General features: G+C 71.1%; 50 protein-coding genes. 23 read left to right on the top strand and 27 right to left on the bottom strand.

The genetic code is table 11. From position 1 onward, the window contains the following. Positions 1-583, bottom strand: a 583-nt coding sequence (locus tag BM419_RS26590) for an outer membrane protein (RefSeq protein ID WP_091928194.1), incomplete at its 3' end; no start/stop codon positions are given. A 450-nt stretch (positions 584-1,033) separates the two neighbouring features. Here BM419_RS26590 and BM419_RS26595 point away from each other — a divergent pair. The 3 genes from BM419_RS26595 (at position 1,034) to BM419_RS26605 (ending at position 4,373) form a co-directional block, all read left to right on the top strand. Continuing rightward, positions 1,034-1,414, top strand: a complete 381-nt coding sequence (locus BM419_RS26595; protein ID WP_091928195.1) for a hypothetical protein — start codon at positions 1,034-1,036, stop codon at positions 1,412-1,414. Between the two features lie 209 nt (positions 1,415-1,623). Continuing rightward, positions 1,624-3,213 (top strand): DEAD/DEAH box helicase, encoded by a 1,590-nt coding sequence (locus BM419_RS26600; RefSeq protein ID WP_056529548.1) that lies wholly within the window; start codon positions 1,624-1,626, stop codon positions 3,211-3,213. A gap of 101 nt (positions 3,214-3,314) precedes the next feature. Then, positions 3,315-4,373: a GGDEF domain-containing protein gene (locus BM419_RS26605; RefSeq protein ID WP_020095327.1), complete on the top strand. Its 1,059-nt coding sequence runs from the start codon at positions 3,315-3,317 to the stop codon at positions 4,371-4,373. 64 nt (positions 4,374-4,437) lie between these two features. Here the strand turns inward: BM419_RS26605 and BM419_RS26610 are convergent, their stop codons facing one another. Then, positions 4,438-4,815: a HesB/IscA family protein gene (locus BM419_RS26610; RefSeq protein ID WP_012317999.1), complete on the bottom strand. Its 378-nt coding sequence runs from the start codon at positions 4,813-4,815 to the stop codon at positions 4,438-4,440. 133 nt (positions 4,816-4,948) lie between these two features. After that, positions 4,949-5,965 (bottom strand): threo-3-hydroxy-L-aspartate ammonia-lyase, encoded by a 1,017-nt coding sequence (locus tag BM419_RS26615; protein WP_091928196.1) that lies wholly within the window; start codon positions 5,963-5,965, stop codon positions 4,949-4,951. Positions 5,966-6,215: 250 nt separating this feature from the next. On the opposite strand from BM419_RS26615, the gene BM419_RS26620 reads away from it, so the two are divergent. Together BM419_RS26620 and BM419_RS26625 are read left to right on the top strand one after the other, a co-directional pair. After that, entirely contained in the window at positions 6,216-6,434 is a 219-nt protein-coding gene (locus tag BM419_RS26620) for a hypothetical protein (protein WP_020095325.1), read from the top strand. 152 nt (positions 6,435-6,586) lie between these two features. Next, on the top strand, positions 6,587-6,760 hold the full coding sequence (locus tag BM419_RS26625) for a hypothetical protein (protein WP_244540870.1): 174 nt from the start codon (positions 6,587-6,589) through the stop codon (positions 6,758-6,760). Positions 6,761-6,820: 60 nt separating this feature from the next. Here BM419_RS26625 and lpdA read toward each other — a convergent pair whose 3' ends face one another. The 8 genes from lpdA to BM419_RS26665 all read right to left on the bottom strand — a co-directional run bounded on the left by lpdA (position 6,821) and on the right by BM419_RS26665 (position 13,662). Further along, on the bottom strand, positions 6,821-8,260 hold the full coding sequence (gene lpdA, locus BM419_RS26630) for a dihydrolipoyl dehydrogenase (protein WP_091683215.1): 1,440 nt from the start codon (positions 8,258-8,260) through the stop codon (positions 6,821-6,823). A 55-nt stretch (positions 8,261-8,315) separates the two neighbouring features. Further along, positions 8,316-8,564: a hypothetical protein gene (locus BM419_RS26635; RefSeq protein ID WP_026605272.1), complete on the bottom strand. Its 249-nt coding sequence runs from the start codon at positions 8,562-8,564 to the stop codon at positions 8,316-8,318. Positions 8,565-8,609: 45 nt separating this feature from the next. Further along, complete coding sequence (locus tag BM419_RS26640) at positions 8,610-10,040, bottom strand: pyruvate dehydrogenase complex dihydrolipoamide acetyltransferase (RefSeq protein ID WP_091928198.1); 1,431 nt, start codon at positions 10,038-10,040, stop codon at positions 8,610-8,612. 4 nt (positions 10,041-10,044) lie between these two features. Continuing rightward, positions 10,045-10,233 carry a hypothetical protein gene (locus BM419_RS26645; RefSeq protein WP_020095320.1) on the bottom strand — a complete coding sequence of 63 codons (189 nt, stop codon included), beginning with the start codon at positions 10,231-10,233 and terminating at the stop codon, positions 10,045-10,047. A 15-nt stretch (positions 10,234-10,248) separates the two neighbouring features. Beyond that, positions 10,249-10,536 carry a DUF5076 domain-containing protein gene (locus tag BM419_RS26650; protein ID WP_020095319.1) on the bottom strand — a complete coding sequence of 96 codons (288 nt, stop codon included), beginning with the start codon at positions 10,534-10,536 and terminating at the stop codon, positions 10,249-10,251. Positions 10,537-10,595: 59 nt separating this feature from the next. Next, positions 10,596-12,038 carry a pyruvate dehydrogenase complex E1 component subunit beta gene (locus BM419_RS26655; protein WP_091928199.1) on the bottom strand — a complete coding sequence of 481 codons (1,443 nt, stop codon included), beginning with the start codon at positions 12,036-12,038 and terminating at the stop codon, positions 10,596-10,598. A 55-nt stretch (positions 12,039-12,093) separates the two neighbouring features. Further along, positions 12,094-13,179, bottom strand: a complete 1,086-nt coding sequence (pdhA, locus tag BM419_RS26660; protein ID WP_020095317.1) for a pyruvate dehydrogenase (acetyl-transferring) E1 component subunit alpha — start codon at positions 13,177-13,179, stop codon at positions 12,094-12,096. Positions 13,180-13,350: 171 nt separating this feature from the next. Beyond that, positions 13,351-13,662 carry an FtsB family cell division protein gene (locus tag BM419_RS26665; protein WP_012317989.1) on the bottom strand — a complete coding sequence of 104 codons (312 nt, stop codon included), beginning with the start codon at positions 13,660-13,662 and terminating at the stop codon, positions 13,351-13,353. A gap of 112 nt (positions 13,663-13,774) precedes the next feature. Between BM419_RS26665 and BM419_RS26670 the strand changes: the two genes are divergently transcribed. Beyond that, positions 13,775-14,977, top strand: a complete 1,203-nt coding sequence (locus BM419_RS26670; protein WP_091928200.1) for an adenylate/guanylate cyclase domain-containing protein — start codon at positions 13,775-13,777, stop codon at positions 14,975-14,977. A gap of 69 nt (positions 14,978-15,046) precedes the next feature. Here BM419_RS26670 and BM419_RS26675 read toward each other — a convergent pair whose 3' ends face one another. Together BM419_RS26675 and eno are read right to left on the bottom strand one after the other, a co-directional pair. Then, entirely contained in the window at positions 15,047-15,451 is a 405-nt protein-coding gene (locus BM419_RS26675; protein WP_082557964.1) for a DUF3574 domain-containing protein, read from the bottom strand. After that, positions 15,448-16,737, bottom strand: coding sequence for a phosphopyruvate hydratase (gene eno, locus BM419_RS26680; protein WP_012317987.1), 1,290 nt, complete (start codon positions 16,735-16,737; stop codon positions 15,448-15,450). The genes BM419_RS26675 and eno overlap by 4 nt, the downstream gene beginning before the upstream one ends. A 195-nt stretch (positions 16,738-16,932) precedes the next feature. Between eno and queF the strand changes: the two genes are divergently transcribed. Continuing rightward, positions 16,933-17,385 (top strand): preQ(1) synthase, encoded by a 453-nt coding sequence (queF, locus tag BM419_RS26685; protein ID WP_091928201.1) that lies wholly within the window; start codon positions 16,933-16,935, stop codon positions 17,383-17,385. A gap of 64 nt (positions 17,386-17,449) precedes the next feature. Here the strand turns inward: queF and BM419_RS26690 are convergent, their stop codons facing one another. Further along, the gene (locus BM419_RS26690) at positions 17,450-17,788 is read right to left on the bottom strand and encodes a hypothetical protein (RefSeq protein ID WP_012317985.1); all 339 of its coding nucleotides are present in this window, start codon (positions 17,786-17,788) and stop codon (positions 17,450-17,452) included. A 316-nt stretch (positions 17,789-18,104) separates the two neighbouring features. Here BM419_RS26690 and BM419_RS26695 point away from each other — a divergent pair, with 316 nt between their 5' ends. Next, on the top strand, positions 18,105-18,779 hold the full coding sequence (locus BM419_RS26695) for a class I SAM-dependent methyltransferase (RefSeq protein ID WP_091928202.1): 675 nt from the start codon (positions 18,105-18,107) through the stop codon (positions 18,777-18,779). A 5-nt stretch (positions 18,780-18,784) separates the two neighbouring features. Here BM419_RS26695 and kdsA read toward each other — a convergent pair whose 3' ends face one another. Both kdsA and BM419_RS26705 read right to left on the bottom strand, forming a co-directional pair. Continuing rightward, positions 18,785-19,639: a 3-deoxy-8-phosphooctulonate synthase gene (gene kdsA, locus BM419_RS26700; RefSeq protein ID WP_091928203.1), complete on the bottom strand. Its 855-nt coding sequence runs from the start codon at positions 19,637-19,639 to the stop codon at positions 18,785-18,787. A gap of 10 nt (positions 19,640-19,649) precedes the next feature. Beyond that, positions 19,650-20,138, bottom strand: coding sequence for a hypothetical protein (locus BM419_RS26705; RefSeq protein WP_091928204.1), 489 nt, complete (start codon positions 20,136-20,138; stop codon positions 19,650-19,652). 181 nt (positions 20,139-20,319) lie between these two features. Between BM419_RS26705 and BM419_RS26710 the strand changes: the two genes are divergently transcribed. Next, positions 20,320-21,330 (top strand): alpha/beta fold hydrolase, encoded by a 1,011-nt coding sequence (locus BM419_RS26710; RefSeq protein WP_091928205.1) that lies wholly within the window; start codon positions 20,320-20,322, stop codon positions 21,328-21,330. A 75-nt stretch (positions 21,331-21,405) separates the two neighbouring features. On the opposite strand, the gene BM419_RS26715 is transcribed toward BM419_RS26710, so the two are convergent. Next, on the bottom strand, positions 21,406-22,581 hold the full coding sequence (locus BM419_RS26715; RefSeq protein WP_020095308.1) for an amidinotransferase: 1,176 nt from the start codon (positions 22,579-22,581) through the stop codon (positions 21,406-21,408). Between the two features lie 210 nt (positions 22,582-22,791). On the opposite strand from BM419_RS26715, the gene BM419_RS26720 reads away from it, so the two are divergent. From BM419_RS26720 to BM419_RS26745, 6 genes are all read left to right on the top strand, one after another. Next, positions 22,792-23,904 (top strand): flippase-like domain-containing protein, encoded by a 1,113-nt coding sequence (locus BM419_RS26720; RefSeq protein WP_091928206.1) that lies wholly within the window; start codon positions 22,792-22,794, stop codon positions 23,902-23,904. After that, complete coding sequence (locus BM419_RS26725; protein ID WP_091928207.1) at positions 23,895-24,518, top strand: MlaC/ttg2D family ABC transporter substrate-binding protein; 624 nt, start codon at positions 23,895-23,897, stop codon at positions 24,516-24,518. The genes BM419_RS26720 and BM419_RS26725 overlap by 10 nt, the downstream gene beginning before the upstream one ends. An 86-nt stretch (positions 24,519-24,604) precedes the next feature. After that, positions 24,605-25,813 carry a bacteriohopanetetrol glucosamine biosynthesis glycosyltransferase HpnI gene (gene hpnI / locus BM419_RS26730; RefSeq protein ID WP_091928208.1) on the top strand — a complete coding sequence of 403 codons (1,209 nt, stop codon included), beginning with the start codon at positions 24,605-24,607 and terminating at the stop codon, positions 25,811-25,813. Between the two features lie 57 nt (positions 25,814-25,870). Further along, entirely contained in the window at positions 25,871-27,304 is a 1,434-nt protein-coding gene (gene hpnJ / locus BM419_RS26735; protein ID WP_020095304.1) for a hopanoid biosynthesis associated radical SAM protein HpnJ, read from the top strand. Between the two features lie 121 nt (positions 27,305-27,425). Continuing rightward, on the top strand, positions 27,426-28,268 hold the full coding sequence (gene hpnK, locus BM419_RS26740; RefSeq protein ID WP_091928209.1) for a hopanoid biosynthesis-associated protein HpnK: 843 nt from the start codon (positions 27,426-27,428) through the stop codon (positions 28,266-28,268). A gap of 32 nt (positions 28,269-28,300) precedes the next feature. Further along, positions 28,301-29,176, top strand: coding sequence for a bifunctional helix-turn-helix transcriptional regulator/GNAT family N-acetyltransferase (locus BM419_RS26745; RefSeq protein WP_091928210.1), 876 nt, complete (start codon positions 28,301-28,303; stop codon positions 29,174-29,176). A 45-nt stretch (positions 29,177-29,221) separates the two neighbouring features. Here BM419_RS26745 and BM419_RS26750 read toward each other — a convergent pair whose 3' ends face one another. Next, positions 29,222-31,888, bottom strand: coding sequence for an MMPL family transporter (locus tag BM419_RS26750; RefSeq protein WP_091928218.1), 2,667 nt, complete (start codon positions 31,886-31,888; stop codon positions 29,222-29,224). A 620-nt stretch (positions 31,889-32,508) separates the two neighbouring features. Between BM419_RS26750 and hpnH the strand changes: the two genes are divergently transcribed. Next, positions 32,509-33,672 carry an adenosyl-hopene transferase HpnH gene (gene hpnH / locus BM419_RS26755; RefSeq protein WP_020095300.1) on the top strand — a complete coding sequence of 388 codons (1,164 nt, stop codon included), beginning with the start codon at positions 32,509-32,511 and terminating at the stop codon, positions 33,670-33,672. Positions 33,673-33,749: 77 nt separating this feature from the next. Here hpnH and BM419_RS26760 read toward each other — a convergent pair whose 3' ends face one another. From BM419_RS26760 to BM419_RS26775, 4 genes are read right to left on the bottom strand one after another with little or no spacing between them, the layout of a single operon-like run. Continuing rightward, positions 33,750-34,370, bottom strand: a complete 621-nt coding sequence (locus tag BM419_RS26760; RefSeq protein ID WP_091928211.1) for a GNAT family N-acetyltransferase — start codon at positions 34,368-34,370, stop codon at positions 33,750-33,752. Positions 34,371-34,404: 34 nt separating this feature from the next. Continuing rightward, on the bottom strand, positions 34,405-35,187 hold the full coding sequence (locus tag BM419_RS26765; protein ID WP_091928212.1) for a hypothetical protein: 783 nt from the start codon (positions 35,185-35,187) through the stop codon (positions 34,405-34,407). Positions 35,188-35,210: 23 nt separating this feature from the next. After that, a complete protein-coding gene (locus BM419_RS26770; RefSeq protein WP_012317969.1) occupies positions 35,211-35,411 on the bottom strand; it encodes a hypothetical protein in 201 nt (66 codons plus the stop codon). Further along, positions 35,408-36,457 (bottom strand): hydantoinase/oxoprolinase family protein, encoded by a 1,050-nt coding sequence (locus BM419_RS26775; protein ID WP_091928213.1) that lies wholly within the window; start codon positions 36,455-36,457, stop codon positions 35,408-35,410. Before BM419_RS26775 ends, BM419_RS26770 begins: the two co-directional genes overlap by 4 nt. 9 nt (positions 36,458-36,466) lie before the next feature. Here BM419_RS26775 and BM419_RS26780 point away from each other — a divergent pair, with 9 nt between their 5' ends. Beyond that, positions 36,467-37,198: a HisA/HisF-related TIM barrel protein gene (locus BM419_RS26780; RefSeq protein WP_091928214.1), complete on the top strand. Its 732-nt coding sequence runs from the start codon at positions 36,467-36,469 to the stop codon at positions 37,196-37,198. A 69-nt stretch (positions 37,199-37,267) separates the two neighbouring features. Next, positions 37,268-37,870: a 3-isopropylmalate dehydratase small subunit gene (gene leuD / locus BM419_RS26785; RefSeq protein WP_020095295.1), complete on the top strand. Its 603-nt coding sequence runs from the start codon at positions 37,268-37,270 to the stop codon at positions 37,868-37,870. Between the two features lie 72 nt (positions 37,871-37,942). Here leuD and BM419_RS26790 read toward each other — a convergent pair whose 3' ends face one another. Then, entirely contained in the window at positions 37,943-38,614 is a 672-nt protein-coding gene (locus tag BM419_RS26790; RefSeq protein WP_091928215.1) for an O-methyltransferase, read from the bottom strand. A gap of 94 nt (positions 38,615-38,708) precedes the next feature. Between BM419_RS26790 and BM419_RS26795 the strand changes: the two genes are divergently transcribed. Further along, positions 38,709-39,362: a TetR/AcrR family transcriptional regulator gene (locus BM419_RS26795; RefSeq protein ID WP_091928216.1), complete on the top strand. Its 654-nt coding sequence runs from the start codon at positions 38,709-38,711 to the stop codon at positions 39,360-39,362. 49 nt (positions 39,363-39,411) lie between these two features. Here BM419_RS26795 and BM419_RS26800 read toward each other — a convergent pair whose 3' ends face one another. Then, a complete protein-coding gene (locus BM419_RS26800; protein WP_244540871.1) occupies positions 39,412-39,699 on the bottom strand; it encodes a carboxymuconolactone decarboxylase family protein in 288 nt (95 codons plus the stop codon). Between the two features lie 225 nt (positions 39,700-39,924). Here BM419_RS26800 and BM419_RS26805 point away from each other — a divergent pair, with 225 nt between their 5' ends. From BM419_RS26805 to BM419_RS26815, 3 genes are all read left to right on the top strand, one after another. Further along, positions 39,925-41,139, top strand: a complete 1,215-nt coding sequence (locus BM419_RS26805) for a lytic murein transglycosylase (protein WP_020095291.1) — start codon at positions 39,925-39,927, stop codon at positions 41,137-41,139. Beyond that, positions 41,136-41,519 (top strand): RidA family protein, encoded by a 384-nt coding sequence (locus BM419_RS26810; RefSeq protein WP_056529629.1) that lies wholly within the window; start codon positions 41,136-41,138, stop codon positions 41,517-41,519. Before BM419_RS26805 ends, BM419_RS26810 begins: the two co-directional genes overlap by 4 nt. 482 nt (positions 41,520-42,001) lie before the next feature. Further along, positions 42,002-43,588: a methyl-accepting chemotaxis protein gene (locus BM419_RS26815; RefSeq protein WP_091928217.1), complete on the top strand. Its 1,587-nt coding sequence runs from the start codon at positions 42,002-42,004 to the stop codon at positions 43,586-43,588. A gap of 114 nt (positions 43,589-43,702) precedes the next feature. On the opposite strand, the gene rplS is transcribed toward BM419_RS26815, so the two are convergent. The 3 genes from rplS to argB all read right to left on the bottom strand — a co-directional run bounded on the left by rplS (position 43,703) and on the right by argB (position 46,171). Beyond that, positions 43,703-44,104: a 50S ribosomal protein L19 gene (gene rplS, locus BM419_RS26820; protein ID WP_020095288.1), complete on the bottom strand. Its 402-nt coding sequence runs from the start codon at positions 44,102-44,104 to the stop codon at positions 43,703-43,705. 222 nt (positions 44,105-44,326) lie between these two features. After that, entirely contained in the window at positions 44,327-45,076 is a 750-nt protein-coding gene (locus tag BM419_RS26825; RefSeq protein ID WP_042672461.1) for a pyrimidine 5'-nucleotidase, read from the bottom strand. Between the two features lie 201 nt (positions 45,077-45,277). Then, positions 45,278-46,171, bottom strand: a complete 894-nt coding sequence (argB, locus tag BM419_RS26830; protein ID WP_020095286.1) for an acetylglutamate kinase — start codon at positions 46,169-46,171, stop codon at positions 45,278-45,280. A 312-nt stretch (positions 46,172-46,483) separates the two neighbouring features. Here argB and BM419_RS26835 point away from each other — a divergent pair. After that, the coding region (locus BM419_RS26835) for a UDP-glucose dehydrogenase family protein (protein ID WP_091928219.1) at positions 46,484-47,423 on the top strand (940 nt) is incomplete at its 3' end.

Consider the following 47,423-nt stretch of genomic DNA (forward strand, 5'->3'; position numbering starts at 1 on the left):
CGGAGAAGTTCTGGTCGTCCTGGCCCGAGCCGTAGGCGAAGCCGCCGGTGCCGTACACGAGGGTGCGGTCGAAGGCGTAGCCGAGGCGGCCGCGCACGGTGCCGAAGTAGTCCAGGCCGTTGCCGCTGGTGGCGACGAAGGCCGGCGGGTTGGAGAAGGCGACGCCGGGGAAGCCGAGGAAGCTGTAGTTCTGGGTGGCGTTGGCGCGGCGGGCGAAGTCGACGTACTGGGCGTCGGCCTCGAAGCCGATCACGACGCCGGAGCCCGGGGTGAACTGGTAGTTGTAGCCGATCTGGGCGCCGCCCGAGAAGCCGTCGTTGTTGTTGCGGTTGTTGACGCTGACGACGCCGGCGGTGCCGGGGGAGTTGATCAGCGAGCCGCCGGGCAGGGCGTAGCTGGTGGTGTTGCGGCTGTTGGCGTCGAAGCCGTAGCCGGCGTTCACACCGATGTAGAAGCCGGTCCAGGTGAACACCGGCACCGGCGTGAACACCGGCGGCGGCGCGGCGCGGCGCGGAAGGTCGGCGGCGGACGCCGCGGCGGTCATGCCGGCGAGGACGGTGGATGCGAGGAGAAGCTTCTTCATGGTGGTGTTCGGTCCTGGGGTTAGCTTGAGCCGGCAGCCTTCTAGGCGCTCTCGGATGGCGGGTCTGTCGCTTTCCTGCAACAAGCCTCTTCAGGCTAGGGACATCCCGTCAACGAAAGATGAAGACTAGCCGGCTCTGCCCGACAGCAGACGGCCCGCTCGCGCGCTCGACGAGAGCGAGGAGAGCTGCAGAGACCGTGAAGACTAGCTGCCTTGCGCGCCGCGCATATTGGCGGCGGCCGGCGCGGGGCCGGCGACATCGCTCGTGGTCTCTGCAGGAGCCGTCGGCGGCGAACGTTTTATTCCGGCACAACTTCGACGAGAATGATTCTCGCTCGTAAGCGATCGATTAACCCTGTTGCCCGATGGTCCGTCGCTCGCGGGCCCGTCCCCGAGCCCCTGTCGCGCCCCAAACCGAATCCGGTCCCCCGCCGGCGGAGACCGCTGTCCATGCAGAGCCCCGACGAACGGAGCCGGACGACCTTCGGCAAGCGCCGGACCGGCGAGGCCGCGCCCGGCGCGCAGGCCGGCCCGCGGACCGGCTCGACCGCCGCGCGGGTGGCGCGCGCCGAGCCGAGGCGGTCCGCGGGCCCCCTGCCCTGGACGCTGCGCGTGGCGGGTCTGGTCGGGATCGTCGCGGTGATCGGCGCCTACCAGCTCGCGCGGCTGAGCCGGCCCGACGCGCCGACGCCCGGGACTGCCCTCGCGACCGCGGCGCTCGCGCCGATGGCCGAGCCCGAGACGACCGGCGCCATCGCGGCGGCCCGATCCGCCCGCACCACCCGCCTGGATCCCTGCGTCGCGCCCGCGGGCGACCGTCTCCGGCCCTGATCGGCGACCCTTCGCGCGGCCGATCCCCTGTGCGCGGGCAGGCGCTGTCGCCATTGCGAGATTGACAAGTCGCGCCAAGGCCCTAACTGACAGGGAGCATGCGCCCCGCGGCCCCGGGAGCGTCCGAGCGCCCCGCGCGAGCCTTTCCCAGCCGTTGCCGCGACGGTGTCCTTCGCGCCGGCCGGGCGCGCAACGGTTCCTGAACGCAGATGCCTTTTTCCGACCTGGGACTGAGCGAGAAAGTCCTGAACGCCGTCGAAGCGGCGGGTTACACCGAGCCGACGCCGATCCAGGCTGAGGCCATCCCCCACGTGCTGGCGCGCCGCGACGTCCTCGGGATCGCCCAGACCGGCACCGGCAAGACCGCGGCCTTCACGCTCCCGATGCTGACGCTGCTGGAGAACGGCCGCGCCCGCGCGCGGATGCCGCGCACGCTGATCCTGGAGCCGACCCGCGAGCTGGCCGCCCAGGTGGTCGAGAATTTCGACCGCTACGGGACGAACCACAAGCTCAACGTGGCGCTGATCATCGGCGGCGTCTCCTTCGCCGATCAGGACGCCAAGCTGATGCGCGGCACCGACGTGCTGATCGCGACGCCCGGCCGCCTGCTCGACCATTTCGAGCGCGGCAAGCTGCTGCTCACCGGCGTCGAGCTCCTGGTCATCGACGAGGCCGACCGCATGCTCGACATGGGGTTCATCCCCGACATCGAGCGCATCGTGAAGATGGTGCCGTTCACCCGGCAGACGCTGTTCTTCTCGGCGACCATGCCGCCGGAGATCGAGCGGCTGGCGGACATGTTCCTGCACAACCCGCAGCGGGTCGAGGTGGCCCGGCCCGCCTCCACGGCGACCACGATCACCCAGCGGCTCGTCGCCACCGGCGCCGAGGGGCACGCCAAGCGCGAGCGCCTGCGCACCCTGATCCGCGGCGAGGGCGAGCTGAAGAACGGGATCATCTTCTGCAACCGCAAGCGCGACGTGGCGCTGCTGCAGAAGTCCCTGGTCAGCCACGGCTTCGACGCCGCGGCGCTCCACGGCGACATGGACCAGCGCGCCCGCACGACGGCCCTCGACGGGTTCCGCAACGGCGACACCGCCCTGCTGGTCGCCAGCGACGTGGCGGCGCGCGGTCTCGACATCCCGGCCGTCAGCCACGTCTTCAACTTCGACGTGCCGCATCACCCGGAGGATTACGTCCACCGGATCGGCCGCACCGGCCGCGCCGGCCGCAGCGGCACGGCCTACACGCTGGTCGCCCCCGACGATTCGCGCTCCCTCGGCGCCATCGAGGCGCTGATCGGCCAGCCGATCCCCTGGCTGGACGGCGACCTGACCAGCGTGGCCGACGCGTCCGGCGACACCGGGACGCGCCACCGCGGCCGCGCGAGCGACGGGCGTCGGGGCGGCCGTTCCGCCAAGAGCGGTGGACGGAGCGGCGACAAGAGCAGCAGCGACAAGGGTGCCGACAAGGGCGCCGACAAGGCCGTCGTCGAGAAGAGCGCCCGGAGCGCGAGCGAGACCGAGGAGGTCCGCGAGCGTCCGACCCGGTCGCGCGGCGGCCGCGGCGCGGCGCGCGCGGAGAGCCGCCCGGACGATCGTCCCGAGAGCCGTTCTGAGAGCCGCCCCGAGAACCGTCCGGAGCCGCGCGCGTCGGGCCGCGCGTCAGGCCGCGGCGGCGAATCCGCGCGCGAGGAGCGCGGGCGCCGGATCGACGCGGACGGAGACACGCCCGTCGGCCTCGGCTCGCACGTTCCTGCGTTTCTGCTTCGACCAGTCTTGGCGAAGAAGGATAAGTAACAGACGTCTGTTCCGGCTTAACTGTCCGGCTACCAGGCAGCCGTATATTGGGTCAGGGCAACGACGCAGGCGCGTCGGTCGCCCCGGACCGCGGGATACGGATGAGCCAGGAGACCTATTCGGATCGCGATCGCAGCTTCGCGTTGGCGAAGCGCAGCCACGACCTGATTCGCGACTACGGGCCCTCCGCGACGCCGCGCGCCTACGCCGTCTGGTACGCCTACGTCTCGGGAGAGCTGCCGCTCCTCGCCGACGCCGTGAAGCGTCTCACCACGCAGAACGGCTGCCTCACCGAGGGCGACATCGACGACCTGCACGAGACCTATCTCGACGGGCGCCGCCTCGCGAGCACCACCGACGACGTCAGCCGCATCGTCCTCAGCGAGATCGCGGCCGTCACCGAGATCCTGGACCTCTCCCTGGGCTCGACGGCGCAGTACAGCGAGTCGCTGCGCGCGGTCGCTCAGGACCTCTCCCAGGGCGTCCCGAGCCGGGCGCGGTTCGGCGAGATCGTCGCGACCCTGGCCGCCACGACGCGGGAGGTCGCCGCCAACAACCGGATCCTCGAAGCCCGCATGCGCGAGACCCGCAGCGAGATCGAGACCCTGCGCGAGAAGCTCGAGGCGACCCGGCGCGAGAGCCTGACCGACGCCCTGACGGGGCTCGCCAACCGCAAGCATTTCGAGGAGACGCTGAAAGCGTCGATGGAGACGGCCCGGGCGCGCAGCACGCCCATGAGCCTGATCATCCTCGACATCGACTTCTTCAAACGATTCAACGACCTGTACGGTCACCTCACGGGCGATCAGGTCCTGCGGCTCGTGGCGATCGTGATGCGCGAGAACGCCGGCAAGCAGGCGCAGCTCGCCCGGTTCGGCGGCGAGGAGTTCGGCATCATCCTGCCCGGGGTCGACCGGACGGTGGCCAAGCAGGTGGCCGAGACGGTCCGCGCCAGCGTCATGGGGCGCGAGCTGGTCAAGCGCTCGACCGGCGAGTCGCTCGGCAAGGTCACCATCTCGCTGGGCGTGGCGGTGCTGCGCCCGGGCGACACGCCCGCCTCGCTGATGGAGCGGGCCGACCTGTGCATGTTCGCGGCGAAGCGCGCCGGCCGGAACCGCTTCCTGGACGACGCCGCCGAGTCGCTAATGCAGGTGGCCTAAAGCCGGCCCCGGCCGCGTCGCCGTCCGGCGACACGCGCCACCCGCGACGGCGGGCGCGGACCGGTCAGGCCTGCGCGGGCAGGCGGTCAGCCGAGACCGGCGTGATCGCCACCGACTCGCCGCAGCCGCAGGCCGAGGTCTGGTTCGGGTTGTTGAACACGAACTGCGAGGCCAGCTTGTTGGTGGTGAAGTCCATCTCGGTGCCGAGCAGGAACAGCACCGCCTTCGGGTCGACGAACACGCGCACGCCGCGATCCTCGACCACGTCCTCTCCGGGCTTGGCCGCCTCGGCATATTCCATCGTGTAGGACATCCCGGCGCAACCGCCGTTCCGGACGCCGACGCGCAGCCCGGCGATCGGCCGGTCGGCCTCCGCCATGATCGCCTTGATCCGATCGGCGGCGCGATCGGTCAGCGAGAGAACCTTGAAACCAGCGGACATCGTCACCCTCCCGCCCATCCGGGTTCAAGGCCCGGGGACGCGCATTCCGACGCGTACAAGATAAGCATTGGCCCGGGGCCGGTCCACCGCGGCGGGGTCACACCGGCCCGGCATTCGCCGCGCGGGAGCGTCCTCAGGCGGCCTCGCCGGTCAGTCGCGCGAAGGCCCCGAGATCGACGTTGCCGCCGCTGATCACCACGCCGACGCGCTTGTTCGTCACGTCCACGAGGCCGCTCAGCACCGCCGCCGCCGCGAGGCAGCCGGTCGGCTCGACCACGAGCTTCATCCGGCTGGCGAAGAACCGCATGGTCTCGACGAGCTGCGCGTCGGCGACGGTGAGGATGTCGGACACCCGCGCGCGGATGATCGCGAAGGTCAGGTCGCCCAGCGCCGTCGACTGCGCACCGTCGGCGATGGTGCGGGGCACCGGGATCGTGACGATCCGGCCCTCGCGGAACGAGCGCTGCCCGTCATTGCCCGCGTCCGGCTCGACGCCGATCACCCGGCAGCCCGGTGACAGCTCCGCGGCGGCGAGGGCGCAGCCCGCGAGCTGGCCGCCGCCGCCGAGGCAGGCCACCAGCACGTCGAGGGGACCGACCGTCTCGATCAGCTCCTGCGCCAGCGTCCCCTGCCCGGCGATGACGTCGGGATGGTTGAAGGGCGGGATCAGCGTCAGGCCGCGGGCCTCGGCGATCTCGCGGCCCAGGGCCTCGCGATCCTGGGTGTAGCGGTCGTACAGGACCACCTCGGCGCCGTAGCCGCGGGTGGCGGCGATCTTCGCCGCGGGGGCGTCGCCCGGCATGATAATCGTGGCGGGCGCTCCGAGCAGCTGGCTCGCCAGGGCGATCGCCTGGGCGTGGTTGCCCGAGGAGTAAGTGATGACCCCGCGCGTGCGGGCCGCCTCCGGCAGCGCGCTGATCGCGTTGTAGGCGCCGCGGAATTTGAAGGCGCCGGCCCGCTGCAGGTTCTCCGCCTTGAAGAACAGGCGGCCGCCGGTCATCGCGTCGGCCGTGCGGGAGGTCAGCACCGGGGTGCGGTGCGCGGCCCCGGCGATCCGCTCGGCGGCGCGGGCCACGTCCGCGAAGGTCGGAAGGCCGTCGGTGGCCGCGCCGGATCCGCTGGGCTGCGTGTCGTGCATGGTCACTTGCATCGTTGCCTGCATCGTCGTCCGGGTACCATCCGCCCGGGGCCGCGCCGGAGCGAGGCCGGGGCGCAGCCCGTCATACGGGCCTTTCGACCCGCGCGCATCCCGCCGATCCACATGCGCAAGCGGAGCCATTCGCCGCCTCGCCGCTTATACCCAGCGACAACTTGGCAGGAACGCTGGGGGGCGGCATCGCCATGGCAATAGAGACCACGCGAGCACCGGTGCGCCGCCCGCACCGCGGCGGGGACACCCCGTGAGCGCCCGCGACCGCGCTTCGGGCGACGCGGCGACCGAGGTCACCTTCCGGGGGCGCGGGCTGGCGCTGCGCACCGGCTCGCGCCTGATCCTGCTCGTCTGCCCGCTCTGCTCGCAGCGCAACGCGCGGCGGGGCGCCGAACGCGGCATCTGCGAGTGGTGCGCCTATGTGCCGTCGCCGGACCAGGCCGAGCCCGTGGATCGCGGGTGCTCCTGAGGCGCTGTCGCGTAAGCCGCCAAAATCACGATCTGGGATTGATTCTCAGCTAGGCACTATCTCCGGTTGCATATTGCGGTGCGGGTCCTCACTCTCCCGCCGGGGACCTGATGGGAGGGCACATGCAACCGTCCGAATGCTGCATCTTTCGGATGACCATCGCCTCCGTGATCGGCAGCTGCGTCACGCTCCTGCTCGTCCGGGGGCTCGATCCGCTCGTCGCCCTGCTGATGATCCCGATCGGCGGCAGCGTGGCGACGGTTCTGGTGATCCTGCTGTTCCAGGCCGTGAGCCTGACGCTCGCGGCGCGGACCGGTCCGCACTGACCGGCCGGTGGCGGCGCGGCTCGGATCCCTGTCCGACCCGCGCGCCGCGTCGGCCTCCGATCAGGTGTGGATCACCTTGCCGTAGGCGTCGAGCACGCTCTCGTGCATCATCTCGCTGAGCGTCGGGTGCGGGAACACCGTGTGCATCAGCTCCTCCTCGGTGCTCTCGAGGTTCATCGCCACCACGTAGCCCTGGATCAGCTCGGTCACCTCGGCGCCGACCATGTGGGCGCCGAGCAGCTGGCCGGTCTTGGCGTCGAACACGGTCTTGATCAGGCCGTCCGGCTCGCCGAGCGCGATCGCCTTGCCGTTGCCCGCGAAGGGGAACCGGCCGACCTTCACCGAGAAGCCCTGCTCCTTAGCCTTCGCCTCGGTGAGCCCGACGCTGGCGATCTGCGGCTGGCAGTAGGTGCAGCCCGGGATCTTGGCCTTGTCCATCGGGTGGGTGTGCAGGCCCTTGATGGTCTCGATGCAGATGACCCCCTCGTGCTCGGCCTTGTGGGCGAGCATCGGCGGCCCGGCGACGTCGCCGATCGCGTAGAGGCCGGGCACGTTGGTGCGGCCGAGCCCGTCCGTCACCACGATCCCGCGGTCGATCTTCACCCCGAGTTTCTCGAGGCCGATATTGTCGATGTTGCCGACGACGCCCACCGCCGAGATCAGCTTCTCCGCGGTGATCTGCTGGGTCTTGCCGTCGCCGCCCTCGATGGTGGCCGTGACAGAATCGGCGCCCTTCTCGACCTTGGTCACCTTGGCGCCGGTGAGGATCTTGATGCCCTGCTTCTCGAAGCGCTTGCGGGCGAGGCCGGCGATCTCGGCATCCTCCACGGGCAGGATCTGCGGCAGCAGCTCCACCACGGTCACCTCGGCGCCCATGGTGCGGTAGAACGAGGCGAACTCGATGCCGATGGCGCCCGAGCCCATCACCAGCAGGCTCTTGGGCATCGCCTCGGGGACCATGGCCTCGTAGTAGGTCCAGATCAGCTTCTTGTCGGGCTCGATCCCCGGGATCGCGCGCGGACGCGCGCCGGTCGCCACGATGATGTGCTTGGCCTGGTAGGTGCCGGCGCCCTTGGCGCCCTTCGGCGCCTCGGCGCGCTTGGTCTCCTTCACGGTGACCTTGCCGGGCTGGTTGCCCTGCGCGGCGCTGTCGACCGAGGCCTCGCCCCAGATCACGTCGACCTTGTTCTTCTTGAGCAGCATGCCGACGCCGCCGTTGAGGCGGGCCGAGACGCCGCGGGACCGCTTCACGATCGCGGCGGTGTCGAACCCGACCTTCTCCGCGGTCAGGCCGTAATCGCCAGGATGCTGGAAGTAATGGAAGATCTCGGCCGAGCGGAGCAGGGCCTTGGTGGGGATGCAGCCCCAGTTCAGGCAGATGCCGCCGAGATGCTCGCGGTCGACCACGGCGGTCTTGAAACCGAGCTGCGCCGCGCGGATCGCCGTGACGTAGCCGCCGGGCCCGGCGCCGATGATGAGGACGTCGTAGGTGTCGGACATCGTGTCTCAGCTCTCCGCTGTGGCGCGCGCGACTGCACCGTCGTTGACGCGGCGATCAGGACGAGGTCTCCAGCGCGCTCAGCCGCTGCTCCATGGCCTTGATCGTCTTCTTGATCGATTGGAGATCCGCCTTCGCCTGTGTGCCGAGGCCGGTTTCGTAGGCGACGTAGATCTCCAACTCCTCAAGTTTTTCGGTGTGACCCGTCAGGGTCGTCTTGATCGCTGCGACATCGCGCTTCACCTCGGCGATGTCGCTCTGCATCCGTTGTAGGACTGGCAGAACCAGATCGGTGACTTCCGACACGCGACTCTCCGTTGATCGCTCAGGCGATCATAGCAGAGTCGCGCCTCACACCAGCATGCCCATCGGGTTCTCGATCAGCCCCTTGAAGGCCGAGACCAGTTCCGCGCCGAGCGCCCCGTCGAGCACCCGGTGGTCGCACGACAGGGTGCAGGTCATGACCTGGACCACGGCCGGCGCCCCGTCCTTGACGACCACGCGCTTCTCGCCCGCGCCCACCGCCAGGATGCTCGATTGCGGCGGGTTGATCACCGCGGTGAAGTGCTTGATGCCGAACATGCCGAGGTTCGACACCGAGGTGACGCCACCCTGGTACTCCTCGGGCTTCAGCTTCTTGGCACGGGCGCGGGCCGCGAAATCCTTCATCTCGTTGGAGATGGTCGAGAGCGTCTTCTCGTCCGCCCGGCGGATCACCGGGGTGAACAGACCGCCGTCGATCGCCACCGCGACGCCGACCTCGGCGTGCTTGAAGCGCAGGATCCGGTCCTCGGCCCAGACCGCGTTGGCGGCCGGCACGCGGGTCAGCGCGAGGCCCATCGCCTTGATGACGAAGTCGTTCACCGAGAGCTTGAAGGCGGGCTTGCCGTCTTTGTCCTTGCCGGCCGAGCCGTTCAGCGTCTCGCGCAGCTTCATCAGCGCGTCGAGCTCGCAATCCACCGTCAGGTAGAAGTGCGGGGCGACCTGCATCGCCTCAGTGAGGCGCTTGGCGATGGTCTTGCGCATGCCGTCGAGGGGCACCTCCTCGTAGGCATCCTTGGCGAAGAAGCCCTTGACCTGATCGGTCGTGAGCCCGGCCGGCGCGCCGCCCGCGGGGGCGGCCTTCGGGGCCGGAGCCGCCTTCGGCGCCTCGGCGGCGGCCTGCGCGGCGGCGGGTGCCTTGGTGGCGCCGGAGGCCTTCGCGGCCTGGACGTCGCGGGCGATGATGCGGCCGTGCGGCCCGCTGCCCTGGACGGCGCCGAGGTCGACACCCTCCTGCTTGGCGATCCGCCGGGCCAGCGGCGAGGCGAAGACGCGGCCGCCCGGGCCGGCCTGCGCGCCAACGTGCGGAGCGCCGCTCGGCTGCGCCCCCTCCGGTGCGGCGTTCACCCGCTCGTACGACATGTGGCCGCCGCCCGGCGTGGTGTTCTGGCCGGCCGCAGAGGCGTCGGCCTTCGGCTCGGGCTTGGACTCGGCCTTGGCCTCGCCGTTCGAGGCGGCCTTCGGCGCGCCGCCGGCCTGCACGCTCGACGGGTCCTCGCCCTCGGCGGCGATGATGGCGATCAAATCGTTGACCGGCACGTCCGCCGTGCCCTCGGGCACGAGGATCTTGGCGAGCACGCCCTCGTCGATGGCCTCCACTTCCATGGTGGCCTTGTCGGTCTCGATCTCGGCCAGCACGTCGCCGGACTTGATCGGGTCGCCCTCCTTCTTCAGCCACTTGGCGAGGTTGCCCTTCTCCATGGTCGGGGAGAGCGCGGGCATCAGCACGTTGATCGGCATGGCATCAGGTCTCGGGCAAGGCCGGGGCGGCCGGATCGTCGAAGGGGAAGAGGTCGTCGAGGGGGAAAGGAACGGCGTCGTAAGGCGGCCGCGGACGCGGGTCCGGCGCCCCGTCGACCTTCGCGGCGACGCGATGCGCGAGGACCGCCTCCAGATCCGCGTAGGTCGCCTGCCGGACGGCCGCCTCAGCCATGGTCGGCCGCCATCGTCAGTTGAGACCGCCGGGGTCGAGCCCCTCGGCCTCCCAACCGGCGCGGATGCGCTCGACCGCCTCGTCCTCCGACATGTCGGTCTCCAGCGCGTAGGCGCGGGCGGCCTGGCGGGCGAGGTCGGCCAGCAGCCGGCCCCAGGTCGCCGGATCGTCGAAGGAGCGGCGCAGGGCGACGCTCACCGCGCCGTCGACCACGGCCGCGCGCAGCACCTCGATGCCGCCCTGCTCCAGGGCGTCGGGCGGGATGGCGAGTTCGGCGAAGTCGGTGCTCGGATCCTGGCTCATGGCGCGCCGGCTGTTCCTCGATCTGGCCGGGGCGGGCGACGGCGTCGCCCGCGCGCCCGTCACTTGTAGCAGACGCTCTTGGCGGCCTCGACGACCTCCGCCACCGTCGGCAGCGCCAGCTTCTCGAGGTTGGCCGCGTAGGGCATCGGCACGTCCTTGCCGGTGATGCGCAGAACCGGCGCGTCCAGGAAGTCGAAGGCGTCGACCATCAGGCGGGCCACGATCTCGGCGCCGATGCCGGATTGCGGGAAGCCCTCCTCCACGGTGATGCAGCGGCCGGTCTTCTTGACCGATTCCACCACCGTCGCGCTGTCCATCGGGCGGATCGTGCGCAGGTCGATCACCTCGGCCTCGATGCCCTGCTCGGCCAGCGCCTGCGCGGCCTTGAGGGCGTAGGTCATGCCGATCGCGAAGGACACGATGGTCACGTCGCTGCCGGTGCGGTGGATCTTCGCCTTGCCGATCGGCAGCACGAAGTCGTCGAGCTTCGGCACCGGGAAGGACTGCCCGTACAGGATCTCGTTCTCGAGGAAGATCACCGGGTTCGGGTCGCGGATCGCGGCCTTGAGCAGGCCCTTGGCGTCGGAGGCCGTGTAGGGTGCGATCACCTTCAGGCCCGGCACGTTGGAGTACCACGCGGAATAGTCGTGGCTGTGCTGGGCGGCGACGCGGGCGGCGGCGCCGTTGGGGCCGCGGAACACGATCGGGCAGCCGAGCTGGCCGCCGGACATGTAGAGGGTCTTGGCTGCCGAGTTGATGATGTGATCGATCGCCTGCATGGCGAAGTTGAAGGTCATGAACTCGACGATCGGCTTCAGGCCGGCCAGCGCCGCGCCGACGCCGATGCCCGCGAAGCCGTGCTCGGTGATCGGGGTGTCGACGACGCGCTTCGGCCCGAACTCCTGCAGCAGGTTCTGGGTGACCTTGTAGGCGCCCTGGTACTCGGCGACCTCCTCGCCCATGACGAAGACGTCGCCGTCGCGACGCATCTCCTCGGCCATGGCGTCACGCAGGGCCTCGCGGACGGTCTGGGTGACCATCGGCGTGTCGGCCGGGAACTCCTCCATCACCGGCTCTTGGGCCTTGTTGGTGATGACGGCCGGCGCGGCCGGCGCCTTCGGGGCGTCGTCGCCGGTCTTGGCCGCGGGGGCCGGCCTGTCGGCCATGCCTTCGGCCTGCATGTCGGGCGCCGGGGCCGGATGGCCGCCCGCGCCATTGGGCTTGGCGCCGCTGCCGGACTGGACGCTCGCCGGATCCTCGCCCTCGCCGGCGATGACGGCGATTGGCGTGTTGACCGCGACGCCCTCGGTGCCCTCGGCGATCAGGATCTTGGCGAGGATGCCCTCGTCGATGGCCTCCACCTCCATGGTGGCCTTGTCGGTCTCGATCTCGGCCAGCACGTCGCCGGACTTGATCGGATCGCCCTCCTTCTTCAGCCACTTGGCGAGCTTGCCCTCCTCCATGGTGGGCGAGAGGGCGGGCATCAGGATGTCGGTCGCCATGCTCAGCTCTGCGGTCGTCTTTTCGTTAGGGGGCGGCCAGCTTTGTCGTCCGCGCTCAGGCGTGCGCTTCGAGCAGGATGTCGGTCCAGAGCTCGGACGGATCCGGCTCGGGGTCGTTGGTGGCGAACTCGGCCGAGGCGTTGACGACCTCGCGGACCTTGGCGTCGGTGGCCTTGAGCTCGGCCTCGGGCACGGCGTGCAGCTCGAGCAGGCGCTTGCGCACCATCTCGATCGGGTCGTGCTCGTCGCGCATCTTCGAGACCTCGTCCTTGGTCCGGTACTTGGCCGGATCGGACATGGAGTGGCCGCGGTAGCGGTAGGTCTGCATCTCCAGGATGTAGGGGCCCTGGCCGGTCCGGGCGTGCTCGATCGCCCGGGTCGCGGCCTCGCGCACCGTGCGGACGTCCATGCCGTCGACCTGCTCGCCGGGGATGCCGAAGGAGAGGCCGCGCTTCGAGAAGTCCGTCTGCGCCGAGGCGCGGGCCACCGAGGTGCCCATGGCGTAGCGGTTGTTCTCGATCACGTAGACGACCGGCAGCTTCCAGAGCGCCGCCATGTTGAAGCTCTCGTAGACCTGGCCCTGGTTGGCGGCGCCGTCGCCCATGTAGGTCAGGCTGACCTTGCCGTTCTCCCGGTAATGGTCGGCGAAGGCGAGGCCGGTGCCGAGCGAGACCTGCGCGCCGACGATGCCGTGGCCGCCGAAGAACTGCTTCTCGCGGCTGAACATGTGCATCGAGCCGCCCTTGCCGCGGCTGTAGCCGCCGCGGCGGCCGGTCAGCTCGGCCATGACGCCCTTCGGGTCCATGCCGCAGGCGAGCATGTGGCCGTGGTCGCGGTAGCCGGTGATGACCTGGTCGCCCTCGACCGAGGCCATCTGCATGCCGATCACCACGGCCTCCTGGCCGATGTAGAGGTGGCAGAAGCCGCCGATCAGGCCCATGCCGTAGAGCTGGCCGGCCTTCTCCTCGAAGCGCCGGATCAGCAGCATCTCGTGATAGGCGTGGAGATCCTCGTCCCGCGTGAACTGGGGCATGTTCGGCGCGGGGCGATGCGCCTCGGCGGCCTGAGGGCTCGCGGCCTGCACCGGCGCGGACGACGCGTCCTTGGCGGGCTCTTTGGCAGGCTCCTTGGCGGCGTCCATCGGCGCTCTCCCCGTGATTCCACGCGACTTCGTGGGGGTGTAGGACAGCGACGATTGGAAAGCGAGGGCTGCCGCTCTGACAGGAAGCCGCTCTTGTCAGAGGACTTTCGGGACTAGGGAAAACGATCCCCTGGACTTCCGCGGGACGATCGCGGGACCTCCGCGGACCTGTCAGGGCGTGATGATGACCACGTCGTTGGCGTGGACCCGGCCCAGGACGATCCGGGCGCGCTCCTCCAGGAGGTCGCGGTCGATCTGGTCGCTCTTGAGCAGGTTCACCCGGTGCTCCCAGACGGCGCGCTCGGCCTTCACGGCGGCGAGTTCCTGGCTGAGGCCGTAGGCGCGGATCTTGAGGGCCTTCTTGGCCTCGAGGCCACGGTTGCCACTCTCGGCCTGCCACACGAAATAGCCGACCACGAGCGCCGACAGGGTCCAGAGACCCAGCGGCAACACGACCATTCTGACTCGGCGGCGCACGACCATGGCGCGACCCTCGCGCGGAAAGGTTAACGGTTCTTTTCGACCGCGCCGCGGTCGGGGCAGGACCGCGACGGGGCCGGACCGCGGCCGGGACGAACAGGGGCGAGCCTGAGGCATGGACCTGACGCATCTGGGACGCTGGATCGCCGCGCACGCCACGGCGACCGACGACCACGACACCCTGCTCTCGGGCTTCTGCGAGTCGCTGGTCGAGGCCGGCCTTCCCGTCTGGCGGGTCAGCGTCATGGCGCCGGCCCTGGACCCGACGCTGCGCGGCGTCAGCCTCAACTGGCACGCGGGCGAGGGCATGTCGTACGTCGCCAACGCCCACGGCGCCGACGAGGAGAGCGACTGGCTCCTGAGCCCCGTCTACGCCCTCGTGGAGACGGGCGAGACCTTCGGCCGCTGGCGCCTCGACGCGCCCGGGCTGGCGGTGGACTTCCCGGTCCTGAAGGCCCTCGGGGCGCAGGGCGGCGTCGACTACGTGCTGCACATCGCCGAGTTCGCTCCCGGCACCGCGCTGCGGGGCATCGCGGTCTCGTTCTGCACCCGCGCCGCCGCCGGCTTCACCGAGGCGGACCTCGCCGCGATCGCCGGCGTCCTGCCGTTCCTGACGCTGGCGATGGCCAAGATGGGCCTCGCCCACACGTTCCGGGAAGTCTCGGCCACCTATCTCGGCCGGTCGACCGCCGAGCGCATCCTCGACGGGCAGATCCGGAGGGGCGAGGGGCGGGCCGTGCCGGCGGCGATCCTGCTGACTGACCTGCGCGGCTTCACGGCCCTGGCCGACCGGGTGGATCCGGCCGACATGGTCACGTGGCTCAACGAGCATTTCGACGCCCTCGGCGACCCGGTGGCGCGGCACGGCGGCGAGATCCTGAAATTCCTCGGCGACGGCTTCCTGGCGATCTTCCCGGTCCCGGACGCCGACACCCTCCCCTGCCCGGTCTGCGGGGCCGCCCTCGACGCCGCGATCGAGGGGCTCGCCGCCAACGCGGCGCTCAATGCCCGCCGCCGCGCCGCGGGGCTGCCGGAGCTGCCGGCCGAGGGCGTCGTGCATTTCGGGACGGTGATGTACGGCAATGTCGGGACCGAGCGGCGCCTCGACTTCACGATCATCGGACGGGCGGTCAACGAGGCGAGCCGGATCGAGAGCCAGTGCGCCGCCCTCGGCCACGACCTCCTCGTGTCGGACTCCTTCGCCGAGCGGTGCGCCCGGCGGCTGGACCCGGTCGGGACGATCGAGTTGCGGGGCCTGTCGCGGCCGATGCGGGTCTGGACCGTGCCGGGGGAGTCGTCCGGTGCGGCGATGACCTGAGGCGAGCGCCGTCTTCCGGGCTCGCCTGCGGCGCCCCGGAATAAAGTGGGAGGCGCCGCGCCGACGTTGTCAGAACAGCGCGCAGCTCCGCTGGAGCACCAGCCCGACCGCGCCCTGCACGAAGCGGCGCCGGTAGGCCTCCCGGATCTCACGCAGGGTCGCGACCGCTTCGGGCGTCGGTTCGGTGACGATCAGGACGATGCGGGCGGCCTCGCGGACGATGCGTCCGTCCGGCCCGCGCCACTGGCCCCGGCCGGCGAACACGGTCAGCCCGTCCGGGAACCGCGGGGTGATCCACTCGGCCAGGAACCGGTCGAAGGCCGCCCCCGAGACGCGGCCGCCGTCCGGCCGCGACAGGCCGAACAGCAGCTGCGCGCTGAGCGTCGGGCGGGCACCGTCGCAGAGCGGGTCCGCGCGGGCCGGGCCGGCCGCCCCGACACCGAGCAGGCCGGCCAGCAGGATCTTACCGATCAGCGGCGGGCGAGCTGCTTGAGCGCCGACGGGCCGGCGTAGAGTGCCTGCGGGCCCAGGCCCTCCTCGATGCGGATCAGCTGGTTGTACTTGGCCAGTCTGTCCGAGCGGGCGAGCGAGCCGGTCTTGATCTGCCCGCAATTGGTCGCAACCGCGAGATCCGCGATGGTCGAGTCCTCGGTCTCGCCCGAGCGGTGCGACATCACCGCGGTGTAGCCGGCGCGCTGGGCCATATCGACCGCCGCCAGGGTCTCGGTGAGCGAGCCGATCTGGTTGACCTTGATCAGGATCGAGTTGGCCGTCCCCTCGGCGATGCCGCGGGACAGGCGCTCGACGTTGGTGACGAACAGGTCGTCGCCCACGAGCTGGCAGCGGTCGCCGATCTTGTCGGTGAGGAGCTTCCAGCCGGCCCAGTCATCCTCCGACATGCCGTCCTCGATCGAGACGATCGGGTAGGTGGCGACGAGCTGCGCGAGGTAGTCGACTTGCGCCTCGATGGTGCGGGTCTTGCCCTCGCCCTCGTACGCGTAGGCGCCGTCCTTGAAGAACTCGGTGGCGGCGCAGTCGAGGGCGAGCGCCATGTCCTGGCCCGGCTTGAAGCCGGCGGCGCTGATCGCGTCCATCACGAAATCGAGGGCGGCCTCGGCGGACGGCAGGTTCGGGGCGAAACCGCCCTCGTCGCCGACGTTGGTGTTGTGGCCGGCCTTCTTCAGCTTGCCCTTGAGGGTGTGGAACACCTCGGAGCCCATGCGCACGGCCTCGGCGAGCGAATCGGCGCCCACCGGCATGATCATGAATTCCTGGAAGTCGATCGGGTTGTCGGCGTGCGCGCCGCCGTTGATGATGTTCATCATCGGCACCGGCAGGACCCGGCCCTGCACGCCGCCGACGTAGCGGTAGAGCGGCAGGCCCGAGGCCTCGGCCGCGGCCTTGGCCACCGCCAGCGACACGCCGAGGATCGCGTTGGCGCCGAGGCGGGCCTTGTTGGGCGTGCCGTCGAGCTCGATCATCGCCTCGTCGACCGCGACCTGGTCCTCGGCCTCCATGCCGCCGATCGCGTCGAGGATCTCGGTCTGGGCCGCCTCGACCGCCTTCAGGACGCCCTTGCCGAGGAAGCGGTTCTTGTCGCCGTCGCGCAGCTCCACCGCCTCGTGGGCGCCCGTGGAGGCTCCCGACGGCACCGCGGCGCGGCCGAAGGAGCCGTCCTCCAGGATGACGTCGACCTCGACCGTGGGGTTGCCGCGGCTGTCGAGGATCTCGCGGGCGCTGATATTGGTGATCGCGGTCATGGAACGTCCTCTCGCGGGGGCCGCGGGTCGGCGACCGCGCCCCAATCGGAGGGTGCGGCGCATCGCGGCGGCTTATCCGTCAAGCCGCGGCCGGCGGCAAGCGCCGGGAGGGACGGCGCACAGCCGGGTCCTGCCGGGAAAGCGTCGCGGATCAGGCGGATGCGCGCGGCGCCGGCAGGCTCTATATGGCCGGCCATGACCTCCACCAACGACCTCCAGCTCGGCCAGCCGACGCCCGTCCCCACCTCACCCGAGGAGGCGCGACTCGACCGGGTCCCGAACCCGCACGCGGACACCGACTATGTCGCCCGCTTCACCGCGCCGGAATTCACCTCGATCTGCCCGGTCACCGGGCAGCCGGATTTCGCGATCCTGGTGATCGACTACGTGCCCGGTGACTGGCTGGTGGAGTCGAAGTCGCTGAAGCTCTACCTGGGGGCGTTCCGCAACCACGGAGCATTCCACGAGGATTGCACGGTGGCGATCGGCAAGCGGCTCCGCGACCTGCTGGAACCGCGCTACCTGCGAATCGGTGGGTTCTGGTATCCCCGCGGCGGCATCCCGATCGACGTGTTCTGGCAGACGGGCGACTTGCCGAAGACCGCGTGGCTGCCGGACCCGGGCGTGCCGCCCTATCGCGGACGCTGACCGAGCCAACGAAAAGGGCGACCGGCTCGCGCCGGTCGCCCCCGATCCTCCCGGATCTCCGATCTCAGTAGCCGTAGCCGTAGTAGCCGTAGCCCGGAGCGGCGTAGCCGTAGCCGCCGTAGACCGGGGCGTAGCCGTAGCCGTAGGACGGGGCGTAGCCGTAGCCGCCGCCGTAGTAGCTGTCGCGGGCCGCGCCCGCGGCGATCGCACCGGCCGCGAGGCCGGCGATGCCGAGGCCGATGGCGGCGCCGGTGCCGATGCCGCGACGGCCGCGGTAGTAGCCGTGACCGTAGCCGCCGTAGCCACCGTGATAGCCGTAAGGCCGCGCCTCGGCGCTCGTGGTGACGGCAACACTGCCGAGAGCCATGGCGGCGGCAGTGGCGATGATACCGATCTTGCGCATAGTGTTCCTTCTCGATCCCTGATCGAACATGCCCAATAACGTGGCCGCATCCGGACAGTTCCAGATTTCACGCCGGACTTGCGTGCGGATCCGCACCCAGTCGGGATTATGAACCGTTGTTCAGCGTAGCCGCCGCTTCGACGAGTGCGGTCAAGCTTGGGTACGGCTCTTCCGGAACCGCTCGAACTCTTGCGGTGAGTCTTCGGGAACACCTGAAACGCCGCGGCGGGCCGGCGCGGCGGACGACCGGTCCCGGAGATGGAAATCCGCCCCGCCGCGGGTCGGGCGTGCTACGGATCTGCCGGGAGGACCGACGATGGATGCCCTGACCCTGATCCGCGAGAGCCTCGCGCCGCTGGCCGGCAAGCGGGTCGTCGATATCGGGTGCGGCGCCGGGACGCTCGCGCGGCGGCTGGTCGACGCGGGCGCGCGGGTCACCGGGATCGATCCCGGCGCCGCGGCGCTCGCCCGGGCGCGGGCCGCCGTGCCGGAGGCGCGCTTCGAGGCCGCGACCGGCGAGGCCCTGCCCTTCCCGGACGCCAGCTTCGACGGCGCCGTGATGCTGAATTCCCTCCACCACGTCCCGGACTCGGCGGCGGCCCTCGCCGAGGCGGCACGCGTCCTGGCCCCGGGCGGGCTGCTCGTCGTGGTGGAGCCCCTGGCGGAGGGCAGCTTCTTCGACGCCCTGCGGCCGATCGAGGACGAGACCGCGATCCGCGCCGCCGCCCAGGACGCCATCGCGGCCGCCCTCGCCCGCGGCGCCTACGCGTGCCGCCGCGACGCGACGATCGCGCGGCGCGAGCGCTTCGACTCGCTCGACGCCTTCCTCGCCCGCGTCAGCGCCGTGGACCCGGCGCGCGAGGCGACCATCCGGGACCGGCGCTCCGTGGTCGAGGAGGCCTTCCTCAAGGCCGCCGCGCGCGAGGCCGACGGGCAGTTCGGCCTCGTCCAGCCGCTGCGGATCCACGTCCTGGAGCCGGCGGCCGCCTGAGCCGGTCAGGCGGCCCGGCGCTTGGCGAGGCGGTCGAAGGCGAGGAGTTCCTCGAGCAGGGCCGGCATGTCCTTCAGCGCCACCATGTTGGGGCCGTCGGAGGGCGCCCGGTCGGGGTCGGGATGGGTCTCGATGAACACCCCCGCCACGCCCACCGCCACGGCGGCGCGGGCGAGGACGGCGACGAATTCCCGCTGGCCGCCGGAGCTCGCCCCCTGCCCACCGGGCTGCTGCACCGAGTGGGTGGCGTCGAACACCACCGGCGCGCCCTGCGTGACCTGCGCCATGATCGGCAGGCTGCGCATGTCCGAGACCAGGGTGTTGTAGCCGAACGAGGCGCCGCGCTCGGTGACGATGACGTTGGGATTGCCCGCCTCCGTCACCTTGGCGGCGACGTGCTTCATGTCCCAGGGCGCCAGGAACTGGCCCTTCTTGATGTTGACCGCCCGGCCGGTGGCGGCGGCGGCCAGCAGCAGGTCGGTCTGGCGGCACAGGAAAGCGGGGATCTGGAGAACGTCCACCGCCTCGGCGGCGGGGGCGCACTGCTCGGCGGCGTGCACGTCGGTCAGCACCGGCAGCCCGAGGGTCTCGCGGATCTCGGCGAAGACCGGGAGCGCCCCGTCGAGGCCGATGCCCCGGGCGGCGCTGCCCGAGGTGCGGTTGGCCTTGTCGAAGGAGGTCTTGAACACGAGGCCGACGCCCAGACCCGCGGCCATCTCCTTGAGGGCGGCGGCGATCTCCAGGGCGTGCTGGCGCCCCTCGAGCTGGCACGGGCCGGCGATCAGCGTCAGCGGCAGATGGTTGGCGAAGCGCGCGTCGCCAACTTGGACGACGGGGCCGGGTGTCTTGATCTTCGACATGCCGGCCGGTCTAGCCCGCGCGGCGGATCCGCGAAAGCCCGGGCCGGGGCGCGACCCGACAGACCGTGCGGTCGTCTCGGAGGGCGTCCGCGCGCGGGCCGGTCTCGCACAGCATCAGGATCCGGCCGGCACCGCCCCGGCGCGGGGCATCGACCAGCAGGCTGGCCTGGTGGAGGTTGAGCGCCAGCACCTCGACCGCGGCGGCGTCCGCCCCGGCGAGCGCCTGCGCGGCGCGGCCGATCAGGACGAAGTAGGCCGGCGCCGGCTCGCGCTCGCGGGAGGCCACGGTGATCCGGGCGGGCGCGCGGCAATCGAGGCTCAGCCGCTCGGCATCCTGCGCCCGGAACACCGCGACGGGGCCGGCCCGGCCGGCCAGGGAGGCGCCGGTGGTGCGGATCACCCGCGCGGCGAGGACGTCGCAGGCATCCGCCGCCCGGGCCGGGGCCGGCCCGAGGAGGAGCGCGCCGGCGAGGGCGGTCAGGGTGGTGAGGCGCAGCATCGGGACATCCGCGGCGGGAGACGGTCGCGCCCGGCATATAGCGCGCCCGGGAGATAGCGCGCCCTGCGGCGGGCGCGAAGCCGCGCCGCTCCGCGGGACGTGGACAGGAACAGCCGGATGACCGATCTGAGCGGGCGGCGCGGCGCCGCACGCCGCTCGCAGATCAGGCTCCGACGCGGCCATGCTTCGAACCCTCCTCGCTTCCGTCCTGCTGGCCCTGGGGCCGGCCGGGCACGCTTCCGCAGAGCCGCCCCAGCAGCCGACCTACGGGCCCGAACTCGAGGGCTTCGCCTACCCGTTCCCGGTGGAGCGGTTCCCGTTCACGTCGCAGCGCCAGCCGCTGCAGATGGCCTATCTCGACGTCCGGCCGGCGACGCCGAACGGCCGGACCGCCGTTCTGCTGCACGGCAAGAATTTCTGCGCCGCCACTTGGGAGAGCCAGATCCGGGCGCTCAGCGCCGCCGGGTACCGGGTCATCGCGCCGGACCAGATCGGCTTCTGCAAGTCGAGCAAGCCGGCGGCCTACCAGTTCACCTTCCGGCAGCTCGCCGAGAACACCCGCGCGCTCCTGGACAAGCTCGGGATCGAGCGGCCGATCCTGGTCGGCCACTCGACGGGCGGGATGCTGGCCGCCCACTACGCCCTGCTCTACCCGAAGGCGGTGGAGCAGCTCGTGCTGGTCAACCCGATCGGCCTGGAGGACTGGGCCGCCAAGGGCGTGCCGCCGACCTCGGTGGAGCAGTGGTACCAGCGCGAGCTGAAGGTGACGGCGGCCTCGATCCGGGCCTACGAGACGGCGACCTACTACGCCGGCGCCTGGGAGCCCCGCTACGAGCCCTGGGTCACGATGCTCGCGGGCCTCAACAACGGCCCCGGCAAGGAGGCGGTCGCCTGGGACTCGGCGCTGCTCTACGACATGATCCTCACCCAGCCGGTGGTCTACCGGTTCCCGCAGATCGCGGTGCCGACGCTGCTCCTGATCGGCCAGAAGGACAACACGGCGATCGGCAAGGACCTCGCGCCGCCGGAGGTGCGGGCGAGCCTCGGCAACTATCCCGAGCTCGGCAAGGCGGCCGCCAGGGCCATCCCGGGCGCGCGGCTCGTGGAGTTCCCGGATCTCGGCCACGCACCGCAGATGTCGGACCCGGAGGGGTTCAATGCGGCGCTGATCGCCGGGATCGCGGCGCGCTAGGCGCCGCGCGCCGTCCTCCGTCGTCCCGGGGCGCTCGCAGCGCCCCGGGACGACGGCGTGCCCGGCGCCTTGATCCTAGAAGTAGGACTTCAGCACGCCCCGGCGGCGGACGTCGAGGGTCGCGCAGTGGAACGAGCCGCCGAACGGGCCGTAGCTGAGGAACGGCGCCGGGATCGGGTCGAAGCCCCAGTCCTTCAGGGCCTTGATCAGCGTCGGCTGGCTCTGGTCGACGACGATCTTCTTCTCGGTGATCGCCAGGACGTTGATCGAGGTCCAGGGCGAGCACATCGAGATCTTGCTCATGAAGCCCTCGACCGGGTCGGGGCGCGGGGCGACCAGCACGTCCCACTTCTTGAGCACGGCCGGGAGCTTCTCGACGTCGACATAGTCCGGGTTCACCAGAACCTTGCCGGGGGCGAGCGGCATGAACGACGAGTCGATGTGCATCGGCTGCGGGCAGCGGCTCTCGATCTCGTGGATGCGGAAGCCCGGGCCGAGGTGGCGGCGCAGCCACTCGATGCCCATCAGGTTGGTCACGTTCGAGCGGGTCACGAACAGGTCGCGGCCGCAGCGGACGAAATCGGCGGCGTCGAAGACCGGCTCGAACTCGTTGACCGTGAACTGCATGGGCTCGCCGGCCTTCAGGTTCGGCACCCGGTAATCGTAGTTGTAGAGGTCGTCGGTCAGCTGCGGGCGCGGCGCGGAGGTCCAGCGGGCGCCGGCGCGGAAATACTCCTTGAACAGCGACCGGTAGGCGTCGCCCTCGAAGTAGCGCGAGCGCCAGCACATCGGGCTCTCGATGATCTCGTCGCCGATCACGAGGTACGGGTCGCGCGGGCAGGCGACGCAGAAGCCGCGGGAGGACCAGCGCGGCGCCTTGAACTTCTTCGAGAAGTCCACCGCGTCGGGGCGACGGACCTTCACGCCCTCGCCGGCCAGGATGGTGATGAAGTTGTCGAGCTCGGCCTGGGCGAGCTTCTTCATGAACTTCGGATATTTCCAGCCGCTCGCCAGCCGGTAGAACGGCTGCGCGGCGCGCGGCAGGTTGAAGATCACCGTCAGGTGGTGGGTCGGGATCGTGGCGCCGTCGAGCGAGCCGACGATGACCTCCTCCAGCGGATCCCACTCGTTCCAGGCCATCACCGGCGACTGGGGAGCCGGCACGCCCGGTCCGGTCCCGCCCGGAAAGCCGCCCGCATGCGTGTCGTCGGTCACGGCCTCCAGGGCCGTGATCGGTGATTCGCGCTCCATGACGTGTGCCCCTTCTGCGACGTGCCGCGGCCTTCTGCGCGGGCTTCTCCGCCCCGCCGCCGCTTTGGCCCTCGGTGTGTCAAACGGGTGATAGACACCGCTAATCCGTGCTGCAACGTGACAGAAACGTTCCCGGGCCGATGGACCTATTTCTGCCGCGACCGTGACCGATTTCCCGCATCAAGCCTTACGCGAGCTTGAAAGACGACAATGAAGCGCCTGACGACCTTGGCCTCGATCGCCGGTCTGTGCACGGTCGTCGGCCTGTTCATGTCCTCCGGCCTGGAGGATGTGTCGGCCGCCGTCGTGAGCGCCGGCTGGGGCGCCGCCCTGGTGGTGCTCGCGCGCTTCGTGGCCGTCGCCTGGGCGGGGCTCGGCTGGTACGTCGTGTTCCCCGCCGGCGCGACCAAGCTCGCCGACTGCATCTCGCTCCGCTTCGTCCGCGAGGGCATCAACACGCTGCTGCCCGTCGCCACCGTCGGCGGTGACTTCGTCGGCGCCCGCCTCCTGTCGAAGCGCGACGTTCCGGGCGCGCTCGCGGGCGCCAGCATGTTCGTCGACCTGATGACCCAGGCGCTGACGCAGCTCCTGTTCACGGTGGCCGGCCTCGCCCTACTGGTCCTGATCTCCGGCGACGGCCCGATCGCCCACACGGTCGAGGGCGGGCTGGCCCTGGCGGTCCCGGCGCTCGGCGCCTTCTACCTGATCCAGCGCAAGGCCGGTCACCGCCTGATCCAGGCGCTGCTCAGCCGCTTCGCCTCCGGGCGCGAGTGGCGGGCCTTCGGCGCCATCGACCAGCTCTACGACAGCCTGCGCCGGCTCTACGGCAACCACGGTCGCTTCGCGTTGGCCCTGGTGGTCCACCTCGCCGGCTGGGTGATCGGCACGCTCGAGGTCTATGTCTGCCTGCGGTTCATGGGCTACCCGATCGACTTCGCGCAGGCGCTCATGATCGAGAGCCTCGCCCAGGCCGTGCGCGGCGCGGCCTTCGCGGTGCCCGGCGCCCTGGGCGCGCAGGAGGGCGGCCTGATCGCCCTGTGCGGCCTGTTCAATATCCCGGCCGAGGCGGCGCTCGCCCTGTCGCTGGTCAAGCGCTTCGCCGATCTCGGCGTCGGGCTCCCGAGCCTCCTGCTCTGGCACCGGATCGAGTCCAGGCTCCGGTCCGAGGCCCCCGAGGAGGAGGAGCGCGAGCCTGCGCCGGAGGCCGGGCGCAAGGCCAAGAGGGTCGCGCAGCCCGCCACCCTCGGCCCGTTCTACAGCTACGCTCCGCCGCGCATGGGGGCGCGGCTCGGCGACGGCGAGGAGTTGAAGAAGTGCGCCTGACCCGCCGGCTCGCGGCCGCCCTCATCGCCGCACCCCTGGTTCTGACCCTGCTCGTCCCGGCCCCGTCATGGGCCGCGGACGATCCGGCCGTTCAGACCGTGCGCGACCTCTACGCCGCCTTCTCGGCCGCGCTGAAGGACGGGCCCGGCCCCCTGCCGGCCCGGGTCGAGGCCGTCGGCCCGGCGCTCGACAAGGCGTTCGACTTCCCCGCCATGACCCGCGTCGCGGTGGGCTCGAAATGGTCGAGCTTCACCCCGGAGCAGCAGGCGGCGGTGATCGACGCCTTCAAGCGCAGCCTGACCGTGACCTACGCCAACCGCCTGGCCCGCGCCGCCGGCGGCAAGTTCGACGTGACCCCGAAGGTCGAGGAGCGGGGCGCCCAGCGCGTGGTGCCGACCCGCGTCACCGCCGCGGACGGCGACGATTCTGCCGTGGACTTCGTCGTCAACGCCGACAACCGCATCCAGGACGTCCTGCTCAACGGCGACGTCAGCGAGATCGCCGCGCAGCGGAACGCCCTGTCGGCGCCGCTGAAGTCCGGGGGCGCCGACGGCGTCGTGAAGTTCCTCCGGGCGCGGGCCGACGGCATGCTCGCGGCCAAGCCGACGCCCTGAGCGGCGCCGGCGCCTGCGCCGACCTGAACCGGCCGTTCGCGGCCATCGCCGCCTCGGCGGCCGGACGATCGCACGGATCCGACCGGATGGATGTCTCCTCCCTGGCGCTGCTCGGCCTCTCGTGGCTCTCGCTGCTCTGCCTGATCCTGGCGGCGGCGGGCTGCGTCTACGGGTTGGCCGCCGCCATCTGCGCGGGCCGCTACGCGGGCCGCCGCCCGCCGGTGCTGCCCGCCGGCGCGACGCGGCCCTCCGTGACCGTGCTGAAGCCGCTCTGCGGCCTCGAGCCCAATCTCTACGAGAATCTCGAGACCGCGCTGCGCCAGGACTACGCCGGGCCGGTCCAGGTCCTGTTCGGCGTCCAGAAGCCCACCGATCCCGCGATCGGCGTGGTCGAGCGCCTGCAGCAGGCCTATCCCGAGGCCCGCATCGACCTCGTGATCGACGGCCGGCAGCACGGATCGAACCGCAAGGTCTCGAACCTGATCAACATGGCCGAGGCCATCGCCCACGACGTGGTGGTGCTGGCCGACAGCGACATGGTGGTGGGGCCCGACTACCTCGAGCGCCTCGTCGCGGAGCTGTCCCAGGACGGCGTCACCGGCGTCACCTGCCTGTACCACGGGGTCCCGGCCTTCCGGGGCCTGTACGACCAGCTCTCGACGCTCGCGATCGACACCCACTTCCTGCCCAACGTCGTGATGGGCCTGAGCCTCGGTCTGGCGAAGCCCTGCTTCGGCTCCACCGTGGCCTTCACCCGGGCGAGCCTGGAGGCGGTCGGCGGCTTCCGCACCTTCCGCAACGATCTCGCGGACGATTACGCCATCGGCGCCGCCCTGCGCGGCCTCGGCGGCCGGGTGGTGATCCCGAGCTTCACGATCGGCCACACCAGCGTCGACACCGATCTCTCCGGCCTGTGGCGGCACGAGCTGCGCTGGAACCGAACGATCCGCACCGTCGACCCGGCGGGCTACGCCGGCTCGATCGTCACCCACGCCTTCCCGCTCGCCCTGCTGGGCGCGCTCCTGCCCGGCGCCGGCACCGGCGCCCTCTGGGTCGCCGCCGCGGCGCTGGCGAGCCGCGTCCTGCTCTGCCGGCAGCTGGAGCGGGCCTTCGGCCTCGCCCCGCACCCCTACGGACTGTTGCCGATCCGCGACATCCTCTCCTTCCTGAACTTCTCCTGGGCCTTCGTGTCGGGGGCGGTGACATGGAAAGGTCACGATTATCACGTGGTTGCGGATGGCACCCTGATCCCGGACGCCGAACTCGGCCGCGATGCCGGCGCGCCGCTCCGCTGAACCCGGCTCCCTCGTCCTCCGCCCCTCCCCCGGCATTGCCCTGAGGCCTTGAACCCCATGCGCACGCTCTTCCTCCAGGCCCCCACCTTCGACGGTTTCGACGGCGGTGCCGGCTCCCGTTACCAGGCCAAGCGCGAGATCAAGTCGTTCTGGTACCCGACCTGGCTGGCCCAGCCGGCCGCCCTGGTGCCGAACTCGAAGCTGATCGACGCGCCGCCGCACAACATCAAGCTCGCCGAGATCGTGGCCCAGGCCAACGACTTCGACCTCGTCGTGCTCCACACCTCGGTGCCGTCGTTCAAGTCCGACGTGAAGACGATCGAGGCGCTCAAGGCCGCCAACCCGAAGCTCATCGCCGGCCTGATCGGCGCCAAGGTCGCGGTCGACGCCGCCGGCGCGATGGCCCAGGCCCCGGTGGTCGATTTCTGCGCCCGCAACGAGTTCGACTTCACCGTCAAGGAGGTCGCCGACGGCGTCCCGATGTCGGAGATCAAGGGGCTGTCCTATCGCGACGCCAACGGTGTCGTGGTCCACAACGAGGACCGCGAGATCATGACCGACATGGACCAGCTGCCCTTCGTCACCAGCGTCTACAAGCGCGACCTGGAGATGGAGAAGTACTTCATCGGTTACCTGAAGCACCCCTACATCTCGTTCTACTCCGGCCGGGGCTGCAAGAGCCGCTGCACCTTCTGCCTGTGGCCGCAGACGGTCGGCGGCCACACCTACCGCACCCGCTCGGTCGCGCACGTGATCGAGGAGATCAAGTACTGCCTGAAGGAGTTCCCGCAGACCAAGGAGTTCTTCTTCGACGACGACACCTTCACCGACAACCTGCCGCGCGCGGAGGAGATCGCCCGCGAGCTCGGCAAGCTCGGCGTCACGTGGTCGTGCAACGCCAAGGCGAACGTGCCGCGCGAGACCCTGAAGGTGCTCAAGGAGAACGGTCTGCGCCTGCTGCTGGTCGGCTACGAGTCCGGCAACCAGCAGATCCTGCACAACATCAAGAAGGGCATGCGGGTCGAGGTAGCCGAGAAGTTCACCAAGGATTGCCACGACCTCGGCATCGCCATCCACGGCACCTTCATCCTCGGCCTGCCGGGCGAGACGAAGGAGACGATCCAGGAGACGATCAACTTCGCCAAGCGGATCAACCCGCACACGATCCAGGTCTCGCTGGCGGCGCCCTACCCCGGCACCTTCCTGTACAAGCAGGCGGTGGAGAACGGCTGGCTCGACATCGAGAACGCCGAGCTCGTCGACGAGAACGGCGTGCAGGTCGCGCCGCTGCACTACCCGCACCTCTCGCACACCGAGATCTTCACCTCGGTCGAGGAGTTCTACAAGAAGTTCTATTTCCGGGCGCCGAAGATCGCCTCGATCGTCAGCGAGATGGTGCGCTCGCCCGACATGATGAAGCGCCGCCTGCGCGAGGGCGTCGAGTTCTACCGCTTCCTCAAGGAGCGTCAGGGCACCGCCAAGGCGGCCTGAAGTCAGGGGTCCGGGGCCTGCGGCCCCGGCGGGGAGCGGGGCGGAGCCCGCCCCCTCTTCCAGGGCTCCGCCCTGGACCCGCGAGAGGGCGAGCCCTCTCGACACCCGTTACGAGGTTACCGTGAAGCGTCTCGTCGTCACCGCGGATGATTTCGGGCTGAGCCCCGAGGTCAACGAGGCCGTCGAGCAGGCCCATCGCGACGGGATCCTCACGGCGGCGAGCCTGATGGTCTCGGCGCCGGCCGCCGCCGACGCCGTGGCGCGGGCCTGGCGGATGCCGTCCCTGCGGGTCGGGCTGCACCTCGTCCTCGTGGAGGCGTGGCCGACCCTGCCGGCGGAACAGCTTCCCGACCTGACGGACGAGGCCGGCCTGATGCGGGCCGACATGGCCCGCCTCGGCCTCGACTTCGCCCGCAGGCCCGCGGCCCGGCGCCAGCTCGCCGCCGAGATCCGGGCTCAGTTCGAGGCCTACCGGGCCACCGGCCTGCCGCTGGACCACGTCAACGCCCACAAGCACTTCCACGTCCACCCGCTGATCGCCGGGGCGGTGCTGCGCGTCGGCCGCGACTTCGGGATGCGCGCCCTGCGGGTGCCGCGGGAGCCGCGCGAGATCCTGCGCCGCGCCGAGCCCGGCGCGCGGCCGCGAGCCGCCCTCGACATCGCGCCCTGGGCGGCGCTGCTCGCCGTCCGCGCCCGGCAGGCCGGGCTGCTGATCCCCGACCGCACCCTCGGCCTCGCGTGGTCCGGCGCCATGACGCCCGCCCGTGTCGCGGCCCTGCTGGCCGAACTTCCGGACGGCCTGACCGAGCTCTACACCCATCCGGCCACCGCCGGCGGCTTCCCCGGCGAGGCGCCGGGCTACCGCTACGCCGACGAGCGCGACGCCCTGATCGCCCCCGCATCCCGGTCGGCCGCCGACGCGTCGGGCGCCGTCCGCGGCGGGTTCTCCGACTTCCTCGGTTGACCCGGATCGTTATCTGACTTTAGTCAGATAACATGGAGCCTGCCGAGATCGCCCGCGTCCGCCGCTTCGCCCGCGCGGTCACCGCCGAGGTCGGCGCGCTCGATTCCTCATTCCTCGGTCGCGGCCGTCCCCTGGGCGCGGCGCGTGTCCTGAACGCCGTCGGCGCGGGCCGCGCGGAGATCGGCGAGATCCGCGCCTATCTCGGTCTCGATTCCGGCCTGATGAGCCGCCTCCTGCGGAGTCTGGAGGAGGAGGGGCTGGTCGCGACCGCGCCGCATCCCGCGGATGCCCGCCGCCGGGTCGCCTCCCTGACCGAGGCCGGGCGGCGCGAGTTCGCGGCCTACGAGGCGCTGTCGGATGCCCGCGCCGTCGCCCTGCTGGAGCGCGCCCCGCAGGTGGACGCGCTGCTGCACGCCATGGACCGGGTCGCTCTGGCCCTCGGACGCGACGCCATCGCGATCCGGGAGGCCGACCCGACCGACGCGGGCGCCCGCGCCTGCCTCGCCGCCTACTACGCCGAGCTCGCGACCCGGTTTGCCGGCGGGTTCGACGTCGCCCTGTCGTGCGACCCGGAGGCCGCCGCCATGGTGCGGCCGCGCGGCGTGTTCCTGCTCGCGTGCGCCGACGGGCTGCCGGTCGGATGCGTCGGGCTCAAGGGGGGCGGCGGCGCGGTGGCGGAGATCAAGCGGCTCTGGGTCGATCCCGCGGCGCGCGGGCTGGGCCTCGCCAAGCGGCTGATGCGGGAGGCCGAGGCCGCCGCCCGCGACCTCGGGATCCGGACGCTGCGGCTCGACACCAACAGCGCCCTGCCCGAGGCCCTGGCGCTCTACCGGCGGTCGGGCTGGGTGGAGATCGACCGCTTCAACGACGATCCCTATCCGGACCACTTCTTCGAGAAGGCCCTCTGAGGCCCTCCGAAGCGCCGGCCGCGACCGGCCGGCGCTGCTCGGCTTCTACTTGGCGGGCACCGGATCCTGGTGCGGGGCGGACTTGCGCAGGGCCGCACCGGCCGCCTTCTCGGCTTCCGGACGATCCTCGTCGGGCTGCTCCGGCGGCTCGCCGAGGGTCGCCGGAACCACGAAGAACGCCGCCACCAGGGTGAAGAACAGCGACAGCGCCAGCAGCTTGCCCATGCTGGCCGTGCCCGGATGGCTCGACAGGACCAGCGACCCGAAGGCGCTGCCCGTGGTCAGCGCCGAGAAGAAGATCGCCCGGGTGAGGCTGGAGGCGAGCATGTCGGTCACGCCCGCCCGCCACGCGATCACGTAGTAGATGTGGAACGCCACGCCTACCGCGAGCATCAGCGGCAGGGCGATGATGTTGGCGAAGTTCAGCGGCATGCCGACGATGCGCATCGCCATCAGCGTCCAGAGCGTCGCGATCACCAGCGGGCCGAGGGTCATCGCCACGTCCCACGGCTTGCGCAGGGCGACCGACAGGATGACGAAGATCAGCACGAAGGCCGTCACCGCCGCCTGCACGAAGGCGCCCAGGATCGTGTAGCTCGACTGCGTGGTGGCCACGGGCGCGCCGGTCGCGTGCGGGGCGACCTTCAGGACCTCGTCCGAGAACCGGCGGAGCACCGTGTCGTCGTTCGAATCGCCCTTCGGGTGAACCTCGATGCGCGCCCGTCCGTCCGCCGCCACCCAGTCGGCCTTCAGCTGCGGCGGCAGGTTGTCCAGCGTGATCTTCTCGGGATGCAGCAAGTCGCGCAGGCGGGCGAGCAGCGGCACCAGATCCTTGGTGAGCGCCACCGAGGCCGCCTCGCGCATCTGCACCGGGCCGGCGGCGAGCTTGTCCAGGGTGCCGGCGAGCTGCTTGGCCTCCTGGGCGCCCTTCGCGTCGCCCTTGGCGTCGGCCGAGAGGCCGTTGAGCGCCGCGGCGGCGTCCTTGAGCGCCTTGACGTTGTCGGCGTCGGTCGGCGGCGGCGGCCGGCGGCCGGGATTGAGCACCGGATCGAGCAGCTGGGCCGTGTCGGCGATCTGGGCCAGCTTCTTGTCCTGATCCCGCGGCACGAAGGTGTCGATGCTGTTGACCGAGGCGGTGACCGGCAGGGCCAGGAGCGTCTTCGACAGCGACGGCACCTCCGCGACGCTGGGCGCCAGCACGTCGATGAAGTTCGGGCTGGTCTCGGGATTCTTGATCAGGTCCAGATAGGTCGCGATGGACTGCGTCTTGGCGCTGCGCAGGTGCATCGGGTTCGAGTCGAACGGCAGGTGCCAGAGCAGCGGCGCGCCGGCCAGGGTCACGAGGCCGACGCCGATCAGGATCGGCTTGCGGTGCCGGATGATCCAGGGGTCGACGCCGACGAGCCACTCGGTCTGGACCGCGGCCTTCTCGCCCACCGGCTTGAACACCGCGATCAGGGCCGGCAGCAGGATCAGCGAGAACAGGAAGGCCACGATCATGCCGACGCCGGCGATCAGGCCCAGCTCCGACACGCCCCGGAACGCCGTGGGCAGGAAGGCGAAGAAGCCCGCCACCAGCGACACCGCGGCGAGTGTCAGCGACCAGCCGACGCCCCGGGCCGCGGCGCGGATCGCACTCTCCAGCGTCGGCTGCTCGTAGCGGTCGGCCCGGTAGCGCACCGAGAACTGGATGCCGAAATCGATGCCAAGCCCGACGAACAGGGCCGCGAAGGCCACCGAGATCGGGTTCAGCTCCTTGACCATGATGAGGCCCAGGGCGGCCGTGACCACGAGGCCCGCGAAGGTGGTGATGATCACCGCGCCGACGAGCTTGCCCGAGCGCAGGGCCAGCCACAGGAACAGCACGATCGCGCCGACGATGATGCTGTTGTTGAGGCCGGCATCCTCCGACAGCGTCGCGAACTCCTCGTCCGCCACCGCCACCGTGCCGGTCAGGCGCATCCGCAGGCCGTTCTGGGCGTCGATCCCGAGATCCTTGGCGACGTTGCGGATCAGCTTGGTCGCCTGGTAGCCGGGCTCCAGGGCGTTGAAGTCGAGGACCGGCTGGATCACCACGAACTTCATCTTGTCGGTGACGCTGGTCTCACCTCCCGACAAGAGTTCCTGCCAGGACATCCGCGCCCGCTGACCCGCCAGCACCTTCTGCAGGGTGGCGTCGATCTGCCCCATGGGCTTCTCGAGGTCCTCGATCTTGGCGTCGCCGGTCTTCACGCCGCGCGCGCCCAGCGTCAGCACCCGCATGATGCCCCGCAGCGACGGGTCGGCGGCGAGCGGCCCGAGCAGACCCTGCTGCTGGGTCAGCGCCTCCAGGGTCTTGTCGAGGTCCGCCTGCGACATCAGCAGCAGGCCGTTCTTGTTGAAGAACGGGCCGCCGTCGGGCCGGTAGACCGTCTCGATCAGGTTCTTGTGCGCCGTGAGCGCCTTGGCGAGGTTGGCCGCCGCCTCCTCGGTCTCCTCCGGCGTCTCGCCGTTGATGACCGCGACGATGGTGTTGCTGCGCTGCGGGAACGCCTTCTCGAAATTGATCTCGTCCTGCCGCCACGGCTCCTTCGGGTCGATCAGCCGCTCAACGTCGGTGTTGATTCGGAACAGGTGCGCCGCGACTCCGAGGCTCGCGACCGTGAGGAACGCCGTGAAGGCGATCACGATCCACCGATACCGCACCGAGAACGCGACGAGACTTTCGATCACGAGCACCCTGCCTGTTCGCATCGGACGCGCCCCGTGCGCGACCGGCTCCTGCCATCTGTCCGGTCCGAACCCGGGCCACCGACACGGGCGGGCTCAGGGCTCCGCCGCGCGACGCTCCGCGATTCGGCCGGGTGCGCATCGGGTTCGAGGAACGCCACACCGCCCGATCCGAGCGCGCCGCGCGCGCCCGGCACCCGACTGATTGCGCCCGATGCGGTCCGCGGTCGGGACACCCGCCGCGGGCCGGGACTTGCATCGCGGCCACGAGGCTCAGTAAAGAGGGCGATGCCAGATTGCAACGCGGCCGCCGTGGCGCGCATCCCGCGCCCGCCCGTGTGCGCTAGCGCACGGCGTTTCTGGCGCGGCCACCCGAATCGTGGGATTCCGGTCGTATTGCCGACGCAATGCACGTGCTGTCCTCAACGATCGGGCGCGTCCGCCCACGGGCTCCGTAAGCGCGGTCCATGTGGCGCCGTTGCGTCAGGCACGGAATAAGATGTCATCGCCCCGCCGAAACGGGGGCATTTCAGATTAGTTCCAAGCTAGATCGCTGGAATTCGAGATTTTTTCGCGTTAAGCACCCCGATGTCCCGGGGCCGACGAAGTAAGGAGCCGCAATCTTGGGTATCCCCCTCCGGTACGTCGCGAAGATCGGCGGCTACATCCTCAAGCAGCACCTCACGGGCCGCAAGCGCTACCCGCTTGTGATGATGATGGAGCCGCTGTTCCGCTGTAACCTGGCCTGCGCCGGCTGCGGCAAGATCGACTACCCGGACGAGATCCTGAACAAGCGCCTCCCGGTCGCCGACGCGCTCGAATCGGTGCGCGAATGCGGCGCCCCGGTCGTGGTGATCGCCGGCGGCGAGCCGCTCCTCCACAAGGACCTGCCGCAGATCGTCGAGGGCATCATCGCCCAGAAGAAGTTCGCGATCGTCTGCACGAACGCGCTGCTCCTCGAGAAGAAGATCAAGGAGTACAAGCCGAGCCCGTACTTCACGTGGTCGATCCATCTGGACGGCGACAAGGAGATGCACGACCAGTCGGTGTGCCAGCGCGGCGTCTACGACAAGGCCGTGGCGGCGATCGCGAAGGCCAAGGAGATGGGCTTCCGGGTCACCATCAACTGCACCTTCTTCAACAATTCCCAGCCGGAGAAGATCGCCGACTTCTTCGACAGCGTGACCCGGATGGGCATCGACGGGATCACCGTCTCCCCCGGCTACGCCTACGAGCGCGCCCCCGACCAGAAGCACTTCCTGAACCGCAAGGCGACGAAGGACCTGTTCCGCGGCGTGTTCCGGCACGGCAAGGAGAAGGGCCGCGAGAAGTGGACCTTCCAGCAGTCGGGCCTGTTCCTCGACTTCCTGGCCGGCAACCAGACCTACCACTGCACCCCGTGGGGCAACCCGACCCGCACCGTGTTCGGCTGGCAGAAGCCCTGCTACCTGCTCGGCGAGGGCTACGCGGCGACCTTCAAGGAGCTGATGGAGACCACCGACTGGGACGCCTACGGCACCGGCAACTACGAGAAGTGCGCCGACTGCATGGTCCACTCGGGCTACGAGGCCTCCTCGGTGGTCGATTCGGTCCGCAAGCCCTGGAAGCCGCTGGTGCACGCGATCCGCGGCATCAAGACCGAGGGCGAGATGGCGCCCGAGGTCAGCCTGGAGAACCAGCGCCCGGCCGAGTTCGTGTTCTCGCGTAACGTCGCGCAGAAGCTGTCCGAGATCAAAGCGGCCGGCGTCGACACGAAGCAGGAAGCCCGCAAGCGCACCGCCGCCTGACCGGCACGCGCGACTGACGACACGAGACCCGCGGCCGCGAGGCCGCGGGTCTCTTCGTGTCCGGACCCCGCGGCGCCTTAGCCGAGCCGCGGCACGTGCGGGGCGCAGTCGCGCGGCAGGGTCCCGTCGAGCCGCGGATCGGGCGCGACCTCGACGTGGATCGCGAAAGGAACGAAGCCGGAGCGCCGGTAGAAGGCGAGCGCGCCGGGATGGTCCAGCGTGCAGGTATGCACCCAGAACCGCGCGATCGGGCGCGCCCAGGCCCGGCCGATCGCCGCGTTCATCAGCGTGCGGCCGATCCCGGTACCGACCGCGTCCCCGGTCAGTCCGAGGAAGACCAGCTCGCAGGTGCCGGGCCGGCGGAAATCCAGTTCCAGCATGCCGACGTTCCGCCCGTCCCGCCGCAGCGCGAGGATCTCGACATCCCGGTCGGCCAGGATCGCCGCCAGCGCTTCGTCGGCCAGGGTGAGGCGCGAGAACCAGAGCCAGTCGGCACCCACCGCCCGGAACAGGCTCCGGTAGGTCTCCGGGTCGGTGCGTTCCAGGGGCTCGAGGGCGAGCCCGGGCGGGAACGGCCGTCCGGGACGCGGGGGCGGCGGGCGCAGCATCTCCAGGCTGGTGACGATCGTGGCGAGATGGCCGGGCGGCACCGTCGCGTAGCCCGGTGTGAGGGTCGGGATTCCGGTCTCCGGCAGCATCGATCCCCTCCGCGGTCGCCTCGGCGCGGCCCGGTCACGCGGAAAGCGGGCGCCGTCGCGCGACCAGCCACGGCAGCACGCAGGCCGCCGACACCGCGATCGCGGCGGCGTAGGCCGCGACCGGGTCGATCCGCCCGAGCAGCAGGTGCACGCAGACATAGAAGGCCAGCACGCCGAACGCGCCCTGGGCGCTGCCGCGCACCACCTCCAGGGCGGCGCCGACGCCGTCCTGCGCCCGGGCGAAGACGATGAGCGGCCAGGAGATGATCGGGATCGGCGCCAGGACGCCGCTCAGGCCGGAGCCGAGATGCGGCGCCAGCCCCGAGACCATCAGGACCAGGGCGGTGGCGGCCGCGAGCCGGGCCGGCATGTCCCAGCGCGGCGGGCGCGCCCGGCGGGCCGGCGATTCGGTCCCCGCGGCCGGCCGGCACAGGGCGACCACCAGGGCCATCGCCGGCAGGTCGATCGCCGTGGCGAGCCACAGGCCGGGCTGGACCACTCCGTGCAGCAGCGCGCCGCCGAGGACGAAGCCCGCGAGGGCGAGCAGCGCGGCCGCGAGGCCCCCCGTCCGCGGCGCGGCGACGGCGTAGACGAGGTAGCTGACGGTGACCGCGCCGAGCCCCTCCACCGAGCCGATCGCCGCGTCGGCGGCGAAGCGCTCGCCCTGCTCGGCGGCGAGGTAGATCGAGATCGGCGCCGAGGTCAGCGGGAGGCCCGAGAGCAGGCCGCCGACGAGGCTGCCCCACCGGCGCGCGGCCGCCGACACGGCCCACATCAGGGTCGGCGTGACGACGATCTTGGCGGCGATCAGGCTCATGGCGACCGGCGGGGCCCGGGGCCTCAGGCCGCCTGGGGCGGCCCGTCATCCTCCGGGTCGGCGGGCGAGTTGAGGATGTCCTCGAGCTCGTCGACCAGCCGGTCGACCTGGTCCTCGGTGGCGAGCACCTTCAGAACCTCCCCGGTCTCCGTCTCGACGGCCAGCTCGATATGCGGCCCGACCCGGGCCGTCAGGATCCGGGCCAGGATCTTGATTGCGCTCATGCGAGTGCCTCCTCCGCGGCGATGAGGCCGACCGCCACCGCCGGTCCACAGGTCGAGATGCCGTCGCGCGCGCCGCCGATCCGGTCCGCCAGCAGCGTCACGAGCGGTGTCGAGGGCCGGCCGAGACGCTCGGCGAGGCGGGCGCCCACGAAGGCGCCGGCGCCGCACAGGACGAGGGGCGCGTCCGCGCCGAGATCGGGCCGGCTGAGGATCTCCGCCGCCGCGTCGTGCAGCAGGCGCAGCTGCGCCTCGGCGAAATGGGCGGCGAGCGCCGTCCAGGCCGCTCCGGGCGCCTCCGCCCGGTCCCGCCCGACGATCCGGGCGAGCCGGGTCTCGCTCTCGGCGACCGTCTTGCCCTTGCGGTCGCCGCTCGGCTGCTGGTCGGCGCCCTCGGGGAGCTGGCCGAGGATGCGGTAGACGTCCGCCATGTGGGCGAAGGTCTCGGTCATCAGCCGGGTCCGGCGGCCCGCGAAGGGGGCGTGGTCGGACAGGGCGATCACCGGCGTGCGCACCGCGCCGGTATAGACGAGCTCGCCGGTCTCCAGCCGTTCGGCGTCGCTGTAGCCGGTCGCGGCCGCCCGCCCGCCCACGACGGGAATCAGGTCGGCGGTGGTCGAGCCGATATCGACCAGCAGCGCGTCCGGGACGTGCCGGCCGGCGAGCGCCGCGGTGGCGTGCCAGTTGGCCGAGGCCACGTCCGCCGACAGGGACGCGGCCGCCTCGGGGGCGACGAGGCCGGAGCGGCCGGCGTAGATGCGCACAGTCCCGGCGAGGTGCGACCCGGCCCATCCGGCGAGCGCCGCGACGCCGTCGCGCCGGTCGGCGAAGCAGTCGGTCAGCTCGCCCGTCATGGTCACGGCGTGCAGGGCCGCGCCGCGGGCCCAGTCGGGGGCGGCCTCCAGCGCCCGATCGAGGGCCGGCAGGCCCTGCCAGAGCGGGCACGGCACCTGGGCGGCGGCCGCAACCCGGCCGTCCTCGACCAGGGCGACCTTGACGTGGACCCCGCCGAGGTCCCACCCGATGGTCGTTGGGTTTGATGAGCGCATGGGACCGCGATGAGCGCCTCGATGGACCACAGGATCGGGCGCCCCGGCTTCGCGGTGATCCCGGTGCTCGATCTCCGGGGCGGCCGCGTGGTGCGGGCGCGCCGGGGCGAGCGCTCCTCCTATGCCCCGATCGAGACGCCCTTGGCAAAGGGCTCGGCGCCGGACGCGGTGGCCCGCGGGCTGGTCGACGCGTGGCCCGCCGCGATCCTCTACGTCGCCGATCTCGACGCGATCATCGACCGCGCCGCCCCCGATCTCCGCGCCCTGGAGGCGATCGCCCGCGCCTGCCCGGGGATCGCCCTGTGGGTCGATGCCGGCTTCGCCGAGCCGGAGGGCGTCGCGGCTTTCCTAGAGGCCGGGCTCGGGCGACCGGTGATCGGCAGCGAGAGCCAGGCGGATGCCGACCTCGTGACGCGGCTCGGCGACCGGGCGGTGTTCTCCCTCGACACGCGCGGCGCGGAGCGGCTCGGCCCGGCGGCCCTCCACGACGATCCGGCGCTCTGGCCGCCGGAGGTGATCGCCATGACGCTGGCGCAGGTCGGCGCCGGGGCCGGCCCGGACCTCGCGGCCCTGGGAGCCCTGCGCGCGCGGGCGCCGGATCGCCGCCTCTACGCGGCGGGCGGCGTGCGCGGCCCTGACGACCTGCGGGCGCTCCGGGCGGCCGGGATCGCCGGGGCGCTGGTCGCCTCGGCCCTCCACGACGGCACCCTGTCCCGGGCGACGGCGCCCGACCTCGCCTGACGCTTCCGGCCCGGGCCTACGGCTGCTAAACCGCGCGACAGAGAGACCACCGACACGAGCCGTCAGACGATGGAAAAGTTCACCACCCTGGAGGGCGTCGCGGCGCCCCTGCGGACGATCAACGTCGATACCGACCGGATCATCCCGGCGAAGTACCTAAAGACGATCCGGCGGACCGGGCTCGGCAAGAGCCTGTTCGCCGAGATGCGCTACCGGGAGGACGGCTCCGAGAACCCGGACTTCATCCTCAACCAGCCGGCCTACCGGAACAGCAAGATCCTGGTGTGCGGCGACAATTTCGGCTGCGGCTCGTCCCGGGAGCACGCGCCCTGGGCGCTGGCCGATTTCGGCATCCGCTGCGTGATCTCCACGAGCTTCGCCGACATCTTCTTCAACAACTGCGCGAAGAACGGCATCCTGGCGATCGTCGTGTCGCCCGAGGATTTGGAGAAGCTCTTCGAGGACGCCGAGCGCGGCGCGAACGCCACCCTGACGGTCGACCTGGCGGCGCAGACGATCCGGGGACCGGACGGCGGCACCCTGCATTTCGACGTCGACGAGGGCCGCAAGCACAACCTGCTGAACGGCCTGGACGAGATCGGGCTGACGCTGGAGCGCGTCTCCTCCATCGACGCCTACGAGCAGAAGCTCGCCCAGCGCGAGTGGGCCTGAGCGACCGGACCCGCGTCCCGACGGCGGTCGCGTCGCGCTGACGCGACCGCCGGTCCGAGGCCAGGGCCTGCCTCACCCGAGCCGCATGGACAGCTCCACGTCCTCGGCGAACGGCACCGACAGGTAGCCGCGGCTCGGCGCGCGCACCCGCTGCAGGTAGTCCGGGCTGTGGTCCGCGTTGTCGGCGATCACCAGGGCCCCCGGTCCGAGGCGACTCTCCACGAGGCTCAGAACCTCCGGATAGAGCCCCTTCGCCCCGTCGAGGAGCAGCAGGTCGACCGAGTCGGGCAGGTCGAGGCCGAGGGTCTGGAGGGCGTCGCCCTCGCGGAACTCGACGAGGTCCGCCAGCCCGGCCTCCATCAGGTTCGCCCGCGCCCGCACCACCTTGGACGGCTCGAACTCGCAGGTGATCAGCCGGCCGCCGCCGTTGTCGCGCAGGGCCGCGGCGAGGTGCAGGGTCGAGAGACCGAAGGACGTGCCGAACTCGACGATCGTCCGCGCCCGGCGGGTTCGCGCGAGCATGTAGAGCAGATGGCCGGTCTCCCGCGAGACCGCGAGGGGCATATCCTTGAGCCGGCTGTAGAAGTCCCGGTAGCCGGTGCGGCTGCCCATGAGGCGCGCCCGCTCGTCCGCCGAGAGATCGCCGATGGCGCTCAAGGGTGAGGAGGCCTCCGCCTGCGCGAAGAGACTGTCCAACAGCGACGCGATACGCGGTTCGGCGAGTGTGGATGCTGAGAGTGACATGGCGCGTTGCTTTCCGTCTTGCGCGTTCAACTGAACACGACGCAGAGTACCGGCGCCCCCTGCCCGCGCCTATTCGCGTTCCGAGCCCCGCCCCATGCCCGACCGGCCAAGTCTCGGGATCTCCAGGCGAAAGCAGCCCCGGCAGGCGCGCTCCAGCGACCTCGTCGCGGCCGTTCTGGAGGCCGCCGCTCAGGTTCTGGCGGAGGTCGGCGCGGCGCGCTTCACGACGGCGCGGGTCGCCGAGCGCGCCGGCGTCAGCATCGGCTCGCTCTACCAGTACTTCCCCAACAAGGCGGCGATCCTGTTCCAGCTCCAGAGCGACGAGTGGCGGGACACGAGCGCCCTCCTCGCCGGTATCCTGACGGATCCCGCTTGCGCGCCCGGCGAGCGCCTGCGCGCCGCGGTCCACGCCTTCGTGCGTTCGGAATGCGCGGAGGCCGCGATGCGCCGGGCCCTCGACGCGGCCGCCCCGGCCTATCGCGACGCGCCCGAGGCCGCGGAGCCGCAGCTGGCCGGCTCGCAGGCCTTCCGCGACTTCCTGCGCGCGGCACTTCCCGCGGCGCCCGAGACGGACCTGGCGGTCGCGGGCGAGATCATCGCGATGACGCTCGGCGAGGTCGGCGAGCGCATCTCGGAGGTGGTCCGGACCGAGGCGGCCATGGCGACCTTCGCGGACGCCCTGGCCGACATGCTCTGCGCCTATCTGGACCGCCTGGGCAGCCGAGACCGGGCCGGCGCGCCGTCCTGAAGACGAGCCCCGGGCCCGGCGAACCGGACGCGGCCCTATCCCAGTCGGCTCAGCCGGACTCGCCGGTGAACGCCTCGAAGGCGCGGGCGGTGTAGACCAGGGCGGCGCCGGCGTTCAGTGCCACCGCCACGCCCAGCGCCTCCACGACCTCCTCCTTGCTCGCGCCGGCCTTGCGGGCGGCGTCGGAATGCACCGCGATGCAGCCGTCGCACCGGGTCGTGACCGCGACCGCGAGGGCGATCAACTCGCGGGTCTTCGCGTCCAGCTTGCGCTCGGTCGGAGCCGCCGCGGCGAGCTGGTCGTGGGCCTTGAGGAGGTCCGGGCTCACCGCACCGATGTGCCCGAGCGTGCTGACGAGCTCGGCGCCGTACTAATTCCAGTCCTTCATCATGCGTCCCGTCTCCCTGTTCGTTGACCCGACCGGCGATGCGCCAGTACGGTGCCAACCTACCGGTTGGTAGGCCGCAGGGTCAAGACGAGGCGGGTTTCCTCACCGTTCGTTAACCCACATGTCGCCTGAATCCGCGCCCAGACTCCGTTCCGCATCGTGAGGATCGTCAGCATGCCGAAGCACCCGACGGGACCGAGGACGGCGCGCGCGCTCGGGCTGCTCGCCGGCATCGCGGTCCTGCCCCTGGCGAGCCTGCCGGCGCGGGCCGATTTCGACAGCTGCCTCGCCGGCATCCAGTCGCAGGCGGCAGCGGCGGGCGTCTCGGCGCAGACCTTCCGGGCCGCCACGAGCGGCATCGGCTACGACGACAAGGTGATCGAGCTGTCCCAGGCGCAGCCCGAGTTCAAGACGCCGATCTGGGACTACATGGCGGCGCTCGTCGACGACGAGCGGGTCGAGGACGGGCGCGCGGCCATGCGCCAGAACGCGGCGGCGCTCGCCCAGGCCGAGTCGCGCTACGGGGTCGACCGCTACACGATCGCGGCGGTCTGGGGCGTCGAGTCGAATTTCGGCAAGAACCTCGGCAAGATGCCGCTGGTGCAGTCGCTGGCGACGCTCGCCTGCTCGAACAACCGCCGTCGGGACTTCTTCCGCGGCGAGCTGATCGCCACCCTGCGGATCATCGAGCGCGGCGACATCGCGCCGGAGCGGCTGACCGGCTCCTGGGCGGGCGCCTTCGGCCAGACCCAGTTCATGCCGACGACCTATCAGCGACTCGCCGTGGACGGCGACGGCGACGGCCGGCGCGACGTGGTCGACTCCGTGGCCGACGCCGTCGCCTCCACCGCCAACTTCCTGCGCGTCGCCAAGTGGCAGAACGGTCAGGTGTGGGGCTACGAGGTAAAGCTGCCCCGCGGCTTCAACGTCGGCGCCGCCGGGCGCAAGAACAAGAAGCCGGTCGCCCACTGGGCGTCGCTCGGCGTCACCCGCGCGGACGGGCGCCCGCTCTCGGGCGAGGGCCCGGCCGGGATCCTGGCGCCCGCCGGCATCGACGGACCGGCCTTCCTGGTGACCCGGAACTTCGACGCGATCTACTCGTACAACGCCGCCGAATCCTACGGCCTCGCCATCGCGGTCCTGTCCGACCGGCTGCGCGGCCGGCCCGGCGTCCAGGCCGCCTGGCCGACCGACGACCCGCCCCTGTCGCGGGCCGAGCGCCGCGACCTCCAGACCCGGCTGGCCGCCCGCGGCTACGACGTCGGCGAGCCGGACGGTAAGGTCGGCCAGAAGACGCGCGACGCCATCAAGGACGTCGAGCGCCGGCTCGGCATGACGCCCACGGGCCGCGCCGGCGGCAAGGTTCTGGAGGCCCTGCGCGGCGGATGAGCCGGCGGCTGATCACGTCGGGGTCCCCGTTCGAGCGGGATTACGGCTACTCCCGGGCGGTGGTCGACGGCGACACCGTCTACCTGTCCGGGACGACCGGCTACGACTACGCCACGATGACGATGCCCGACGGCGCCGCCGCGCAGGCCGAGGCCTGCTGGCGCACGATCCGTTCGGTCCTCGCCGAGGCCGGGACCGGCCTCGCCGGCATCCTGCGCGCCACCTACTACGTCACCGACCGGGACGATGCCGAGGCCGTGCTGGCCGTCTGCGGGCGGGTGCTGGCGGACGTCCGGCCCGCGGCCACGATCGTGGTCGTGGCGGGCCTCCTGCGCCCCGAGATGCGCGTCGAGATCGAGGTGACCGCGCGGATCGGCTAGACGCCTGTCCCGCTCCCGATCGCGCCGTCTCCGCGCCGTTCCGTCGGGCCGCGGCGCCACTCCGATCCGCAGATGACGTCATCCCCATCGTGCCCGAGATCTGCGTGCAAGGGAGCGACTCGATCCCGGTCATTCGGGCGGGTCGGGCGTAGCCCCGCGCCGCGGGCACGATCTCAGGTTCTGCTCGCCGACTGACGGCCCGCTCCTGCCGCCGGCGCAGACCGCGTCGCGAGTGACCGCTTCCTCGCCCGCCCTGCGCGCCTGAACCGCGTGTCTTTCAGATCTCGATCCAGATCTGCGAGATTACGTTGACATGCGGGCTCAGATTTATCAGGCCACACCGCAGCATCGACGAGTTTGTCGATCTCGCGGAACGTATTATGATAAAGATATTTTTGAGTAAGAATCTATCGCGTAGGATGATGACGCAGATTGCCTTGATAGGTCTACTTATATCGGTCATCGGTGTCATCGGACTGCGCATGTATTACCAGGAAATGCTGTCGGGGCGGCTGCAGTCCCTGCGCACGGTCACGGAGTTGTTCACCACCTATGCGCAAAGTCTCGAGAGCCGGGTCAGGAGCGGCGCCCTGTCCCGTGCGGCGGCCCTGGCGGAGCTGGCCGAGACCGCCATGGCCATGCGATTCGATAACGGCACCAACTACGTCGCCATCTACACGATGGACGGCACGGTCCTGGCGGTCCCCGACCGCCGTCTCGTCGGCAGCAACCAGCTGGAGACCCGGCTCAACGGCGTTCGCGCGGCCGGAACGCTGATCGAACGGCTGAAGACCTCCGACACGGCGACGCTGAGCCATCTCTACCCCCGGCCGGGGCACGAAGGCCTGTCTCCGAAGACGACGCTCGCCGTCAGGTTCGAGCCCTGGGACATCATGATCGCGGCGGGGACCTACACCGACGACATCAGGGCCGCCTTCCAGGCGCTCGCCCTCGCGGCGATCGGCCTTCTGCTCGGGGTCGGCGCGCTCGGCGTGATCGGCTCCGTCCTGATCGGGCGCGGCATCACGCGCCCGCTCGACCGCCTCGGTCGCCGGATGCAGGCGCTCGCCCGGGGCGACGGCGCGGAGCCGATACCGGGACTCGAGCGGACGGACGAGATCGGTCAGATGGCCCGGACCGTCGAAGTGTTCCGGCAGGCGCTGGTCGCCAAGGCCGAGACGGACCGGGCGGTCGCGCGCGAAGCTGAGGCCAAGGTCCGGCATGCGCAGACCCTCGACGCGCTCACCCGGGCGTTCGAGGCCCGGGCCGGGGCGCTGATGACGGGCGTCTCCGCGGCCGCCACGGAGATGCAGGCGACCGCCGAGGCGATGGCGCGGACGGCGTCGCGCACGAGTGCCCGAGCGACGCGCGTCGCCGGGGCCGCGCAGGAGACCGCCGGGAGCGTGCAGAGCGTCGCCGCGGCCACCGAGGAGATGGCGATCACCATCCAGGAGATCTCCGGACGGATGGCGCAATCCTCGGCCAAGACCGCGCGGGTGGCCACCGAGGCGCGGCGCACGGACGCCCTCGTGGGCGATCTCGCCGACGGGGCCGAGCGGATCGGGGCCGTCGCCAGCATGATCGCGGGCATCGCCCGTCAGACCAACCTCCTCGCCCTCAACGCCACGATCGAGGCGGCGCGGGCCGGCGAGGCGGGCCGGGGCTTCGCCATCGTGGCGGGGGAGGTCAAGGCGCTGGCCGAGCAGACCGCGGCCGCGACCGAGGAGATCGCCGCGCGGATCGGCGCGGTTCAGGCCTCGACCCGGCAGGCCGTCGAGGCGATCCACGGGATCGGCCGCAGCGTGGGCGAGGTCAGCACGCTCGCCGCGTCCGTCGCGGCCGCGATCGAGCAGCAGGGCGCGACCACCGAGGAGATCGTGCGCAGCGTCGCGCGCGCGGCGGCCGGCACGGAGGCCGTCACCGGCAACATCGCCGAGGTCTCGCAGGGAGCCGAGGCGACGGGCGAGGCGGCCGAGCAGGTGCTCGGCGCCGCGATCGACCTGTCGCGCAGGTCCGATCAGCTCTCCGCCGAGATCCACCGGCTCCTTGGCGGGATCCGGGCTGCCTGAGGCGCGCTATCGGCCGACTGGACGGACCTGTCGGCCACGAAAAAACCGGCCCGGCTGAGCCGGACCGGTCTGAAACGGGGCCATCGCTCCGGCCTGCGGAGCGAATCGGACAGCTTACTCCGCGGCGGCGGGCGCCGGGGCCGGAGTGTCCTTGGCCTTGTAGCGGTCGGTGCGCTCGACGATGCGGGCCGACTTACCGCGCCGGTCGCGCAGGTAGTACAGCTTGGCGCGGCGCACCTTGCCGCGGCGGGCTACCTTGATCGAGTCGATCATCGGGGAATGGACCGGGAAGACGCGCTCCACGCCCTCACCGTAGGAGATCTTGCGGACCGTGAAGCTCTCGTTGAGGCCGCCGCCCGAGCGGGCGATGCAGACGCCCTCGTAGGCCTGGACGCGGGTGCGCTCGCCTTCCTTCACGCGGACGTTGACGATGAGCGTATCGCCCGGCTCGAAATCCGGGATGGTCTTGGCGAGGCGCGCGACTTCCTCGCGCTCCAGCTGCTCGATGATGTTCATGGCATAGCTCCGGCCGTCGCGCCGTTCCGCCCCTCATGGGCGATCGGCGCCAGGATTTCGGCGATCCTGTTGTGAGTTGGGCGGCTCTCTACAGGATCGGCGCCGGCTTGTCGATTGGGTTGCCGCCGCGATCCGTCCGCGCTGCTGCCGGCGCGGCGGATCGTCGGTCGACTTGGGATCAGGGCCCGATGCGCGCCGCCCGTGAAGCGCTCCGGCCTCGCGTCAGCGGCGCTCCCCGGATGCGGATCGTACTTCGGGCAGCACGCAGGCAGAGAGGAAGGCGGCGAGATCGTCCGTGATGTGGTCGATATGCGGCTCGCGCACCGCCTCCTGCTCGAAGGCCTCGCGGTAGGGATCGGTGACCTTCGGCACCACCAGCACGGTCGCCATGCCGAGGTCGTGCGGCACCGCGAGGTTGCGGGCGATGTCCTCGAACAGGGCGGCGCGGGTCGGTTCGACGGCGTGCTTCTCCAGGAACCGCTCGTAGGTCGTGCGCTCCGGCTTCGGCACGAAGTCGGCGGCGGCGATGTCGAACACGTCCTCGAAATGGTCGAGGATGCCGAGCTTGGCGGCGACGTTCTCGGCGTGCCGGCGCGACCCGTTGGTCAGGATCAGCTTGCGCCCGGGCAGCCGCTCGATCGCGTCGCCGAGGCTCTTGTCGAGCTTGATCGATGAGTGGTCGATGTCGTGCGCGAAATCGAGGAAGTCGTGGGGATCGACCCGCGACTCGACCATCAGCGCCGACAGCGTCGTGCCGTAGCGGTGGTAGAAGTACTTCTGCAGGGCGCGGGCCGAGATCCCGTCGAGCCCGTAGAGCTGCATCACGTACAGGGTGATGCGCTCGTCGACCTTCGGCCAGACCGCCGCGTCGCTCGGGTAGAGCGTGTTGTCGAGGTCGAACACCCAGGTGTCGACATCGGCGAAGCCGCGCGCCGCGGGCGTGGTGAACTGGGCCTTGTCGGGGTGGTGCACCGGAACCCCTCAGGTTGCTGTTGCCCCGGAATCTGGACCGGAACGGTCAAGCTCGCAAGTTCGGTGCTTGCCGGTACCTTGCCCGGGCCTTGCTGGGTCGGCCCCTCCGGGGCGGGCGGGGTACGACAATGCGCTGGGCGCGCGGAGGTTGCGCCCGCGCGCCGCGCCGGGATCCGGTACGGTGCGCGGGCGGTCCGGATCTCAGCCGCGACGGATCAGGGTGCCGGCACCGTAATCGGTGAACAGTTCGAGCAGCACGGCGTGGTTGACCTTGCCGTCGAGGATGACGACCGCCTCGACGCCGCGCTCGATCGCGTACATGCAGGTCTCGATCTTCGGGATCATCCCGCCCGTGATGGTGCCGTCGGCGATCAGGCGCCGGCAATCCTCCACGGTGAGTTCCGGGATCAGCTTCTTGTCCTTGTCGAGGACGCCCGGCACGTCGGTGAGCAGCAGCAGGCGCTTGGCCCGGAGCGCCCCGGCGATCGCCCCCGCGAAGGTGTCGGCGTTCACGTTGTAGGTCTGCCCGTCCGCCCCGTAGGCGACCGGCGCCAGGACCGGGATCAGCTCGGCCTTGAGCACCGCGTCGAGGACGCCGCGCTCGACGTGGTCCGGCTCGCCGACGAGGCCCAGATCGACGGTCTGCTCCACGCGGCTCTCGGGATCGACGACGGTCTTCATCGCCCGCTTGGCCCGGACCATGTTGCCGTCCTTGCCGCACAGGCCGACCGCCCGGCCGCCCTCGGCCGAGATCCAGCCGACGATCTGCTTGTTGATCAGGCCGGCCAGGACCATCTCGACCACCTCGACGGTGGCCTCGTCGGTGACGCGCAGGCCGCCGCGGAACTCGGACTGGATGCCGAGCCGGTCGAGCATCTTGCCGATCTGCGGTCCGCCGCCGTGCACGACGATCGGCTTCAGGCCGGACTGCTCCAGCAGGACGATGTCCTCGGCGAAGTCCTCGGCCGCGGCCCGGTCGCCCATGGCGTGGCCGCCGTACTTGATGACGACGATCTCCTGGTCGTAGCGCTGCATGTGGGGCAGCGCCTGGGCCAGGACCTCGGCACGCACGTGCACGTTGGGCAATTCGGTCATCGCGGTCCTTCGCCGATCCTTGGGTCGGGTCCTCGGGGGCGGATCCGGGCCTCCCCGTCGGGCGGGGGCGCTTCTACAGGAAGCCGCCCGCGCTGCGAAGCCGCCCCGCGCGCCGTCGCGGAGGCGCGCCGCGCGGACCGGCGGCCGATGCGGGGCGCTCCGGGACCCGCTGTCAAACTACAGTCATGCTTCGCGGGTGTTGCATTCCCGTGACAGACTGGAGCAGATCCAGGCTGGCCCAGGTTGCATCCTCACGCGGCCCGGATCATGTTGCATCGCAGCAAGCCGAGGGCGAGCTGCCGGGAGGGCCCGATGCGGATTGCGATGATTGGGGCCGGATATGTCGGCCTGGTCTCAGGCGCCTGCCTGGCCGATTTCGGCCACACGGTCGTGTGCATCGACCGGGATCCCGACAAGATCGCCAGCCTGAACGCCGGCCGCATGCCGATCTACGAGCCGGGCCTCGACGTCCTGGTCGCCGAGAACGTCCGCCAGGGCCGGCTCGCCTTCCGCGCGACCATGCGGGACGCCGTGGCCGAGGCGGACGCGGTCTTCATCGCGGTGGGCACGCCCTCCCGCCGCGGCGACGGCTTCGCCGACCTGAGCTACGTGTTCGATGCCGCCCGGGAGATCGCCGGGTCCCTGTCCGGCTTCACCGTGGTTGTGACCAAGTCGACCGTTCCGGTGGGCACGGGCGACGAGGTCGAGCACATCATCCGCGAGACCAACCCCGAGGCGCAGTTCGCGGTCGCCTCGAATCCCGAGTTCCTGCGCGAGGGCGCGGCCATCGCCGACTTCAAGCGCCCCGACCGCATCGTCGTCGGCGCCGAGGAGGCCCGGGCCGAGGCTGTGATGCGCGAGGTCTACCGGCCGCTCTACCTCAACCAGGCGCCGATCATGGTCACCTCGCGCCGGACGGCCGAGCTGACCAAGTACGCGGCGAACGCGTTCCTCGCGGCGAAGATCACGTTCATCAACGAGGTGGCGGACCTGTGCGAGGCGGTGGGCGCGGACGTGCAGGCGGTGGCGCGCGGCATCGGCCTGGACAACCGGATCGGGTCGAAGTTCCTGCATGCCGGGCCGGGCTACGGCGGCTCGTGCTTCCCCAAGGACACGCTGGCCCTGGTCAAGACCGCGCAGGACGCGGGCACGCCGCTGCGGCTGGTCGAGACGGTGGTGGCGGTCAACGACCAGCGCAAGCGCGCGATGGCGCGCAAGGTGATCAAGGCCTGCGGCGGGTCGGTGCGGGGCA

Source organism: Methylobacterium sp. yr668, from assembly GCF_900116245.1.
In the GTDB taxonomy this organism is placed as follows: Bacteria; Pseudomonadota; Alphaproteobacteria; order Rhizobiales; family Beijerinckiaceae; genus Methylobacterium.

Coding starts and splice junctions, on each gene's coding strand:
- pdhA (WP_020095317.1), bottom strand. CDS start 13,179: ATGGACGCCGCCAAGGAGCCTGCCAAAGAGCCCGCCAAGGACGCGTCG.
- BM419_RS26615 (WP_091928196.1), bottom strand. CDS start 5,965: ATGCAAGTGACCATGCACGACACGCAGCCCAGCGGATCCGGCGCGGCC.
- BM419_RS26640 (WP_091928198.1), bottom strand. CDS start 10,040: ATGCCGATCAACGTGCTGATGCCCGCGCTCTCCCCGACCATGGAGAAG.
- hpnJ (WP_020095304.1), top strand. CDS start 25,871: ATGCGCACGCTCTTCCTCCAGGCCCCCACCTTCGACGGTTTCGACGGC.
- BM419_RS26690 (WP_012317985.1), bottom strand. CDS start 17,788: ATGCGCAAGATCGGTATCATCGCCACTGCCGCCGCCATGGCTCTCGGC.
- leuD (WP_020095295.1), top strand. CDS start 37,268: ATGGAAAAGTTCACCACCCTGGAGGGCGTCGCGGCGCCCCTGCGGACG.
- BM419_RS26670 (WP_091928200.1), top strand. CDS start 13,775: ATGGACCTGACGCATCTGGGACGCTGGATCGCCGCGCACGCCACGGCG.
- BM419_RS26810 (WP_056529629.1), top strand. CDS start 41,136: ATGAGCCGGCGGCTGATCACGTCGGGGTCCCCGTTCGAGCGGGATTAC.
- queF (WP_091928201.1), top strand. CDS start 16,933: ATGACCTCCACCAACGACCTCCAGCTCGGCCAGCCGACGCCCGTCCCC.
- BM419_RS26605 (WP_020095327.1), top strand. CDS start 3,315: ATGAGCCAGGAGACCTATTCGGATCGCGATCGCAGCTTCGCGTTGGCG.
- eno (WP_012317987.1), bottom strand. CDS start 16,737: ATGACCGCGATCACCAATATCAGCGCCCGCGAGATCCTCGACAGCCGC.
- BM419_RS26655 (WP_091928199.1), bottom strand. CDS start 12,038: ATGGCGACCGACATCCTGATGCCCGCCCTCTCGCCCACCATGGAGGAG.
- BM419_RS26775 (WP_091928213.1), bottom strand. CDS start 36,457: ATGCGCTCATCAAACCCAACGACCATCGGGTGGGACCTCGGCGGGGTC.
- BM419_RS26805 (WP_020095291.1), top strand. CDS start 39,925: ATGCCGAAGCACCCGACGGGACCGAGGACGGCGCGCGCGCTCGGGCTG.
- BM419_RS26815 (WP_091928217.1), top strand. CDS start 42,002: ATGTATTACCAGGAAATGCTGTCGGGGCGGCTGCAGTCCCTGCGCACG.
- BM419_RS26625 (WP_244540870.1), top strand. CDS start 6,587: ATGACCATCGCCTCCGTGATCGGCAGCTGCGTCACGCTCCTGCTCGTC.
- BM419_RS26665 (WP_012317989.1), bottom strand. CDS start 13,662: ATGGTCGTGCGCCGCCGAGTCAGAATGGTCGTGTTGCCGCTGGGTCTC.
- BM419_RS26610 (WP_012317999.1), bottom strand. CDS start 4,815: ATGTCCGCTGGTTTCAAGGTTCTCTCGCTGACCGATCGCGCCGCCGAT.
- BM419_RS26715 (WP_020095308.1), bottom strand. CDS start 22,581: ATGGAGCGCGAATCACCGATCACGGCCCTGGAGGCCGTGACCGACGAC.
- rplS (WP_020095288.1), bottom strand. CDS start 44,104: ATGAACATCATCGAGCAGCTGGAGCGCGAGGAAGTCGCGCGCCTCGCC.
- BM419_RS26790 (WP_091928215.1), bottom strand. CDS start 38,614: ATGTCACTCTCAGCATCCACACTCGCCGAACCGCGTATCGCGTCGCTG.
- BM419_RS26780 (WP_091928214.1), top strand. CDS start 36,467: ATGAGCGCCTCGATGGACCACAGGATCGGGCGCCCCGGCTTCGCGGTG.
- BM419_RS26770 (WP_012317969.1), bottom strand. CDS start 35,411: ATGAGCGCAATCAAGATCCTGGCCCGGATCCTGACGGCCCGGGTCGGG.
- BM419_RS26705 (WP_091928204.1), bottom strand. CDS start 20,138: ATGCTGCGCCTCACCACCCTGACCGCCCTCGCCGGCGCGCTCCTCCTC.
- BM419_RS26650 (WP_020095319.1), bottom strand. CDS start 10,536: ATGAGCCAGGATCCGAGCACCGACTTCGCCGAACTCGCCATCCCGCCC.
- BM419_RS26695 (WP_091928202.1), top strand. CDS start 18,105: ATGGATGCCCTGACCCTGATCCGCGAGAGCCTCGCGCCGCTGGCCGGC.
- BM419_RS26710 (WP_091928205.1), top strand. CDS start 20,320: ATGCTTCGAACCCTCCTCGCTTCCGTCCTGCTGGCCCTGGGGCCGGCC.
- BM419_RS26745 (WP_091928210.1), top strand. CDS start 28,301: ATGGAGCCTGCCGAGATCGCCCGCGTCCGCCGCTTCGCCCGCGCGGTC.
- BM419_RS26760 (WP_091928211.1), bottom strand. CDS start 34,370: ATGCTGCCGGAGACCGGAATCCCGACCCTCACACCGGGCTACGCGACG.
- lpdA (WP_091683215.1), bottom strand. CDS start 8,260: ATGTCCGACACCTACGACGTCCTCATCATCGGCGCCGGGCCCGGCGGC.
- kdsA (WP_091928203.1), bottom strand. CDS start 19,639: ATGTCGAAGATCAAGACACCCGGCCCCGTCGTCCAAGTTGGCGACGCG.
- BM419_RS26720 (WP_091928206.1), top strand. CDS start 22,792: ATGAAGCGCCTGACGACCTTGGCCTCGATCGCCGGTCTGTGCACGGTC.
- BM419_RS26595 (WP_091928195.1), top strand. CDS start 1,034: ATGCAGAGCCCCGACGAACGGAGCCGGACGACCTTCGGCAAGCGCCGG.
- hpnI (WP_091928208.1), top strand. CDS start 24,605: ATGGATGTCTCCTCCCTGGCGCTGCTCGGCCTCTCGTGGCTCTCGCTG.
- BM419_RS26795 (WP_091928216.1), top strand. CDS start 38,709: ATGCCCGACCGGCCAAGTCTCGGGATCTCCAGGCGAAAGCAGCCCCGG.
- BM419_RS26765 (WP_091928212.1), bottom strand. CDS start 35,187: ATGAGCCTGATCGCCGCCAAGATCGTCGTCACGCCGACCCTGATGTGG.
- BM419_RS26645 (WP_020095320.1), bottom strand. CDS start 10,233: ATGGCTGAGGCGGCCGTCCGGCAGGCGACCTACGCGGATCTGGAGGCG.
- argB (WP_020095286.1), bottom strand. CDS start 46,171: ATGACCGAATTGCCCAACGTGCACGTGCGTGCCGAGGTCCTGGCCCAG.
- BM419_RS26600 (WP_056529548.1), top strand. CDS start 1,624: ATGCCTTTTTCCGACCTGGGACTGAGCGAGAAAGTCCTGAACGCCGTC.